The sequence below is a fragment of the Novosphingobium sp. Leaf2 genome (assembly GCF_001421325.1).
GTDB lineage: Bacteria > Pseudomonadota > Alphaproteobacteria > Sphingomonadales > Sphingomonadaceae > Novosphingobium.
This window is the reverse complement of record NZ_LMJY01000003.1, coordinates 1-54466: the sequence shown is the minus strand read 5'-3', so window position 1 is coordinate 54466 and position 54466 is coordinate 1. Positions and strand designations below refer to the sequence as shown.

The 54466-nt window shown below is 64.2% G+C and carries 60 protein-coding genes, 1 tRNA gene and 1 riboswitch (1 of these 62 cut by a window edge); of the genes, 39 read left to right on the top strand and 22 right to left on the bottom strand.

Translation table 11 applies throughout. The features are described 5' to 3' along the window. Nucleotides 1-358, bottom strand: the beginning of a protein-coding gene (locus tag ASE49_RS03915) for a CPBP family glutamic-type intramembrane protease (RefSeq protein WP_056768819.1). It extends 383 nt beyond the left edge of the window; only the first 358 of its 741 coding nucleotides appear in the window; its start codon is at nt 356-358; its stop codon lies beyond the left edge, outside the window. Nucleotides 359-522: 164 nt separating this feature from the next. Here ASE49_RS03915 and ASE49_RS03910 point away from each other — a divergent pair, with 164 nt between their 5' ends. Genes ASE49_RS03910 through ruvC form a run of 3 tightly spaced genes read left to right on the top strand, consistent with a single transcriptional unit; the run spans nt 523 to nt 2112 of the window. Further along, nucleotides 523-1287 carry a YebC/PmpR family DNA-binding transcriptional regulator gene (locus tag ASE49_RS03910; protein ID WP_056768818.1) on the top strand — a complete coding sequence of 255 codons (765 nt, stop codon included), beginning with the start codon at nt 523-525 and terminating at the stop codon, nt 1285-1287. Between the two features lies 1 nt (nt 1288). After that, nucleotides 1289-1639, top strand: coding sequence for a DUF3147 family protein (locus ASE49_RS03905; RefSeq protein ID WP_056768817.1), 351 nt, complete (start codon nt 1289-1291; stop codon nt 1637-1639). After that, a complete protein-coding gene (gene ruvC / locus ASE49_RS03900; RefSeq protein ID WP_056768816.1) occupies nt 1636-2112 on the top strand; it encodes a crossover junction endodeoxyribonuclease RuvC in 477 nt (158 codons plus the stop codon). Before ASE49_RS03905 ends, ruvC begins: the two co-directional genes overlap by 4 nt. 29 nt (nt 2113-2141) lie before the next feature. Here the strand turns inward: ruvC and ASE49_RS03895 are convergent, their stop codons facing one another. The 4 genes from ASE49_RS03895 to thiC form a co-directional block, all read right to left on the bottom strand. Next, nucleotides 2142-2822 carry a DUF2490 domain-containing protein gene (locus ASE49_RS03895; RefSeq protein ID WP_056768815.1) on the bottom strand — a complete coding sequence of 227 codons (681 nt, stop codon included), beginning with the start codon at nt 2820-2822 and terminating at the stop codon, nt 2142-2144. Between the two features lie 98 nt (nt 2823-2920). Further along, nucleotides 2921-3667: a DUF72 domain-containing protein gene (locus ASE49_RS03890; RefSeq protein ID WP_056768814.1), complete on the bottom strand. Its 747-nt coding sequence runs from the start codon at nt 3665-3667 to the stop codon at nt 2921-2923. Further along, complete coding sequence (locus tag ASE49_RS03885; protein ID WP_056768813.1) at nt 3664-3957, bottom strand: hypothetical protein; 294 nt, start codon at nt 3955-3957, stop codon at nt 3664-3666. Before ASE49_RS03885 ends, ASE49_RS03890 begins: the two co-directional genes overlap by 4 nt. A gap of 87 nt (nt 3958-4044) precedes the next feature. Next, nucleotides 4045-5919: a phosphomethylpyrimidine synthase ThiC gene (gene thiC, locus ASE49_RS03880; RefSeq protein WP_056768812.1), complete on the bottom strand. Its 1875-nt coding sequence runs from the start codon at nt 5917-5919 to the stop codon at nt 4045-4047. A gap of 52 nt (nt 5920-5971) precedes the next feature. Continuing rightward, nucleotides 5972-6098, bottom strand: a riboswitch (TPP riboswitch). Between the two features lie 41 nt (nt 6099-6139). On the opposite strand from thiC, the gene ASE49_RS03875 reads away from it, so the two are divergent. Next, nucleotides 6140-6772, top strand: coding sequence for an SOS response-associated peptidase family protein (locus ASE49_RS03875; RefSeq protein ID WP_056768811.1), 633 nt, complete (start codon nt 6140-6142; stop codon nt 6770-6772). 41 nt (nt 6773-6813) lie between these two features. Here ASE49_RS03875 and ASE49_RS03870 read toward each other — a convergent pair whose 3' ends face one another. Then, a complete protein-coding gene (locus ASE49_RS03870) occupies nt 6814-7056 on the bottom strand; it encodes a hypothetical protein (protein ID WP_056768810.1) in 243 nt (80 codons plus the stop codon). A gap of 191 nt (nt 7057-7247) precedes the next feature. Here ASE49_RS03870 and ASE49_RS03865 point away from each other — a divergent pair, with 191 nt between their 5' ends. The 5 genes from ASE49_RS03865 to ASE49_RS03845 all read left to right on the top strand — a co-directional run bounded on the left by ASE49_RS03865 (nt 7248) and on the right by ASE49_RS03845 (nt 10482). Next, nucleotides 7248-8015, top strand: coding sequence for an SDR family NAD(P)-dependent oxidoreductase (locus tag ASE49_RS03865; protein WP_056768809.1), 768 nt, complete (start codon nt 7248-7250; stop codon nt 8013-8015). Further along, complete coding sequence (locus tag ASE49_RS03860; protein ID WP_156370093.1) at nt 8012-8971, top strand: glycosidase; 960 nt, start codon at nt 8012-8014, stop codon at nt 8969-8971. The genes ASE49_RS03865 and ASE49_RS03860 overlap by 4 nt, the downstream gene beginning before the upstream one ends. An 84-nt stretch (nt 8972-9055) precedes the next feature. Further along, complete coding sequence (locus ASE49_RS03855) at nt 9056-9643, top strand: uracil-DNA glycosylase family protein (RefSeq protein WP_056768872.1); 588 nt, start codon at nt 9056-9058, stop codon at nt 9641-9643. 84 nt (nt 9644-9727) lie between these two features. Beyond that, a complete protein-coding gene (locus tag ASE49_RS03850; RefSeq protein WP_056768808.1) occupies nt 9728-10183 on the top strand; it encodes a hypothetical protein in 456 nt (151 codons plus the stop codon). Next, on the top strand, nt 10180-10482 hold the full coding sequence (locus tag ASE49_RS03845) for a transcriptional regulator (protein WP_235522830.1): 303 nt from the start codon (nt 10180-10182) through the stop codon (nt 10480-10482). The genes ASE49_RS03850 and ASE49_RS03845 overlap by 4 nt, the downstream gene beginning before the upstream one ends. Nucleotides 10483-10493: 11 nt before the next feature. Here the strand turns inward: ASE49_RS03845 and ASE49_RS03840 are convergent, their stop codons facing one another. Both ASE49_RS03840 and ASE49_RS03835 read right to left on the bottom strand, forming a co-directional pair. Next, nucleotides 10494-11339, bottom strand: coding sequence for a MipA/OmpV family protein (locus tag ASE49_RS03840; protein ID WP_056768807.1), 846 nt, complete (start codon nt 11337-11339; stop codon nt 10494-10496). Between the two features lie 147 nt (nt 11340-11486). Next, complete coding sequence (locus tag ASE49_RS03835) at nt 11487-12032, bottom strand: GNAT family N-acetyltransferase (protein WP_056768870.1); 546 nt, start codon at nt 12030-12032, stop codon at nt 11487-11489. 74 nt (nt 12033-12106) lie between these two features. On the opposite strand from ASE49_RS03835, the gene crtY reads away from it, so the two are divergent. The 6 genes from crtY to ASE49_RS18085 all read left to right on the top strand — a co-directional run bounded on the left by crtY (nt 12107) and on the right by ASE49_RS18085 (nt 17074). Further along, nucleotides 12107-13306, top strand: a complete 1200-nt coding sequence (gene crtY / locus ASE49_RS03830; RefSeq protein WP_056768806.1) for a lycopene beta-cyclase CrtY — start codon at nt 12107-12109, stop codon at nt 13304-13306. Next, entirely contained in the window at nt 13303-14781 is a 1479-nt protein-coding gene (locus tag ASE49_RS03825; RefSeq protein WP_056768805.1) for a phytoene desaturase, read from the top strand. Before crtY ends, ASE49_RS03825 begins: the two co-directional genes overlap by 4 nt. Further along, a complete protein-coding gene (locus ASE49_RS03820; RefSeq protein ID WP_056768804.1) occupies nt 14778-15215 on the top strand; it encodes a hypothetical protein in 438 nt (145 codons plus the stop codon). Before ASE49_RS03825 ends, ASE49_RS03820 begins: the two co-directional genes overlap by 4 nt. A gap of 1 nt (nt 15216) precedes the next feature. After that, nucleotides 15217-15810 carry a TIGR00730 family Rossman fold protein gene (locus tag ASE49_RS03815; RefSeq protein ID WP_056768803.1) on the top strand — a complete coding sequence of 198 codons (594 nt, stop codon included), beginning with the start codon at nt 15217-15219 and terminating at the stop codon, nt 15808-15810. A 9-nt stretch (nt 15811-15819) separates the two neighbouring features. After that, on the top strand, nt 15820-16833 hold the full coding sequence (locus ASE49_RS03810; RefSeq protein ID WP_235522829.1) for a phytoene/squalene synthase family protein: 1014 nt from the start codon (nt 15820-15822) through the stop codon (nt 16831-16833). Between the two features lie 94 nt (nt 16834-16927). Continuing rightward, nucleotides 16928-17074: a lmo0937 family membrane protein gene (locus ASE49_RS18085; RefSeq protein WP_156370101.1), complete on the top strand. Its 147-nt coding sequence runs from the start codon at nt 16928-16930 to the stop codon at nt 17072-17074. Between the two features lie 18 nt (nt 17075-17092). On the opposite strand, the gene ASE49_RS03805 is transcribed toward ASE49_RS18085, so the two are convergent. Further along, the gene (locus ASE49_RS03805; RefSeq protein ID WP_235522828.1) at nt 17093-18358 is read right to left on the bottom strand and encodes a multidrug effflux MFS transporter; all 1266 of its coding nucleotides are present in this window, start codon (nt 18356-18358) and stop codon (nt 17093-17095) included. 90 nt (nt 18359-18448) lie between these two features. Here ASE49_RS03805 and dinB point away from each other — a divergent pair, with 90 nt between their 5' ends. The 7 genes from dinB to ASE49_RS03780 all read left to right on the top strand — a co-directional run bounded on the left by dinB (nt 18449) and on the right by ASE49_RS03780 (nt 30277). Next, nucleotides 18449-19564, top strand: coding sequence for a DNA polymerase IV (dinB, locus tag ASE49_RS03800; RefSeq protein ID WP_056768801.1), 1116 nt, complete (start codon nt 18449-18451; stop codon nt 19562-19564). Between the two features lie 260 nt (nt 19565-19824). After that, nucleotides 19825-21147, top strand: coding sequence for a hypothetical protein (locus ASE49_RS18080; protein WP_156370091.1), 1323 nt, complete (start codon nt 19825-19827; stop codon nt 21145-21147). Nucleotides 21148-21363: 216 nt separating this feature from the next. Continuing rightward, complete coding sequence (locus tag ASE49_RS03795) at nt 21364-23625, top strand: S9 family peptidase (protein WP_056768800.1); 2262 nt, start codon at nt 21364-21366, stop codon at nt 23623-23625. Next, nucleotides 23622-24788 carry a hypothetical protein gene (locus tag ASE49_RS03790; RefSeq protein ID WP_056768799.1) on the top strand — a complete coding sequence of 389 codons (1167 nt, stop codon included), beginning with the start codon at nt 23622-23624 and terminating at the stop codon, nt 24786-24788. The genes ASE49_RS03795 and ASE49_RS03790 overlap by 4 nt, the downstream gene beginning before the upstream one ends. 77 nt (nt 24789-24865) lie before the next feature. Next, nucleotides 24866-25630 (top strand): ImuA family protein, encoded by a 765-nt coding sequence (locus tag ASE49_RS18625; protein ID WP_235522826.1) that lies wholly within the window; start codon nt 24866-24868, stop codon nt 25628-25630. After that, on the top strand, nt 25623-27062 hold the full coding sequence (locus tag ASE49_RS03785) for a Y-family DNA polymerase (protein ID WP_235522833.1): 1440 nt from the start codon (nt 25623-25625) through the stop codon (nt 27060-27062). The genes ASE49_RS18625 and ASE49_RS03785 overlap by 8 nt, the downstream gene beginning before the upstream one ends. After that, a complete protein-coding gene (locus ASE49_RS03780) occupies nt 27059-30277 on the top strand; it encodes an error-prone DNA polymerase (protein ID WP_056768797.1) in 3219 nt (1072 codons plus the stop codon). Before ASE49_RS03785 ends, ASE49_RS03780 begins: the two co-directional genes overlap by 4 nt. On the opposite strand, the gene ASE49_RS03775 is transcribed toward ASE49_RS03780, so the two are convergent. Both ASE49_RS03775 and ASE49_RS03770 read right to left on the bottom strand, forming a co-directional pair. Continuing rightward, on the bottom strand, nt 30274-30837 hold the full coding sequence (locus ASE49_RS03775; protein ID WP_056768796.1) for a hypothetical protein: 564 nt from the start codon (nt 30835-30837) through the stop codon (nt 30274-30276). The genes ASE49_RS03780 and ASE49_RS03775 overlap by 4 nt on opposite strands. 197 nt (nt 30838-31034) lie before the next feature. Beyond that, complete coding sequence (locus ASE49_RS03770; protein ID WP_056768868.1) at nt 31035-31307, bottom strand: hypothetical protein; 273 nt, start codon at nt 31305-31307, stop codon at nt 31035-31037. Nucleotides 31308-31610: 303 nt separating this feature from the next. Here ASE49_RS03770 and ASE49_RS03765 point away from each other — a divergent pair, with 303 nt between their 5' ends. Then, nucleotides 31611-32042 (top strand): COG3650 family protein, encoded by a 432-nt coding sequence (locus ASE49_RS03765; protein ID WP_056768795.1) that lies wholly within the window; start codon nt 31611-31613, stop codon nt 32040-32042. Between the two features lie 4 nt (nt 32043-32046). On the opposite strand, the gene ASE49_RS03760 is transcribed toward ASE49_RS03765, so the two are convergent. Both ASE49_RS03760 and ASE49_RS03755 read right to left on the bottom strand, forming a co-directional pair. Then, nucleotides 32047-32475: an OsmC family protein gene (locus tag ASE49_RS03760; RefSeq protein WP_056768794.1), complete on the bottom strand. Its 429-nt coding sequence runs from the start codon at nt 32473-32475 to the stop codon at nt 32047-32049. Nucleotides 32476-32552: 77 nt separating this feature from the next. Continuing rightward, nucleotides 32553-33629 carry an aldo/keto reductase gene (locus ASE49_RS03755; protein WP_056768793.1) on the bottom strand — a complete coding sequence of 359 codons (1077 nt, stop codon included), beginning with the start codon at nt 33627-33629 and terminating at the stop codon, nt 32553-32555. A gap of 130 nt (nt 33630-33759) precedes the next feature. Between ASE49_RS03755 and ASE49_RS03750 the strand changes: the two genes are divergently transcribed. Further along, complete coding sequence (locus ASE49_RS03750) at nt 33760-34332, top strand: TetR/AcrR family transcriptional regulator (RefSeq protein ID WP_235522825.1); 573 nt, start codon at nt 33760-33762, stop codon at nt 34330-34332. A gap of 42 nt (nt 34333-34374) precedes the next feature. Here the strand turns inward: ASE49_RS03750 and ASE49_RS18075 are convergent, their stop codons facing one another. From ASE49_RS18075 to ASE49_RS03740, 3 genes are all read right to left on the bottom strand, one after another. Further along, nucleotides 34375-34845: a hypothetical protein gene (locus tag ASE49_RS18075; protein ID WP_156370089.1), complete on the bottom strand. Its 471-nt coding sequence runs from the start codon at nt 34843-34845 to the stop codon at nt 34375-34377. Nucleotides 34846-34997: 152 nt separating this feature from the next. Then, on the bottom strand, nt 34998-36485 hold the full coding sequence (locus tag ASE49_RS03745) for an ATP-binding protein (protein WP_056768791.1): 1488 nt from the start codon (nt 36483-36485) through the stop codon (nt 34998-35000). Nucleotides 36486-36536: 51 nt separating this feature from the next. Continuing rightward, nucleotides 36537-37100: a thiamine phosphate synthase gene (locus ASE49_RS03740; RefSeq protein ID WP_235522824.1), complete on the bottom strand. Its 564-nt coding sequence runs from the start codon at nt 37098-37100 to the stop codon at nt 36537-36539. A gap of 22 nt (nt 37101-37122) precedes the next feature. Between ASE49_RS03740 and ASE49_RS03735 the strand changes: the two genes are divergently transcribed. Together ASE49_RS03735 and ASE49_RS03730 are read left to right on the top strand one after the other, a co-directional pair. Beyond that, the gene (locus ASE49_RS03735) at nt 37123-37785 is read left to right on the top strand and encodes a YggS family pyridoxal phosphate-dependent enzyme (RefSeq protein ID WP_056768789.1); all 663 of its coding nucleotides are present in this window, start codon (nt 37123-37125) and stop codon (nt 37783-37785) included. Between the two features lies 1 nt (nt 37786). After that, nucleotides 37787-38188, top strand: coding sequence for a diacylglycerol kinase family protein (locus ASE49_RS03730; protein ID WP_056768788.1), 402 nt, complete (start codon nt 37787-37789; stop codon nt 38186-38188). 74 nt (nt 38189-38262) lie between these two features. On the opposite strand, the gene ASE49_RS03725 is transcribed toward ASE49_RS03730, so the two are convergent. Continuing rightward, the gene (locus ASE49_RS03725) at nt 38263-38796 is read right to left on the bottom strand and encodes a glyoxalase superfamily protein (RefSeq protein ID WP_056768787.1); all 534 of its coding nucleotides are present in this window, start codon (nt 38794-38796) and stop codon (nt 38263-38265) included. Between the two features lie 337 nt (nt 38797-39133). On the opposite strand from ASE49_RS03725, the gene ASE49_RS03720 reads away from it, so the two are divergent. Both ASE49_RS03720 and chrA read left to right on the top strand, forming a co-directional pair. Further along, nucleotides 39134-39688, top strand: a complete 555-nt coding sequence (locus ASE49_RS03720) for a YcxB family protein (protein ID WP_056768786.1) — start codon at nt 39134-39136, stop codon at nt 39686-39688. 220 nt (nt 39689-39908) lie between these two features. Continuing rightward, a complete protein-coding gene (chrA, locus tag ASE49_RS03715; RefSeq protein ID WP_056768785.1) occupies nt 39909-41117 on the top strand; it encodes a chromate efflux transporter in 1209 nt (402 codons plus the stop codon). A 26-nt stretch (nt 41118-41143) separates the two neighbouring features. Here the strand turns inward: chrA and ASE49_RS03710 are convergent, their stop codons facing one another. The 3 genes from ASE49_RS03710 to ASE49_RS03700 all read right to left on the bottom strand — a co-directional run bounded on the left by ASE49_RS03710 (nt 41144) and on the right by ASE49_RS03700 (nt 46668). Then, complete coding sequence (locus ASE49_RS03710) at nt 41144-42847, bottom strand: gamma-glutamyltransferase family protein (protein ID WP_235522818.1); 1704 nt, start codon at nt 42845-42847, stop codon at nt 41144-41146. Between the two features lie 84 nt (nt 42848-42931). Then, nucleotides 42932-45289: a TonB-dependent receptor plug domain-containing protein gene (locus ASE49_RS03705; protein ID WP_056768784.1), complete on the bottom strand. Its 2358-nt coding sequence runs from the start codon at nt 45287-45289 to the stop codon at nt 42932-42934. Nucleotides 45290-45618: 329 nt separating this feature from the next. Further along, nucleotides 45619-46668, bottom strand: a complete 1050-nt coding sequence (locus tag ASE49_RS03700) for a ribonucleotide-diphosphate reductase subunit beta (RefSeq protein ID WP_056768783.1) — start codon at nt 46666-46668, stop codon at nt 45619-45621. Nucleotides 46669-46988: 320 nt separating this feature from the next. Between ASE49_RS03700 and ASE49_RS03695 the strand changes: the two genes are divergently transcribed. The 6 genes from ASE49_RS03695 to ASE49_RS03675 all read left to right on the top strand — a co-directional run bounded on the left by ASE49_RS03695 (nt 46989) and on the right by ASE49_RS03675 (nt 49478). Continuing rightward, nucleotides 46989-47246: a hypothetical protein gene (locus ASE49_RS03695; RefSeq protein ID WP_056768782.1), complete on the top strand. Its 258-nt coding sequence runs from the start codon at nt 46989-46991 to the stop codon at nt 47244-47246. A 267-nt stretch (nt 47247-47513) separates the two neighbouring features. Continuing rightward, the gene (locus ASE49_RS03690; RefSeq protein ID WP_056768781.1) at nt 47514-47741 is read left to right on the top strand and encodes a DUF2171 domain-containing protein; all 228 of its coding nucleotides are present in this window, start codon (nt 47514-47516) and stop codon (nt 47739-47741) included. A gap of 164 nt (nt 47742-47905) precedes the next feature. Next, on the top strand, nt 47906-48280 hold the full coding sequence (locus tag ASE49_RS03685; protein WP_056768780.1) for a nuclear transport factor 2 family protein: 375 nt from the start codon (nt 47906-47908) through the stop codon (nt 48278-48280). Between the two features lie 72 nt (nt 48281-48352). Further along, entirely contained in the window at nt 48353-48523 is a 171-nt protein-coding gene (locus tag ASE49_RS18070; protein ID WP_156370087.1) for a hypothetical protein, read from the top strand. A gap of 80 nt (nt 48524-48603) precedes the next feature. After that, a complete protein-coding gene (locus ASE49_RS03680; protein ID WP_056768779.1) occupies nt 48604-49239 on the top strand; it encodes a MarC family protein in 636 nt (211 codons plus the stop codon). Continuing rightward, nucleotides 49239-49478, top strand: coding sequence for a hypothetical protein (locus ASE49_RS03675; protein ID WP_082456291.1), 240 nt, complete (start codon nt 49239-49241; stop codon nt 49476-49478). Before ASE49_RS03680 ends, ASE49_RS03675 begins: the two co-directional genes overlap by 1 nt. Nucleotides 49479-49488: 10 nt before the next feature. Here the strand turns inward: ASE49_RS03675 and ASE49_RS03670 are convergent, their stop codons facing one another. Continuing rightward, nucleotides 49489-50097 (bottom strand): LON peptidase substrate-binding domain-containing protein, encoded by a 609-nt coding sequence (locus ASE49_RS03670; RefSeq protein WP_056768778.1) that lies wholly within the window; start codon nt 50095-50097, stop codon nt 49489-49491. 6 nt (nt 50098-50103) lie between these two features. Continuing rightward, nucleotides 50104-51006 carry a tetratricopeptide repeat protein gene (locus ASE49_RS03665; RefSeq protein WP_056768777.1) on the bottom strand — a complete coding sequence of 301 codons (903 nt, stop codon included), beginning with the start codon at nt 51004-51006 and terminating at the stop codon, nt 50104-50106. Nucleotides 51007-51220: 214 nt separating this feature from the next. Between ASE49_RS03665 and ASE49_RS03660 the strand changes: the two genes are divergently transcribed. The 5 genes from ASE49_RS03660 (at nt 51221) to ASE49_RS18065 (ending at nt 54448) form a co-directional block, all read left to right on the top strand. Continuing rightward, a tRNA-Gly gene (locus ASE49_RS03660) sits at nt 51221-51295 on the top strand. Continuing rightward, complete coding sequence (locus ASE49_RS03655; RefSeq protein ID WP_327195742.1) at nt 51251-52870, top strand: site-specific integrase; 1620 nt, start codon at nt 51251-51253, stop codon at nt 52868-52870. Before ASE49_RS03660 ends, ASE49_RS03655 begins: the two co-directional genes overlap by 45 nt. A 67-nt stretch (nt 52871-52937) precedes the next feature. Continuing rightward, nucleotides 52938-53237, top strand: coding sequence for a hypothetical protein (locus ASE49_RS03650; protein WP_056768775.1), 300 nt, complete (start codon nt 52938-52940; stop codon nt 53235-53237). A gap of 12 nt (nt 53238-53249) precedes the next feature. Further along, nucleotides 53250-54017 carry a hypothetical protein gene (locus tag ASE49_RS03645; protein ID WP_056768774.1) on the top strand — a complete coding sequence of 256 codons (768 nt, stop codon included), beginning with the start codon at nt 53250-53252 and terminating at the stop codon, nt 54015-54017. A 260-nt stretch (nt 54018-54277) separates the two neighbouring features. After that, nucleotides 54278-54448, top strand: a complete 171-nt coding sequence (locus ASE49_RS18065) for a hypothetical protein (protein WP_156370085.1) — start codon at nt 54278-54280, stop codon at nt 54446-54448. Nucleotides 54449-54466: the final 18 nt, after the last annotated feature.

Sequence of the window (54466 nt, the reverse complement as noted above, 5' to 3'; positions counted from 1 at the left end):
ACGCGCGCGGGCGGCCCCTCTGCCAGCCGCGAAAGATCATCTCTTCCAGCACCGGGGCGATCAGGATGGTAATCGGCAGTAGCCACCCGTCCGGCAGCTTGCCGAAAGCGTCGGGCATCGGCAGCGCGAACTGGCGCTGCCACAGCGCGATCACAGGCAGGATCACCAGCAGCATGCCCGCCAGATGGACCAGTAGCAGCACGCAAAGCGCGCGCCACGCCGCGCGCGTGCGCAGCCCGCTTGGTGTCAGCACGGCGGGACGCCTCAAAAAGCCCAGCCATTCGCGCAGGACCACGCGGGGCGAGGGGGCGAGCGTTGCGGCGTCGCCGGCGGCGAGGGGTGCGGTTTCGGGCGTCATCACGCAGTCTTACCCGTGCCTTTCTTGCCAATCCGTTGCGAGGCTTTCGCGCGCAATAGTTGCCCTTGGGGGCGGGGGTGTTGTAAGGGCGCGCCACTTCCTTCACCGAGACCCACGCCGTTCCCGACAGGGGCGGGCGCCGGGCAGGCAAACGAGCGGACCCCATGGCAGGCCATTCCAAGTTCAAGAACATCATGCATCGCAAGGGTGCGCAGGACAAAAAGCGCTCGGCGCAGTTCAGCAAGCTTTCGCGCGAAATCACCGTTGCGGCGAAGATGGGCATGCCCGATCCTGACATGAACCCGCGCCTGCGCGCCGCCGTCAACGCCGCCAAGGCGCAGTCGATGCCCAAGGACAACATCCAGCGCGCGATCGACAAGGCCAGCAAGGGCGATGCCGAAAACTACGAGGAAGTGCGCTACGAAGGGTATGGCCCCAGCGGCGTGGCCATCATCGTCGAGGCGCTGACCGACAACCGCAACCGCACCGCCACCAACGTGCGCACCGCGTTTGCCAAGAACGGGGGCAATCTGGGCGCATCGGGGGCGGTGAGCCACGGTTTCGAGCGGCTGGGCCTGATCGAATACCCTGCCAGCGTGGGTGACGAAGACAAGGTTCTCGAAGCCGCGATCGAGGCCGGCGCGGAGGACGTGCAGAGCGACATGGGCGATGGTGACGAGAATCCGGGAGGCCACCAGATCTGGGTTTCCGTGGATGCACTGCACGAAGTGGCGCGCGAACTGGAAAAGACGCTGGGCGAGGCGGAAGGCGTCAAGCTGGCGTGGAAGCCCAACCTTACCGTCGATGTCGATGCGGACACCGTAGGCACGCTGATGAAGCTGGTCGATACCCTTGAAGAGGACGACGACGTGCAGACGGTGTGGGGCAATTACGAAATCTCCGACGAAGTCATGGAGACGCTGGGCTGACATGATCGCGCTGATCGCCCGTGCGTTGCTGTCAGGGGCGATGATCGTGGCGATCGCCGAAGTGGGCAAGCGCCTCCCTGCAATGGGGGCGCTGATAGCCTCGCTGCCGCTGGTGTCGGTTCTGGGCATGATCCTGCTATGGCAGGCACGGCCTGACGCGCAGAACATGGCGGTGCATGCGCAGGCCACGTTCTGGTACGTGCTGCCGTCGTTGCCGATGTTCCTGCTGATCCCGTTCGCATTGCGCCACGGGCTGGGTTTCTGGCCGTCGCTGGGGCTGGGGTGCCTGCTGACGGTATGCCTGTACCTGGCGATGGTCCAAATCGGACAGTGCATGGGACTGTCGATGTGATCATAATTGGACTTGATCCGGGGCTCACCTGCACCGGTTGGGGGGTGGTGGCGAAAAGCGGCAGTCGGCTGAGCCATGTGGCGAACGGGCAGATCCGCACGGACGCCAAGGCGGGCATGGCGCAGCGTCTGGTCGAACTGGACGCGGCGCTCACCGACGTGATCCTGCATCATCGCCCGGACAGCGGCGCGGTGGAGGAAGTGTTCGTCAACGTGAATCCGCAATCTACCCTCAAGCTGGGTCAGGCCCGCGGCGTGGCGATGCTCAGCCTGGCGCGCGCGGGAATGCCGGTGGCGGAATATTCCACCAAGCTGGTGAAAAAGGCCATCGTGGGCACCGGCGGGGCGGACAAGAAGCAGATCCAGGCGATGCTGAAGGTTCTGCTTCCCGGCGTAAAGCTGGCAGGAGAGGATGCCGCCGATGCGCTGGCGGTGGCGATCACCCATGCCAACATGCTGGGAAGCCATCGGTAGGTCGTTGTGGGTCTAGTTGCCCAAAGGTCTCAAAAATTGAAGCCCAGAGACACCGACGCCACGTGATCGTTGCTGTCGGTCGCATCCGGCACGAAGCCGTGCTGGTTCAGATACCCGAACTCCGCATTCACGTTCTTCGCCAGCGGCGTGGTGACGGCAATGGCGTTGCGCATCCGCTCCTCTCCCCGCACGCGCTGGAAGTTCGTCTTGTTCAGGTCGATGAAGCTTTCGTGGCTGAAGACGAGCGCGGTCTTGCTGCCCCGGCGCAATGGGAGGACATACTTCACGTAAGGCCGCACACGGTACGCGACGCCGCTGATGCCTTCGCGCCAGCGCTCCTCCATCCGCAGGCGCGCGCTGAGCTGCCCCGGCCCGATCTTGAGGATGTTGTCCAGCGTCACCTGCTGTCGTCCGCGGTGCTCCATCACGGCGAAGCGTCCGCCGTTGTAGTTCGGATCGTGCGTATAGCCTGCCCATACCGTGATCTTGTCGGCAACCTTGTACCCGATCAGCGAATTCATCTCGACTTCGTACAATCCGTCACGATCGTCGCTGAAGCGGGTGATGACTTCCTGCGAAAAGCGCCATTTGTCGGACAGCTTTACCGTGGCAGTGCTGGCGATCCAGATCTGTTCGTCATCGGATGCGCACGCCGGCGCAGCCGCTGAAACAGCGACCAGTGCGCCAACTCCGCTCAGAAAAATGCGCATGAAAACCCCTCGATTTGCAGGCGCGCAATATGTCGGAACTGTGACGTTTTAATGACTTTGGTTTGACATAGGCAAAATGAGACTTCGCCGCCTTCGCGCTACCCGCCCAGAGCGTCAATCAAAGCCATCGCCGCATGCGGCGCGCGTTCCTTTGCGCCGTTGATGTAGAAGGCAAGCACGTCCTTGCCCTCGCTTGCCCAACCTTTGGCACGCCTGGCGAACGCGGTTATTTCATCGGCGGGGTAACCTTGCGGCAAATCGGACCGGGCGTTCTGGAGGCGGGCGTAAACGAAGGGGGCGCTGGTGTCCGCGAACGCGGGGTACTTGGGCGAATCGGCCACCACGAGGGCGACGCCGGCCTTGGCGCACTGGGCGAAGAAGGCCGGATCGTCGAAACTGGCGTGGCGCGGTTCGATCGCGTGGCGCAGGGCGATGCCTTCGTGGCTATCGGGCAGCAGCGTCAAAAAAGCCGCGATTTCGTCGGCCTCGAACTTTTTCGTGGCGGCTAACTGCCAATTGATCGGGCCGAGTTTGTCGCCCAGTTCAACCAGCCCCTGGGCCAGGAAATTGCCGACGCTCTCACCCGCTTCGGCCAAGTTTTTGCGGTTCGTGCAGTAGCGCGAGCCTTTCAGCGCGAACACGAATCCGTCCGGCACCGCGTCGCGCCATTTGGCGAAGCTGGCCGGGCTCTGGCGGCGATAGAACGTGGCGTTGATTTCGGTAGCGGTCAGGTGTTCGCCCACATAACCGAGTTCGCGCGCATGGGGCAGGCCTTCGGGGTAGAACGTGCCGCGCCAGTCCGGGTAGGTCCACCCGCCGATCCCCACATGAATGCGTGCGCTCATCCCTTGGTTTTCGACAGGCGCCGGCGATTGGCCCGCACCCGCTTGCGGTAATGGCGCACCGCCTTGTGGGCGCTTTGTTCAGGGGTGGTGAGGCCGCTGGTGGCCAGCATCACCGCCAGTTCGGCACCGGCCTGCATCTTTTCGCTGACCATCAGAAGGTTTTCCTGCGCGCTGCCCTTGCCGGTCATCAGGTCTGCGGTGCGCATGCCCATGACCACCATCGATTCGGCCCACAGCGCATAGCCATCGTTGGCCAGCCTCATCCAGTCGGCAGCAGGATTACGCAGCATTCCGGTGTTTCCCTTGAGAGTCGGTTGACCCATAACCGACCGAACGCCCGGCGTCCCGTGTTGATCCGGGAAGCCGGGCTTTGTGGGTCAATCGTGTTCGCGGTCGCCCGCGCCCATGTACAGTTCGCTGCCGGTGTCCTTGAACACCTGGCTCATCTGCGCCATCCCGGCCTCCGCGTCCTCTGCGGCGAGGAACTGGGTGCTGGGCTGGTTCTGCTTGGCGGCGAAATCGCGCACTTCCTGGCTGATCTTCATCGAGCAGAATTTCGGCCCGCACATGGAGCAGAAGTGCGCGGACTTGGCGCCCTCGGCGGGCAGGGTCTGGTCGTGGTACAGCTCCGCCGTATCGGGATCGAGGCTGAGGTTGAACTGGTCGCGCCAGCGAAACTCGAAGCGCGCTTTCGACAAGGCATCGTCGCGCACTTGCGCTGCCGGATGGCCCTTGGCCAGATCGGCGGCATGGGCGGCCAGCTTGTAAGTGACGACGCCGACCTTCACATCGTCGCGGTCGGGCAGGCCAAGGTGCTCCTTGGGGGTCACGTAGCAAAGCATCGCGGTGCCGTACCAGCCGATCTGCGCCGCGCCGATGCCGCTGGTGATATGGTCGTAACCGGGCGCGATGTCGGTGGTGAGCGGGCCCAAGGTGTAGAACGGCGCTTCGCCGCACGCCTCGAGCTGCTTTTCCATGTTCTCCTTGATCTTGTGCATCGGCACGTGGCCGGGCCCTTCGATCATCACCTGGACGTCCTGCGCCCAGGCCCGCTTGGTCAATTCGCCTAGGGTGTAGAGTTCGGCGAACTGCGCCTCGTCGTTGGCATCGTAGATCGAGCCGGGCCGCAGTCCGTCGCCCAGCGAATAGGCCACGTCGTAGGCCTTCATGATCTCGGTGATCTCGTCGAACCGCTCGTACAGGAAGCTTTCCTTGTGATGCGCCAGGCACCACTTGGCCATGATCGAGCCGCCACGGCTGACGATGCCGGTCATGCGCTTGGCCGCCAGTGGCACGTAAGGCAGGCGCACGCCGGCGTGGATCGTGAAATAGTCCACGCCCTGTTCGGCCTGCTCGATCAGCGTGTCGGCGAAGATTTCCCAAGTCAGATCCTCGGCCACGCCGCCGACCTTTTCCAACGCCTGATAGATCGGCACGGTGCCGATAGGCACGGGGGAGTTGCGGATGATCCATTCGCGGGTGTCGTGGATGTTGCGCCCGGTGGACAAGTCCATCACCGTGTCGGCGCCCCAGCGGATCGACCAGACCATCTTGTCCACTTCGGACGCGACATCGGATGCTACGGCGGAGTTGCCGATGTTGGCGTTGATCTTGACCAGGAAGTTGCGGCCGATCGCCATCGGCTCGGCTTCGGGGTGGTTGACGTTGCTGGGGATGATCGCCCGGCCGCGCGCCACTTCGTCGCGTACGAATTCAGCCGTTACGTAATCGGGAATGGACGCGCCGAAGCTTTCGCCCGAGCGGTTGTAGTGCGCCAGCTTGGCCCGGCCCAAGTTCTCGCGCTCGGCCACGTATTCCATTTCCGGCGTGATGATGCCGCGACGGGCATAATGCATCTGCGACAGGTTTTGGCCGGCCTTGGCGCGCAGCGGGCGGCGCAGGGCGGTGGGGAACGGGGGCACGCCGCCCGAACGATCGGGGCCGAGCTGGCCGTTGTCCTCCGGCTTCACTTCGCGGGGCGCGTATTCCTCCACGTCGCCGCGCGCCAGCTGCCATTCGCGGCGCAGAGGGGGCAGGCCGGCGGCAATGTCGATCACCGCATCAGGATCGGTGTAGGGGCCGGAGGTGTCGTACACGCGCACCGGCGGTTCGCCGCTGCTGGGCTCAAGGTAGATCTCGCGCATGGCGACGCGCACGTTCGGATTGGCCTGGGCGGGGACGTAGATCTTCTTGGATCCACGGATCGGCCCGGTGGTGACGCCGATTTCCATTTTGGCGTTGATGTCTGCCATGATCGCTTCTCTCCTGGGCGGACGAGAAAGGCGGATTGCCGGCCTGTGGTTTCCTGGCGCAGCCTCCACTCCCTCCGCCCGTATTAACGGGTTCAGGTTCGACGGGTCGTGTGGAGCATACCCACACCTCTCAGCCCAGAATCCGTGAAAGGACGCTGCTGGCTCCCCGGGGTACACGGATCATAGACGTGCCTGCGGTCCCGGTCTAGAGCCTTGATCCATGCCCATACTCTATCGCCTGGATGCGCCCGCGCAGGCGGTTGCGCGCTGTTTCGGGGCCGAGGCGGGGCGCGATCCATGGGAGGGTGGCCACGTGGCGCCCGGCCAGTTCGCGCCGGTGATCACTGCCGGGCGCGAAGCGATCGCCGGGCCACGCCCGCAGCATCGAACGCCAAGCCGGATGATCCCGCGTCTGTGGGGCGTGCCGCCGCCACCCTCGGTTCAGGCCGGGCCGCGCGGCGGCATACTGACCGTGCGCAATCTCGACAGTCCGTTCTGGATCGGCAACTTGCGCAACAGCGAGTTTCGCTGCCTCGTGCCCGCCAGCGCGTTCATGGCCTGGGGCCGGGCGTCTCCGACCGACGGCAAGCGGCGGCAATGCTGGTTTGCCTGTGCGGATCAGCCGGTTTTTGCGATGGCGGCCGTATGGAAGGATAGCGAAGTGCCCTCTTTCGCGCTGCTGACGTGCGCGGCGAACGCGGCGTTGCGGGCAGAGGGGCGCGATACGATGCCGGTTATTCTGCCACCTGATCAGGCCGCGCAAGACCTGTGGCTGCGCGGCGGCTGGGATCGCGCCAAAGCGCTTGTGGCGCCGTATTCGTCGTCACTGATGCAGATGCGAGCGTTGGCTTGATAGGAAAATGCCCCGGCCTTTCGACCGGGGCATAGTATGATTTAGCGGCAGACGCGCACGCGGCGGTGGTGGCGCCAGATGGTTTCGCAACGGTTATGACGGCGCGCCCAGCGGCGCCGATCGTGACGGCGCTCATCGCGGCGGATCTCATGCCGGATTTCCGCACGGCGTTCGGCCCGGCGCTCCATGCGGTGGTCGCCGTAGGGCTGGGCCGTCGCTGCGGTGGTCATGCCAAGCGAGCCTGCGAGAAGCGCGGCTGCTATGGAAAGCTTGAAAATTCGCATGGGTTTCTCCTGAGTGATGCCGCTGCAACGCCGAGCTGCGCCGTTTGCTGCAACGTTGCTGATAGATTTCGACCATCTGCCCGATGCCTGAGCCACGCTGAATGGGGCGCAACAAGGTATAGCGGGCAACCACCCGGACCCAAACGGCGCGCAGTTCGTTCGTCCGCCTGACACTTCAAGGAATACCAGGAATGACAGGCCGGACAGTGATCGTGACGGGCGCGGAATCGGGCATCGGCGCGGCGTGCGCGAAGGCGTTTGGCGAACAGCGCGCGCGCGTGGCGGTTCTGTATTTTGCGGATAGCGCGGCGGCCGAGGCATCGGCGGCGGCAGTGCGGGCCGGTGGCGGCGAGGCCATCACGGTGCAAGCCCATGTGGATGACGAAGGCGCGGTGGATGCCGCGTTCGCCGAGGTCGAAAGCCAGTGGGGGCCGGCAGATGTGCTGATCAACTCTGCCGGGCTCAACATGTCAGGCGTCACCGTGCGCGCCATGACGCTGGCGCAATGGCGCCGCTTGCTGGACACCGATCTGACCGGTGCGTTCCTGACCTCGCGCCGGTTCCTGACCGGGCGCGGCGAGGCGGTGGGCGATGCCGCGATCATCCACATCTCGTCCATCCATGCTTATGCGGTGCGTGCCGGCGGGGCGGACTATTGCGCCGCCAAGGGCGGGCTCAGCAACCTCGTGGAGACGATGGCGATCGAGGAAGCGCCGCGCGGTATCCGGGTGAACGCGATCGAGCCGGGTATGATCCTGACCCCGATGAACGCACGCGCGCAACGCGATGCTCAGTATCGCCAGAGCCTGGAGCACAACATCCCGATGGGCCGCGCGGGCGATCCGGCGGAAGTGGCGGACCTTGCGGTGTTCCTGGCTTCTGACAAGGCGCGCTACATCACCGGCGCGCGGGTGGTGATCGATGGCGGGCTTTCCTTGATGCAGGCGATCGGCGCATGATGGGGGCCGACACCACCAGCGCCGACCCGCACCGCAAGGATGTGGTAGCCAGCAACGACCTGGCGCTGGATTTCAACGTCAAGCGGATCGAGGCCGTCACTCTGGAGGGACCGGGGCCGCTGATGGCGCGCGATCTGATGAGCCCCTACATCTGGCGCGAGCGCGATGGCCGCTGGGGCATCATGGTGCGCGCGGTGACGCGACCCGGAGAGCCGGTGACCGATACCGGCGTGATCTGGGCCGGATGGAGCCCGGACGGGCGCCATTTCACCATGCTGGACGAACCGTCGATCGTGCCGGGCCCGGGCGATCACGATGCCGGCGGGGTGGAAGACCCCACAGTCGTCGTGCGCGATGACGGCAGCTACGTCGTCTACTATTCGGGCGTTCTGGCCGATCACGCGCATGGCGAGTTGTCTTACGCGACTGGCCCGGCGCTGGACAAGCTGACCAAGAGCGGGGTCGCGCTCGCGTCCTCGAAGTCGGAAGGCAATACCAAGGAAGCGACGATCGACCGGACGCAGGACGGGCGCTGGCGGCTGTTCTACGAATATGCGGCGGACGAGGCATCGCGGGTCGGGCTTGCGATCGGCGCGGATGTGGCCGGGCCATGGACCGAGCAGCCCACCCCCTTCGTGCCGCGCACTGACAGCTGGGACGACTGGCACTTGTCCACCGGCCCGCTGTTGACCCAGGACAAGGCCACACCGGTGATGTTCTACAACGGCGCCACCCGCGATGCGCGCTGGCGGATCGGCTGGATCGCGTTCAATGCCGATTACACCAGCGTGGTCGCGCGCGGCATCGAACCGCTGATCACGCCGCCGCCGGTAGACGATCGTACCGCCACCGACATTGCCTTTGCCGCGTCCGTCGTGGTCGATGACGGGGTGATCTGGCTGTATTATTCGCTTGAGGACCGCCGGCTGGCGAGGGCGCTGATCCGGCGCAGTTGACGGGCCACGCGCGCTATCGGGGCGCAAACGTGGGTAAGGCTTTGCCTTGCGGGCGGGATACGGTGACGCCATCTGCGCGTGTATATGGCGTGTTCCCTTAATACCCTGCTGGCCGACATTCGCGACTGCCGGTTGTGCGAAGCCCCGCTGGGCTTCGCACCGCGCCCGTTCGTTGCCGCGAGCGCGACCGCGCGGCTACTGATCATCGGGCAGGCGCCGGGCAGCAAGGTCCACGCCAGCGGCATCGGCTGGGACGACGATAGCGGCGATCGCCTGCGCAGCTGGCTGGGCCTGGACAAGGCGGCATTCTATGATGTGAGCAAGGTGGCGCAGATGCCCTCGGGCTTTTGCTATCCGGGTAAGGCCAGCGGCGGGGACAAGCCGCCGCGCCCGGAATGCGCGCCGCGCTGGCATGCGCCGCTGTTGGCCGCGATGCCGCAGATGCAGCTCACCCTGCTGGTCGGGCAGTATGCGCAAAAACGGTATCTCCCGCGCAGCTTCGCACCGAACCTGACCGAGGCAGTGCGCCAGTGGCGCGTGGCACCGGCAGGCCTGTTCCCCTTGCCGCACCCCGCTTGGCGCAGCCGGCTGTGGATGCAAAAGCACCCCTGGTTCGAAGCAGATGTGGTGCCCGCGCTTCGCGAACGGGTGAGGCAGGCGCTGGCCGCATGACTTTCCAAGGTGGAAAGTTTATACTTGCCAATATGGAAAGTTATGCTTAGCTCTTTCCAATCTGGAAAGTGAGTGGAGACGGCAATGGATAAGCAGGAAGCGCGTGCAGCCCTGGCGGCGGCACAAGGGGCAGCCGATGGTCTGGCGCAGGTGTCGGAAGCGGCCTGCCCGCCGTGGCGGCACGCCGCGTTCGGTGTCGTCATGGCGATGATGGTGCTGGCGGCGGGTATGCCGTTGCCGATCTACGCCGCGCTGTTCGTCCTGGCGATGGGGGGCGTGGCGGCGTTGGCGGCCTGGGATCGCCGGCGCACCGGCGTGTTCGTCAACGGTTTCCGGCGCGGGCCGACACTGCCGGTATCGCTCGCGTTGCTGGGCGGGATGCTGGCGCTGGTGTTCGCGCAAGTGCACGTCAGGGAAAACGGCCTGGGTATCGTGCCCAGCCTGGGCCTGGCAGGGGGTGCGTTCGTGCTGGCATGCGGCGCCAGCATCGTGTTCCAGCGCATCTACCTGCGCGAATTGCGTAAGGGTTTGCGGCCGTGAGTGCGGGTGCGATCGACATGGTGCTGCATCCTCCCGCCCGGCTGCAGGTCGCCGCCGTGCTGGCGCGAACCTCCAAGGCGGAGTTCGCGCGCTTGAGAGAGATTACGCAAGTGTCGGACTCGGTGCTGTCAAAGCACTTGTCGGCGCTGGTGGACGCCGGCTATGTAAAGCTGACCAAGGGCGCGCTGGATGGCCGGCAGCGCACCTGGGCCACTTTCACTGCCGCCGGACACAAGGCCTTTGCCGCCCATGTCAGGGCGCTGCAGGCGATCGTCGCGGCGGCGGATGAAACTATCTGAATGCGAAAGGTTCAGAAGGTGTAGGCGATACCTGCGCCGAAGATCCACTGGTTGGCATCACCCCGGATCGAAGTGAACGGCGTGTCCTTGGCGGAATTGAGCATGCGCGAATAGTTCGCCACGCCAAATACCGACATTCCGCCATCGCGCACATCGCCCGACAGGTCGTAGGACATGAGCAGCGACGTGTTGACGCTGTCCCACCCGCTCTTCCCGTTATACGTAGGCAGGCCGCTGGCGGCGCTTTGCAGCGGCGTGACCGAGTAATAATAGCGCGCGAACTTGCCGTCGACGTGCCGCGCGCTGACCGCTGCCACGGCGATGATGGCCTTGCTCAGCGGCGTCGTGTAGCTGACCGCCGGATTGACGGTCATGCCCTTGTACGCGTTGGCGACGTCCCACTTGGTATCGGCGGACAGCGTCAGCGCATCGTAAGGATTGAGCAGGTGGTATGCAGTGACGCCCGCAGTGAAGCCAACCTCTACGGCGGGGTTTAGCTTACCGGCGGCGGCGACCACCGGGTCCTTGATGCGGCGTGCGCGGTTGCCGGAATAGGTGACGACCGGGCCAAGCGAGAAGCCGATGCCCGAATCGCGGTTATCGGGAATGAAGTCCAGCGCCACGCCGGCCACGCGCGCGTTGATATCAACGCCCTTGAACTTGCCGCGAACCAGCGGCACCGGCGTAAGCACGTAATCGTCCGAACCGCGATAGCTGGGCACGTAGGCCGCCCCAATGCCGACTGTCAGATTGTCGCCATCCAGGATATTTTTCTCGGGCGCATCCTGCGCAAATGCTGGAACGACAGCCAAAAAAGTCGCGGACGCGAGCAGACCGATAGCAAGGCGTGAAAACATGAAAAACCCCTGATGAACCTGGGGGCGAAAATGCGTGTATCCCGTTCTGGTTGCATTCTACCAAAGCGGGTAGTGCTTGTGTTGCGCGATTACTGGACTTGCGTGCCTTTTTTGTGACACCTTAAATCAGGCGCAAATGCCGACGATTTATGCGCAGTTTTTCTGTTCAGGCAGGGTATCGGAGCCTTCGCCCAGCTTGCGTTGCATCAGGAACACGTCAATCCACTGGCCGTGCTTCCATCCCGCGCCGGCAAGCGTCCCCACCGGCAGGAAGCCGGCCCGGGCGTGCAGGATTACCGAAGCCGGTTCGGACGCCGCGATGACCGCGAAGGCCTGACGGAAGCCGCGCGTCTCGCATTCAGTGAGCAGCGCTTGCAGCAGGCGGCTGCCGATGCCCCGGCCCACGCTATCGGGATGCACGTAGATCGTGGTTTCCACGCTGTAGCGATAGCCGATGCGCGGTCCGTAGCGCTGGGCAAAGCCGAACGCGACGATGCGGCCCGTGTCGTCACGCGTCACCAGATAAGGGTAACCCGCGGCGGTCAGTTCACCAAGCCGGCGCGCGATCTCGGCGTCGTCCGGCGGGTCGGATTCGAACGTCGCGGTGCTTTCCAGCACATAGTGCGCGTAGATGCCGGCGATCTGCGCCGCATCCCCTAACGCGGCGTCGCCAATGGTGAGTTGCCCTGTCATCGTCACAAGCATGCAGCAAACTGCGCGCGCTGCCAAGTTGCGGCAATCGCGCGCAGCGCCTAGACAGGATTGTGATGCACGACGTACCCGGCGATCCGCCACCTTGCGACCTGGCAATTCTGGGTGGCGGCCTTGCCGGCGGCCTGGTCGCGCTCGCGCTTGCGGCGCATCGGCCAGAGTTGGACGTCAGGATATTCGAGCAGGGCGCGCGCCTTGGTGGCCATCACGTCTGGTCGTTTTTCGCCAGCGATCTTCCAGCGGGCGGGCCGGAACTGGTGGAACCGCTGATCGCGCATCGGTGGGAGGGGTACGACGTGCGTTTCCCCGGCCTGTCGCGCAGCCTGCCGACCCCCTACAGCAGCGCGAACGGGGCTCGGCTCGACGCCGCGGTGCGCGCTGCGCTGCCCGCAGACCGGATTGTCAGCGGCATTACGGTGGCAAGCGCGGATGCGGAGGGCGTGACGCTGGCGGACGGCACCCGCCACCGCGCGCGCGCCGTGCTGGATACCCGCGGGGCGTATGGCCTCCCGTGCCTGTCCGGTGGCTGGCAGAAGTTCGTCGGCCAGACCCTGCGCACCGCCACACCGCATGGATTGACGCAGCCCGTGGTGATGGATGCAACGGTTGAACAGCTGGACGGTTATCGCTTCGTCTATTGCCTTCCGTTCTCCGCAACCGACGTCTTTGTGGAGGACACGTATTATTCCGACACTCCCGAACTCGATGTCGCGGCCCTGCGCACCCGCATCGCGGATTATGCGGCAGGTGCGGGATGGTCGATCGACGAGATTACGTATGAAGAAACGGGCGTTCTGCCCGTAATCGCCGATGGGGATTTCGCTGCATTCTGGAAAGCCGGTGGCGATTTGCCGCGCGCCGGCGTACGGGCCGGGCTGATGCATCCCATGACGTCCTATTCGATACCCGATGCAGTCGAATTCGCGATGCATCTGACCACACTCGACACGCTGAGGGGCGATGCCCTATCAAGGACAAGTCATGACTGGGCCGAACGGCACTGGCGCCAAGGGCGCTTCTATCGCATGTTGAGCAAGATGCTTTTCGGCGCCTCCGAAGGACCGGATCGCTGGCGCATGCTGGCGCGCTTCTATGCGCTGCCCGCAGGCCTGATCGAGCGTTTTTACGCCGGGCATTCTACCGCGCTTGACATGGCCCGCGTGCTGGCCGGCAAGCCCCCCGTTCCCATAAGCGCGGCACTGGCAAGCCTTGCCGGTCGTGGCCGTCCTTTAGCTGACCTTGGAGCCGTTTCATGAAAAAAGCCTGTGTCATCGGCGCCGGCTTCGGCGGCCTGGCCTTGGCCGTGCGATTGCAAAGCGCCGGCATCGCCACCACCCTGGTCGAAGCCCGCGAGAAAGTGGGTGGCCGCGCCTATCAGTGGGAGCGTGACGGGTTTTTGTTCGATGCCGGCCCCACCGTCGTCACTGACCCGGATTGCCTGCGCGAATTGTGGGGCTTGTCAGGCCAGGACATTGCCCAGGACGTGACGCTGATGCCGGTGTCGCCGTTCTACCGCCTCAACTGGACCGACGGCGTCATCTTCGATTATGGCAACGACGAAGGGGCGCTGCGGCGCGAGATCCAGCGCGTCGCCCCGGACGACCTTGCCGGTTACGAGGAATTCCTGCGCTACTCCGCCGGGGTATGGCAGGAAGGCTACGTCAAGCTGGGCCATGAATCGTTCCTGGACTTTGCCAGCATGGTGAAGGCAGCGCCCGCGCTGGCTCGCTACCAGGCGTGGCGCTCCGTTTACTCGATGGTGTCGCATTATGTGAAGAACGAGCATTTGCGCCAGGCGCTCTCGTTCCACACGCTGCTGGTCGGCGGCAATCCGATGAAGACCAGCGCGATCTATGCCCTGATCCACAAGCTGGAAAAGGATGGCGGCGTCTGGTGGACCAAGGGTGGCACCAACAACCTTGCCAAGGGCATGGCAACCCTGTTCGAGCGGCTGGGCGGCACGGTGCGCGTAGGCGACAAGGTGCGCAAGATCCACACCGTGGGCGATCAGGCCACCGAGGTGGAATGCGAAAGCGGCTGGCGTGAGCGGTTCGACGCCGTCGCGTCCAACGGCGACATCATGCACACGTACGCCAACCTGCTGGGCGATACCGTGCGCGGCAAGCAGATGGCCAAGCGGCTGGCCAAGAAGAAGTTCTCGCCCAGTCTGTTCGTTGTCCACTTCGGGCTTGAAGGCACGTGGCCGGGCATTCCCCACCACACCATCCTGTTCGGCCCGCGCTACAAGGGTCTGCTGGACGACATTTTCGAAACCGGCGTGTTGCCGCGCGATTTCTCGATCTACCTGCATCACCCCACCGTCACCGACCCGTCGATGGCGCCGGCCGGCAAAAGCACGTTCTACGCGCTGGTACCGGTATCCCACATGGGCAAGCTGCCGATCGACTGGGCCGAGGTTGGCCCGGTGCTGGAACAGCGCGTGATCGCTGAAGTGGGCCGCCGCCTGATCCCCGACATCGAAGACCGGATCGTGACGAAATTCCACTACGCCCCGCCGGATTTCGTGACCGATCTGGGGGCCTGGAAGGGCAACGCCTTCAGCCTGGAGCCGTTGCTGACGCAAAGCGCGTTCTTCCGTGGGCATAACCGCGATGATAAGCTCAAGAACCTGTATCTGGTAGGTGCGGGCACGCATCCGGGAGCGGGCATTCCCGGCGTGGTCGGCAGCGCGAAGGCCACCGCCAAGCTGATGCTGGAAGACCTGCGGTGACGCTCCCGGTTCATGCCCTCAACGCAGCGTGGGGATGGACCGGCGTGGACTTTGCCGAGGTCGTGGCGCACAGCCTGATGGGCCACCTGCTGGTGATCGATCGGGCCGGCGCCTTCCATTATGTGGACCCCGACCTTGGTACGGTGACCCTGCTTGGCGACGAACAGGCGGCGCAGGCGCATATGGCCCAGCCGCTCACCCAGGCGCTGTGGCGTGCCGATGCGCTTGTGGATGCGGGCGTGAAGCGGCTGGGGCCGGTGGCGATGGGCGAGGTCTATAGCCTCACCCCGCAGGCGCTGGTCGCTGGAGACTATGCGTCGGAAAACCTGATCCGGATCGATTTGGTCCGGCTTATCTATCTTACCGGCGACATCGCCCGGCAGGTCCACGACCTGCCGGACGGCGCGCCGATCAATCTGAAGGTCGAGAACTGATATGAAGCGCCTTGCCGTCTATTGCGGCTCCGCCACCCCAGCTGATCCGCGTTACGTAGACCTTGCCCGCGATGTGGGCACTGCCCTTGCGCGGCAGGGCATCGGTGTCGTCTACGGCGGTGGCCGGCTGGGACTGATGGGCGCCATCGCCGGCGCGGCGCTGGCGGCGGGCGGCGAATGCATCGGCGTCATTCCCGAAGCGCTGGTCGGGCGCAATGGCAAGGGCGGCGAAGTGGCCAATTACGAATGCGAACTGGAAATTGTGCAGACCATGCACGAACGCAAGGCCCGTTTCACCGAATTGTCTGATGGTTTTCTGGTCCTGCCAGGCGGCGTTGGCACCATGGACGAGTTGTGGGAAGCGGTCAGCTGGGCGCAGCTGGGCTATCACAATAAGCCGGTGGGGGTGCTGAACGCCTTCGGATTCTACGACGGGCTGCTGGAATTCAACCGTCACATGGCCGAGGTCGGCTTCGTGCGGCCTGCCCATCAGGGGATACTGATGGCTGAAGACACTCTCGATCCGCTGCTTGATCGCATGCGTGCGCATCAGCCGATCGTGCCGATCGTGAACATGGACCCGAAGACGCTGTGAGGGGTGCCGGTGCCTGACAGCCTGCCATCTGCGCCGGCACCCGATGGCGGCGATCGAAGCCGGGCCGCTTTGGTCGAAGCCGCGCGCCGATCCATCGCCAAGGGTTCCAAAAGCTTTGCCGCCGCCAGCCGGCTGTTCGAGCGCACCACGCGCGAGCGGGTGTGGCTGCTCTATGCCTGGTGCCGCGCGTGCGATGACATCGCTGACGATCAGGATCATGGGGGAGACTGGGGCGAGGCGCCCGGCGCGCTGGCAGGCGCCGATCCCGAATCCCGGCTCGCCACCATCCGCACCTTGAGCGAACTGGCGATCGCCGGAGAGGATACCGGCTGGCCCGCGTTCGACGCCTTAGGCCAGTTGATGCGCGAAACGCCGATCACGCCCGCCATGGTGGAAGACGTGATCGCCGGTTTCGCCCTTGATGCCGCGGATTGGCGGCCCCGCACGGAAGCGGACATGTTGCGCTACTGCTATCATGTGGCCGGCGCGGTGGGCGTGATGATGGCTGCCGTGATGGGCGTGCCTGCCACGGATGATGATACGCTGGACCGGGCGTGCGATCTTGGCCTTGCCTTCCAGCTGGCCAACATCGTGCGCGATGTGTGGGAGGATGATGCCAACGGGCGCTGCTATCTGCCGCAGGAATGGCTGGCCGAAGCCGACATTCCCCCCGGCGAAGTGACCAAGCCGCATTATCGCCGGGCGCTGGTGCCACTGGTCGCCCGTGCCTGCGCGATGGCCCGCGAATACGAAGCCTCGGCGCGCATCGGCGCGGCCCAGCTGGCGTTTCGGCAGCGCTGGGCGGTGCTGTCTGCTGCGCGCATCTATGGCGGTATCGCGCGCAAGGTGGAGCAGCGGGGCGCACACGCATGGGATCATCGCGTCAGCGTGAGCGGCGGCGAAAAGCTGCGGCTCGTTGCGCTTGCTTTTGCCGACGCTTGCGGCGTCCCGCCAACCGCCGGAAAGCCTGCGCCATCGCGGCGGGAACTGGCCAGCATGGCTGCGGCGGCACGGCCCGTGTGACCGGTCTGAACAATCGTCGCGCTGGATTTTACACCGCAGCAACAAATCCGCGTAGCTGGCGTTGTCCCATGCACATTATCTGGGAGATATCGCCATGCTGTTCACTATTGCCGCCATCCTGCTCGTGCTGTGGCTGCTGGGCTTCGTCGTATTCCATGTTTCCAGCGCGCTGATCCACGTGCTGCTGGTCGTGGCGATCGTGGTCGGCCTGGTTCAGCTGTTCCGCGGCCGCAGGGTCTGAATGCGCCGCAATGCGCCCCTAGTGCCCGATGGGCGGGGGCGCGTTGCGGTAGTATTCGGCTGAATGTAGCCGTCGAAAAAGTTTGCCGTGTTCTGAGTACATCACCAGACCCAGCGCGATGACGCCACCTGCGATCATTGCGGCAACCATCGGTCGCGGCGTGCCATCATAGGCGTGACCGATGATCACCCCAAGCCCCGCACCGACGACCATCCGCACGAACGCCGAGACGGAGGCAGCGGCGCCCGCCGTTCGGCTAAACGGCTGTAGGGAAATGGCCTGGAAATTCGAGCCGATGAAACTCATCATGCACATTGATATCGTCATCAACGGCACGAACGCCCACAGGCTTTCGCCCTGCGTCGTGAATACGAAGTGTGTAGTTGCCACCGCAACGTACGTCAGCAAGGCGGCTTGCGATACGCGGCGCGCGCCAAACCGTTCGACGATGCGTGAATTGGCGAAATTGGTGCACGCCATCACCAAAGCCATCCCGCCGAAGATGATCGGAAACGCTTCCCCGGCGCCAAAATGCTCGCCAACAAGTTGCTGAGCGCTGTTGATGTAGCCAAACAGTGCGCCCTGAATGAAGGCGGCGCCAAGAATGTAGCCCAGCGACGCGCGCTCTCGCACGGCGAGCGCCATGTTGCCGGCGATGACCTTTAAGTTGATGGATTGGCGGAAGGCCGGATGCAAGGTTTCCGGCAAGCGCATCCATGCCCACACGAACACCACCATCGCCAGACCGCCCATGATGCCGAATATCCACCGCCATCCGGCAAACAGCAGCACCGATTGGCCCAGCATCGGTGCGATCATCGGCACGACCATGAAGGTCATCGCGATAAGCGACTGGGTCTTGGCCATGCGGTCGCCCTCGAAACGGTCGCGCACGATGGTCATGGGCATCACCATCATCGCCGAGGTAACCGCACCCATCACCCCGCGCGCCACCAGCAGCAGCACGAAGCTGGCCGAAATCGCGCAGACGATGGAAAGCAGCATGTACGCCGCGATCGCGAACAGCACCACGCGGCGGCGACCGAAACGGTCCGCAATCGCGCCGGGAAACAGCGACCCCAGGCCGGCGCACAGCAGGAAAACGCCAATGATGAGCTGGCGGGCATTAGGATCTTCCAGCCGAAGATCGCGCGATATGGCCCCCAGCGCGGGCAGCATGACATCGATCCCGAGCGCCTGAAGCGCCTGGAAGGAGGCCATCATGGCCACGAACTCGAATTCTCCTAAGGGGAAAGCGTCCGGCTTGGTGGGGGTAGCTGGCATGGCCCAGCGCATGCCGGTTTCGCTTGGCTTTTGCCACCCTAAATGCCACCAATCGCGTGATTATCTCATCACGCAGAGATATGAAGCGTCATGGGCGACGACGATTTCGACACGGATGACGAAGCCGGCGGCCTGCGCAAGATCATCCATGTCGATATGGACGCCTTCTACGCCAGCGTCGAACAGCGGGACGATCCGGCGCTTAAAGGTCTGCCGGTGGCGGTGGGCGGATCGTCCGGGCGCGGGGTTGTGGCGGCCGCCAGTTACGAGGCGCGGCGCTTCGGCGTGCGTTCGGCCATGCCGTCAGGCCGCGCCTTGCGGCTGTGCCCGGACCTGGTGTTCCGCAAGCCCCGCTTCGATGTGTACCGCGAAGTCAGCCAGCAGATCCGCGCGATCTTTCTGGACTACACCCCCCATGTCGAGCCGCTGTCGCTGGACGAGGCGTATCTGGATGTGACCGCCGATATCAGGGGCATCGGCTCGGCCACCCGGATCGCGCAGGAGATCCGCCGGCGCATCCAGGCGCAAACGCAGCTGACCGCCAGCGCGGGCGTGTCCTACAACAAGTTTCTCGCCAAGCTGGCCAGCGATCAGAACAAGCCCGATGGCCTGTGCGTCATCAGGCCGGGGCAGGGCGCCGCCTTCGCCGCGTCGCTGCCGGTGCGCCGGTTTCACGGCATCGGGCCGCGCGGGGCGGAGAAGATGACCCGGCTGGGCATCGAAACCGGCGCCGATCTGGCGGCCAGGGATCTGGCGTTCCTGCGCGCCCATTTCGGCAGCTTCGCCGAATACCTCTACCGCGCCGCGCGCGGCGTCGACCTGCGGCAGGTGCGCGCGGACCGCCCGCGCAAATCGGTGGGCGGCGAGCGTACGTTCTTCGAAAACATAGAGGCCCCCGCCGTGCTGCGCGAGACGATGGAGACCATCGTCGACATCGTGTGGGACCGCATCGAGCGCGCACAGGCACGGGGCCGCACGGTCACGCTCAAACTGCGCTACGCCGATTTCCAGACCCTGACCCGCGCCCGCTCGCTCCCGCACTTCGTCAGCGGCAAGGCAGAGTTTGCCGCGATCGGCCACGCCCTGCTGGAAGACCTGCTGCCCCTACCCCAACCCGTCCGCCTGATGGGCCTCACCCTCTCCGCCCTGGAGCGCGGTGAGGAGGAAGCGCGGCGGCGTCCGGATGGGCAATTGTCGTTGTTGTGAGGGGGTGGGTGGTGATTCACGGAGCGAGCTTGGATAGGCGCAATAACCAGCTTGCGCCAATTCCCGCCGTTCAAGAGCAATGCTATCGCACTCAGAAGCCGTCATTCAAACTGTGGCTGGGCCATCCACTGTCCACATATCTTCGCGCTGTAGGATAATTAGCATCCAACATGCGCGTCGATTTTTATTTCGCAGGATCTCGACGCGTCGAATGCAACTAAATAAATACAGGTCGAATTTTATTGTGGGGGACGTAGCTTGTGAACGAAAAAATCATCGAATTAAAAGATCGTTTAATCAGCCTTAAGGGGGCGCTGGATAAGGCGATCCCGAACGATGAAGCTTTTACAACCCAAGGTGGTTGGTCGGCACCATCTGTCTCTTGGGCTGATCTGGATGCGGCTGTCGAAGATGTGATAGCCGTCATTGATCGCCGAGGAGATGGCAGCGATTCACTTGATACTGACGCGGCTGACAAAATCGAAAAAATAATTACGCGGTTAAAGTTCCTGGAAGATTCCACAGTACCAAACATCTGGGGGAATACTGCTGCGGGCGTCCAAGCGTTCTTGCTTACCATGTTTATGGTTCGCCGAGACTTGGAAATTTTTCTAAAGACCGACCCGCGACACCAAATCACCGAAGATCTCAATGCAATACGTCGGAGGGTGCGGGCAGCGAACGCAACGTTAAATTCGCTGGAGCCGAATTTGACGCAAGTGTCGTCGATGGTTTCGGACATTCAAAAGGCATATGTCGCTGCAGACCGCTTGCCCACAGATCTGGAAGCTCTGACAGAACAGCGATCACAAATTGCCAAGCTCGGGCAAGAAGCGGCGAAGGACCACGGGCGAGCACAAATTGCGCGCGAAAAATCTGAAGAGCTTCAGGCCGCGCTTAAGGTAATTTCTGACGAAGCTAAAGGAGTTCTAGAAAATTGCCAATCCGCATACTCTGCGGCGACCAGTGTTGGCTTGGCACGCGCTTTTTCTGAACGATCAAAGTCGCTAACCTTTGCTATGGGTCTCTGGGTATTTGGATTGATTGTGGCCTTAGGTGTCGCGGGCTTCCTCGGCGGATCACGATTGGAGTCACTTTCTCAATTGCTTGGCGGTGAACAAGCGCAGACCGGACCAATAGTTTTAAGTATTGCGATGTCAGTCCTTTCGATAGGTGCGCCTATCTGGTTCGCTTGGCTGGCAACGAAGCAAGTTGGTCAGCAATTCCGCTTGGCGGAGGACTATGCGTTCAAAGCTTCAATTTCTCGAGCGTATGAAGGGTATAGGCGAGAAGCAGCACGGATTGATGTTGATCTGGAGGCTAGATTACTAGCATCCGCGTTAGACCGATTGGATGAAGAGCCGCTTCGTTTGGTAGATTCTGCAACTCATAGCAGCCCACTACAAGAAGCCCTTTCATCTGAAGTGGTGAAACAGGCATTCCAACAAATCCCAAACTTTGCGGATCAAGTTCGCGGCTTGGCGGCAACGGCCGTTTCTGGTGCAGCAGGTGCGTTGTCAATGAAGCGACCGAAGCCAGCTGTTGTGCCGGATGCTGATGACGACAAAGAAAGTGAAGCATAATCAGCTTGATAGCAGCCGCTAAAATTGACGGCGGCTGTATTCGCCCAGTTTTATACGAACGAAACGGAAAGCGGGCGGCCGTCAGTCCCGGTTTACTGTCGGGAATGGAAGTTATTTCGGGTAGGATGCCCGAAACCCGACATTCCGCTCTCGGCACTCACGATCCTCCCCACCGCCGACTTTGCACTTTGCCCACCACCGATTAGAGGTGGCTCCATGAAGCGAATCCTCCTGTCGTGCGTGTGCCTGATTGCGGCCAGCGCCTCTCTTGCCGCGCCTGCCTTTACTGCCCCTTCCCGGAGCGCTGCCCTGATGCCTGATCCCGCCCCCGCGCTGACCTTCGACCGTGTTTTTGCCAGCCCCTCGCTTGACGGGCCGCAGCCGCGCGGGGTGAAGGTTTCGCCGGACGGGCGGTTCATCACGCTGCTGCGCAACCGCAGCGATGACCGGGATCGCTACGATCTGTGGGCGTTCGATCGCACCAGCGGCAAATGGCGGATGCTGGTGGATTCGCTCAAGGTCGGGTCCAACCGCACGCTCAGCGAGGCGGAAAAGATGCAGCGCGAACGCCAGCGCATCGGCAGCCTCAAGGGCATCGTGTCGTATGACTGGACCGAGGACAGCAAGGCGATCCTGGTGCCGCTGGACGGCGATCTGTACCTGGCCGGGCTGGACGGTTCGGTCCGCCGCCTGACGGATTCGCCGCAGGACGAACTGAACGCCGCGCTCAGCCCCAAGGGGCGCTACGTGTCGTTCGTGCGCGAAGGGCGGCTGCACGTGGGGCCGCTGGCGGACAAGGACCAGCCCGCGATCACCCCGCCGGAAACCGCCGCCACCGTCCACTGGGGCGAGGCGGAGTTCGTGGCGCAGGAAGAAATGGACCGCATGGATGGGTACTGGTGGTCGCCAGACGATGCCCGCATCGCGGTGGAACGCTATGACGAAGCGCCCGTCGGCGTCGTCACCCGCGCGGCGATCGGGGCGGATGGCACGCGCACGTACGAGCAGCGCTATCCCGCCGCCGGCACGCCCAACGTGCTGGTCTCGCTCCACGTGATGAAGCCCGATGGCACGGGCCGGGTCGCGGTGGATCTGGGGCCGGACCCGGACATCTACCTCGCCCGCGTCAACTGGTCGCGCGATGGGCGCACGCTGTTCGTCCAGCGCGAGGACCGGGCGCAGACCCGGCTCGACATGCTGACGGTGGACCCGCAGACCGGCGCGTCGAAGGTGCTGTTTACTGAAACCGCCGCGCCCAAAAGCTGGATAAACTTGACCGACAATTATCGCTTCCTGAAGGACGGCAGCCTCATCTGGTGGTCCGAGCGGGACGGGTTCGGCCACTTGTATCGTTTCAAGGACGGTCAGTGGCGGCAACTGACCAAAGGCGCGTGGGTGGTGACCAAGCTGGTGTCAGTGGACGAGGCCAAGGGCCGCGTACTGTTCACCGGCACGCGCGACGATGTGCTGGCCCCGCAGCTTTACGCCATCGGCCTGGACACACCCGGCGAGCCAAAGCGGCTGACCGAGGCGGACTGGTCCAACACCGTGTCGGCCAGCCGCGATGGCGCCACGGTGATCGTCACCCGCTCGTCCACCACCCAGCCTGCACAAACCTACATCGCGGACGAGACGGGCAAGCGGCTGGCCTGGGTGGAGGAGAACGCACTGGACGGCGCGCATCCCTATGCGCCGTATGAGGCATCGCACCGGCCCACCACGTTCGGCACGATCAAGGCGCAGGACGGCTCTGACCTGCACTGGATGATGATCACCCCGCCGCTGGTGGCCGGCAACCGCTACCCGGTGTTCTTCGAGCATTACGGCGGCCCGCACGTGCAGACCGTGACGCGCGGCTGGAAGGGCGCACTGGCGCAGGCCATCGTTGCCAAGGGCTATGTCTATTTCGCGATCGACGGGCGCGGCAGCGCCAATCGCGGGGTGGCGTTCGAATCGCAGATCCGGCAAGCGATGGGCACGGTGGAAGTGGCGGACCAGCGCGCCGGCGCGCAGTATCTCAAGACGCTGGATTTCGTCGATCCCGCCAAGATCGCGATCTACGGCTGGTCCTACGGCGGGTACATGACGCTCAAGATGCTGGAGGCCAATCAGGGGCTCTATGCCGCAGGCATCGCCGGCGCGCCGGTGACCAAGTGGGAGCTTTACGACACCCATTACACCGAACGCTACATGGGCGATCCCCGGCAGGTGCCGGACGCTTACCGCAAGGCCGATACGTTGCAGGAAACCGGCAAAATCGCCGACCCGCTGCTGCTGCTCCACGGCATGGCGGACGATAACGTGGTGTTCGAAAACAGCACCGCGCTGGCCGCCAAGCTGCAGGGCGAGGGCAAGCCGTTCGAGATGATGTTCTATCCGGGGCAAACCCATGCGGTGCGCGGACCCAAGATCAGCGTCCACGTGTGGAACACGATCTTCGACTTTCTCGATCGCCACGGGGTCACCCCGTCACGGTGAGGGCCGAGCCCGGTTCGCAGGGGCGCGTGCATGTGCTCGCGATCGGCGGGGCGCACCAGTTCGCGCATATCCTGCCGGTGGCGCGCGAACTGGAAGCCCGGCGGCCCGGCAGCGTCAGCGTGTTCGTATGCAGCCCGGCGGAGGCCGATGAGGCGCGCGTGCAGATGCAGCAGGGCTGGTCCGGGCCGATCCCGCAGGTAGTGGTGATGCGTCTGCCCGGCGGGGTCGTGCTGCCCGGCCGCATCGACAAGACGGCGCGGCTGCTGGTGTGGGCGCGGCGGCTGTGCCGGGCCGGGGCGATCCTGTGCGCGGAACGCACCTCCACGCTGCTGCGCCGGATCGTGCCCGGTTGCCCGCCGATCGTGCATATCCCGCACGGCGCAGGGGACCGGGCGGTGGGCTTTGAAAAGCGCTTCATGGTGTTCGACCGGGTGCTGGTGGCCGGACGCAAGGACCGCGATCGCTTGGTCGCCAGCGGGTTCGTAAAGCCGCAGGCCTGCGTAGTGACCGGGCCGGTGAAGCTGGCCACGATCCTTTCCACGGCGCCCACGCGCTCCGCGCTGTTCGCCAACGATCGTCCCACGATCCTGTACAATCCGCATTTCGCACAGGCGCATTCCTCCCTCGCTGCCTTCGGGCAAAAGCTGGTGGAGGCGGTGGTGCGCGATGGCCGCTGGAACCTCGTGGTCGCCCCGCATGTGCGGCTGGCGCGCGGCTGGTCCGACGCTCAGCGCGCGGTGTGGGAAGCCCTGGCGGTGCCGGGGCAGGTGATGATCGACCTGGGCTCGCCGCGCTCCAGCGACATGACCTACACGCTGGGGGCCGATCTTTACGTTGGCGACGTCAGCAGCCAGGTCTACGAATTTCTGGTCCGTCCGCGCCCCTGCCTGTTCGTGAATGCGCACGGCGTGGATTGGCAAGGCAGCGAGGACTACGCGATGTGGCGCTTTGGCGAGGTGATCGCGCCGGATGCCGATCCGGTTGCCGCCATCGTGCGCGCCTTTGCCGGCCATGCGTCCTACCTTTCATGGCAACGCGATCGCATGGCTTATGCGATCGAAGGCATTGCGTGGGACGTAGATGGCATGCCCTGCTTTCCCGGACTCGATCCTGTCGCGCGGGCGGCGGACGAGGTGGAACGCTTTACCCTCAAGCCCACATAAGTTTACGGCAAGGGTGGACTTGTAGGAGAAAGATGGAACATAATAAGAACATATCTCCGATTCGAGGCCATGTTCCCATGTTCCATTTCAACGCTCCGGTGCCGACGCCGGGCAGCGCCCAAGATCCGCCGCTGGCCTCGCTCCCCCGGCTTGCCAGAGGGCAGCTGCACGAAGTGCACGCCAGTGCCGATGACTGGGCGTCGGCGCTTTTCTTCGCGCTGGTTGCGGTTGAGGCGCAGGCGCCGCGCCCATTGCTGCTGCTGCGGGTGCGCAAGGACAAGGCACGTGCCGGGTCTGTCGTGATGCCGCCTTGCGGGGAAGGGTGGCTGAACCTGGGGCTGGATCCTGCACGGCTGGTGATCGTGGATGCCAAAGACGATGCCGGAATGCTGCGCGCCGGGCTCGATGCCGCTCGCGAAGGGGGGCTGGGGGCGGTGCTGATGGAAAGCTGGGGCAACTTGCGCGAATACGATCTGGTGTCCAGCCGCCGCCTGATCCTGGCCGCTGAACGCTCTGGCATTCCGGTGGTGCTGCTGCGCGGCGATGCCGATCCCTGCGCCAGCGCCGCGCACACCCGCTGGACGGTCGCCAGCGCGCCGTCCGTCCCGCTTGATGGTCATGCGCCGGGGCATCCCGCGCTGCGCGTGGAACTGACGCGCCGGCGGGGTGGACCTGCCGGCCAATGCTGGAGACTGGAATGGAGTGAGGAGCATGGCGTTTTCCGCCCCGCCCCCCTTGAAGAACTCGTCGTTAGCGAAGCCGAAAGGCCCGCGCCGCCATCTGGCGCTGTGGCTGTGCTTCCTGCCGTGCGAGAGCGCGCGCCGCTGCGGCGTACTGCCTGAAGGCCCGGCCCCGCAGGCGCTGGTCGCGCGGGACGGGCAGGCCTTGCGGCTGGCGGCGGTCAACGGGCAGGCGGCGGCGCTGGGCTTGTGCGCGGGCATGACGCTTGCCGATGCTCGGGCGCGATGTCCCGATCTTGCCACCGCGCGCCATGATCCGCTGCGCGTCACGCGGGAACTGGAACGGCTGGCTGGCGCGATGATCGCGTTCACCCCGCTCGTCGCGCTCGATCCGCCTGACGGGCTGGTGCTGGACATTACCGGCTGCGCGCACCTGTTCGGCGGGGAGCGGGCGCTGGTGGATGCCGTTCGCACGCTGGCGGGCTATACTGTGCGCACCGCGCTGGCCGACAATGCCGCCGCCGCCCGTGCGCTCGCCCGCTTCGGGGCCGATGTTCGCGATGTGCGCGCTCTGCCGGTCGCCGCGCTCGAACTGGACGCGGACGGGCAGGCCGGTCTGCGCCGCGCCGGGCTTGCCACGCTGGGGGATCTGGCCGCGCGACCGATGGCGGGGCTGGCAGCGCGCTTTGGAGAGGTGGCGGTTTCACGCTTGCGCGCCATTCTGGGCGAAGCAGGCAGCCCGATCACCCCGCTGCGCCCGGCAGAGCCGATCCGGCTGGAAACCCGCTTTCCCGAACCGCTGGCCCGCACGGACGATGCGCTGGACGTGATCGAGGAGCTGCTGGCGCAGGCATCGCAGCGCATGGAGGAGCGCCAGCTTGGCGGGCGGCGGTTCCTGGTGGTGCTTTACCGCAGTGATAACGTGCGGCGGCGGCTGGCGGTGGATACCGGCCAGCCCGTGCGCGAACCCGCAGCGGTAATGCGCCTGCTGCGAGAGCGGATCGATACCTTGTCCGACCCGCTAGATCCCGGTTTCGGGTTCGATGCGATTGCGCTGGCGGTGCTGCGCGTGGAGCATTTGCCCTCCCGCCAGATCATGCTGGAAGGCCACCGGGAAGGGCAGGCCGATACCCTGGCCGCGCTGGTTGATCGGCTGGGCGTGCGGCTGGGGCAGGAGCGGGTGCAGCGCCTTGCCTTCTGCGACCGGCACTTGCCCGAACGCGCGCAGGCGCTGGTGCCGGCCGCAACGGAGCGGGTTCCGCCCTGGCCCGCGCCGGACGATCGCCCGCCGCGCCCGCTGCTGCTGCTCGATCCGCCGCAGCCGGTGGACGTGATCGCCGGCGTGCCGGACAGTCCGCCGCAGCGTTTCCGCTGGCGGGGCCGCCTGCATGAGGTGCGGCTGGCGGAGGGGCCGGAGCGTATTGGCGCCGAATGGTGGCGCCGGCGCGGCGGGCATGTACCGGGCCACGCCGGCGAGACGCGCGACTACTATCGCATCGAGGATGCACTGGGGCGGCGCTACTGGATTTTCCGACACGGCCTGTTCACGGAAAAGCCGGACCCGCGCTGGTATCTGCACGGTCTGTTCGCATGAGCGCGCCGCCGTTCGCCGAACTGGTTGCCGCCACCAACTTCAGCTTCCTGCGCGGCGCATCTCCGGGGCCGGACATGGTGGCGTATGCGCATGCGCTGGGCATGACCGGCCTTGGCATCGCCGATCGCAACACGGTGGCCGGCGTGGTGCGCGCCCATGCCGCCTGGAAGCAGATCGGCGACGGCAAAAGCGGCCTGCGCCTGATCGTGGGCGCGCGGCTGGTATTTGCCGACGGCACGCCTGACATCGTTGCGTATCCAATGACCCGCGCGGGCTGGGGGCGGCTGACGCGGCTGCTGACGCTTGGCAATCTGCGCGCGGCGAAGGGTGGGTGCACGCTGTATCTGGCGGACCTGATCGATCACGCGCAGGACCTGGCGCTGATCGCGATGGACGGCGATGTGCAACTGCTGGAAACCTTGCGCGGTGCCGCTCCGCGCTTGTGGCTTGCCGCCACGATGCCGCGCGCGGGGCGCGACGCGCGCCGTCTGAATGCCCGCATGGCGTTGAGCGAAAGCGCGGGGGTGCCGCTGATCGCCACCAACGACGTGCTGTATGCCGTGCCCGAGGACCGGCCGATGCTGGATGTGCTGACCTGCATTCGCGAAGGTCTGACGGTGCAGTCCGCCGGTCGGCGGCTGGCCGCCAATGCCGAACGCCACCTCAAGGCCCCTGCGGAAATGGCGCGCCTGTTCCGGGCCTGCCCGCAGGCGCTGGCGGCAACGCAGGACCTGCTGGCGTGCATCGCCTTCACGCTGGACGATTTGCGCTATGAATATCCGCACGAGCCGGTGCCGGAAGGATGGGCCCCGCAGGCCTGGCTGGAGCACCTGGTGCACGAAGGCGCACGCACGTATTTTCCGCAAGGGTTGCCGGAGCAGTATCGCGCCGTCCTGGCCGAAGAATTCGCGCTGATCGGCAAGAAGAACTATGCGTACTATTTCCTGACCGTGCATGACATCGTGCGCCATGCCCGCACGCTGGACCCGCCGATCCTGTGCCAAGGCCGGGGCAGCGCGGCCAATTCGCTGGTGTGCTATTTCCTGGGCATCACGCCGATCGACCCGGTGGAACAGAAGCTGTTGTTCACCCGCTTCCTGTCCACCGAGCGTGACGAGCCGCCCGACATCGACGTCGATTTCGAGCATGAGCGGCGCGAGGAGGTGATGCAGTATATCTACCGGCGCTATGGCCGGGACCGGGCCGGGATCGCGGCCACCGTCATCCGGTATCGCCAGCGCAGCGCCATTCGCGAAGTGGGCAAGGCGCTGGGCATGAGCGAGGATGTGACCGCGCGATTGTCCGGCACCGTATGGGGCAGCTGGGGCGGCGATGAACTGCCCGAAAGCCGGGTGGCCGAAGCCGGTTTCGACCCCGCCAACCCCCAGCTCGAACGGCTGCGCGACATGGTGACGCGGCTGCTGGAATACCCCCGGCACTTGTCCCAGCACGTCGGCGGGTTCGTGCTGAGCGAAGGCCGGCTGGACGAGATGGTGCCGATCCACAACGGTGCGATGCAGGATCGCACCTTCATCGAATGGGACAAGGACGATCTGGACGCGCTGGGGCTGATGAAGGTGGATATCCTGGCGCTGGGCATGTTGACCGCGATCCGCAAGAGCTTCGATCTGCTGCGCGATCACAGCCTTGCCGACCTGGCGCTGGCCAGCGTGCCGCGTGAGGATGACGAGACGTACGCCATGCTGCGCAAGGGCGACAGTATCGGCACGTTCCAGGTGGAAAGCCGCGCCCAGATCGCGATGCTGCCGCGCATGAAGCCCAAGGAACTCTACGACTTGGTCATCCAGGTGGCGATCGTGCGGCCCGGCCCGATCCAGGGCGGCATGGTCCACCCTTACCTGCGCCGCCGCAACGGGGAGGAAAAGGTGGTTTATCCCGGGCCGCCCGGCGAAATGTACGACCTGCTCCATAAGACCCTGGGCGTGCCGCTGTTCCAGGAACAGGCTATGCGGCTGGCCATCGTGGCTGCGAAGTTCGCGCCGGACGAGGCCGATCGCCTGCGCCGCTCGATGGCGACGTTCCGGCGCAACGGCACCATTCATCAGCATCGGGACAAGTTCGTGAGCGGCATGGTCGCGCGTGGCTATCCGGAAGAATTTGCCGTGGGATGCTTCGACCAGATCGAGGGTTTCGGGGAATACGGCTTTCCCGAAAGCCACGCGCAGGCCTTCGCGTGGCTGGCCTATGTGTCGTCCTGGCTGAAGTGCCATTACCCGGCCGCATTCACGTGCGCACTGCTCAACAGCCAGCCGATGGGCTTTTACGCGCCCGCGCAACTGGTGGCGGATGCGCGGGCGCACGGCGTGGAGGTGCGGCCCATCGATATTTCCCAAAGCAATTGGGACAATACGCTGGAGGGAGAGCATATACTGCGCCTTGGCCTGCGACAGATCGGCGGTTTCAAAAAGGACTGGGCCGAGGCGCTCGATCGCGCCCGCACTGTGGCCCCGATAACCGGGCTGGAGGATGCGGCCCGCCGTGCGGAACTGCCCGCGCGTGCCCTGCGCCTGCTTGCCGATGCGGACGCGCTTGGCTCGCTGGGGCTGGCGCGCCGCGATGCCGGGTGGGAGGCGCGGCGGGTGCCCTCGGTACAGTTGCCGCTGTTCGCCGCGCTGGATGCGCCGGAACTGGCCAGCGAACCTGCAGCCAAGCTGCCCGCGATGGCAGCTTCGGAAGAAGTGGTGGCCGATTACCAGACCCAGCGCCTGTCCTTGAAAGGCCACCCGATGCAGTTCCTGCGCGATCATTTCACCCAAGCGGGTGCACGGACATGCGCGCAGGTGGAAGCCGCGTGCGATGGCACTAAAGTGCGGGTGGCGGGCGTGGTGCTGATCCGGCAGCGGCCCGGCAAGGGCAACGCGATCTTCATCACGCTGGAGGACGAAACCGGCGTGGTCAACGCGCTGCTGTGGGCCCGCGATTTCGAAAAACAGCGCCGCGCGGTGATGGCGGCACGGCTGATGGTGGTGGACGGAACTGTCCAGCGCAGCAAGGAAGGCGTTGTCCACCTGATGGTCGATGTCGTAACCGATGCCAGCGAAGCGCTCTCGCGCCTGTCCGCGCCGCCCGCCTTGAAGCCCGAGCCGCTACGCAGCGACGTGGTACGCAACCCGGTCTACGATCCGGACCGGCCTACTTCGCGCGGCCATCCCCGCAATGTACGGATCCTGCCACGGTCGCGCGATTTCCATTAGGTGCCGCGCGGGCGACCGTCCTGCCGTCTGCCGTTTTCCGACATGGTCGCTCCTTCGGCGGCCCTCACATCCTGCGCTGCGCGTTCTGCATCGTCAGCCGCCGCCATCGCATCGTCCTGCCGACCGGACCAGGCATCCTGCTGCCCGTCGCGGCGCGCGTCGTCGTCGGCATAGGCATCGCCACGATCCTGCGGGCCGTATCCCTCATCCGGCGCAAGATCGCCATCACGCGGCATCGTATCCTCGCGGGCATATCCACCGTCGGCGGGGGCATAGTCGTAAGGGAGGGATTGGCCGGACGGACCCTGTCGCCAGTATGCGCCTTCGCCTTGCCAACCGGGCCCTTGCGGGCCCGCGGCGGTGTCGCTGGTCCAGCCGTTGTCTGCGGGGACCGCATTGTCGCTACCGAGGCCGTTGGTGACGGGCAGAGGCGCAGCAAGGTCGCGTTGCATCACGGCGTCATGATAAGGGCGCATGGCCCGCGAGTTAAGCCCTGCGAACAGGGCGCCCGCCACGCCGGCTCCAGCCAGCAGCACCACCAGAAATTTACCTGCGGCCATCGTCTTTTCATCCTGCCGGCAACAGCCTGCCCCTTGGAGGCACCGGGCTGTCAGATGGCTGAATAACGCACCGGAAACGAAAAAGGCACCGTCCCCATGAAAGGGAACGGTGCCTTGGCCGGCGCATCAGCAGCTATCCGGACGTTGGGAGAGGAGAGTGCCCGAACGACCGCGAGCGCGCGATCGGTATGATCGAGTTACTTGATAAGGTTGAGCTTGGCGGCTTCGGCAGTCGTGAACGAAACGCGCTGGCCGTTGTATGTGCCACGAACCTGGCCATCAGTTACGTACAGGCGGAAAGGCGCGCCCTGCGATGAGTTGCCGCTGATGACCGTGGTCTTGCCCTTCTGCTCCGCAGAGTAGGCATATGTGGTGCCCTCATGCGAGAACTGGCGTGCCTCATCGGCCTGCGCGAGCGCGGGGACAACTGCGAAAGTGACAGCGGCAGTCGCGAGAATGGTCTTGAACATGGCAACATCCTTGTTGAAGAGCCCGGTGAGATTGCCCCGGAACATGTGATCTTGTGCGCTGCAGCAAATGCTGGTTTCGGAGACTGATCGCAATTTCAAAGGGCGAACCACATGTTGCATTTCATGCAACCGCATCCTCAGTGCTTGGAAACACGGGCCTTTTGACGCCCGGAGTATGCAGAGAAAAGGCTTTGCACTGGCAATAATGGGAGGTTTTGAACGGTGTCAGCGTACGCAAGATGCAGAAATCGTCCTCTTGCGACCACACTTGTGACTCGTGTGGCCGAAAGCTACTGTCCAGCCATGAGCCCTCTCGTTTCCCGCATTGCCCCTATCGCCTTCTTCGCTATTGCAGCATGCCATTCCGCTGCCGAGCGTGTGCCGGGCGATGCGAAAGATCACCACCCTTGGAGCGGCATCGCGGCTACCGAGACAGTAAACTTTACCGGGACCGAGCCGTTCTGGAGCGGCCGCGTCGGTCCTGCCGGGCTGACCTACACGACCATCGACAATCAGGCTGGCGAGACGGTGCCGGTCACGCGCTTCGCCGGCAGGGGCGGGGTGTCTTTCAGCGGCAGCCTTGCCAAAGGCGCGATAACGCTGGCGGTTACGCCGGCGCCGTGCAGCGATGGCATGTCCAACACCCGCTATCCGTATGTCGTCACGCTGCAGGTCGGTGCCGAAACGCGCCGGGGGTGCGGGTGGACGGATCGCCACCCGCGCACGCAGGCCTGAACGTTTACGCCGACAGCGTTTTTTCGAGAGTGATTTCGCAGTTGAACAGCTTGGAGATGGGGCAGCCAGCCTTTGCCTCGTCAGCGATCCGGGAAAACTCTTCTGCGGAGATGCCGGGGATCGCACCGGTCAGGATGAGGGCCGACTTGCTGACCGTGAACCCGTCGCCGTCCTTGTCCAGCGTGACGGTACACTTGGTGTCCAGTGTCCCGTCGGCGTGACCGGCGGCGGCGAGCGCGAAGCTAGTGGCCATCGTGAAGCAGGCCGCATGGGCTGCGGCGATCAGTTCCTCGGGGTTGGTGCCGGGCTTGCCCTCGAAGCGGGTGTTGAAGCCGTAGGGCTGGTCGGACAATACGCCCGAACGCGTGGTGATGGCCCCTTTCCCATCCTTGCCAAGACCTTCGTAGCGGGCGGAAGCGGAATTGGTGGTCATGCGGGCGGCCTTTGCAGATGCTGTGAATACGCTGCCATCAACGCGCGCTTACCGGACGGGTTCCGCGCCCCTTGGCCCTACTGCGCCCAGCCGACCACCTCGTGACCTCCATAGACCATGCGGCGGATCATCGGTGACGTGAGCGCCGAACTGAACGTGGGCGTGGGGGCGCTGATCGCGTTCAGACGGTCGAGGTGCGATGGTTCCAGATGGATGTCGCAGGCGGCGATGTTGCTGGCGAGTTGCGCGACGCTGGTTGCCCCGATCAGCGTCGAGCCGACGCCGCTGCGCGTCAAGGTCCAAGCCAGCGCGACTTGCGCCATCGGGCGATCAAGCTGTGCGGCCACCTGCTTCAGCGTCTCCAGGATGGCCCAGTTGCGGTCGGTAAACTTGCTGTCGCCAAAGGGGTTCGCGCCGCTGAGCCGGCCCTTGCCTGCCACATCGCCAGGTTGATACTTGCCGGTCAGGAAGCCTCCGGCCAGCGGGCTCCAGGGCATGACGGCCATGCCGCCTTCACGCGCTGCGGGAACGTGCTCTGCCTCCACGTCGCGCGCGACCAGCGAGTATTCGACCTGGATCGCGATGGGCGCAGGCACCCCGCGCTCGGCTGCGATCGTCGCCGCCTTCATCGCCAGCCATGCCGGCATGTCGGACAAGCCGTAATAGCGTATCTTGCCGGCACGGACGAGATCGCCAAGGGTTTGCACGATCTCCTCTACCGGCGTGACACCGTCCCAGATATGCATCCAGTACAGATCGACATAGTCGGTGCGCAGCCGCTTGAGCGATGCGTCGAGCGCGCGGTAGATGTTCTTCGCGCCCGCTCCGCCTGCATTGGGATTGCCGGCGCGGGTCTGGCTTGCGACCAGCGGGCTGGCCGAACCGTTGAAGGCGAACTTGGTGGCAAGGACCACCTCGTCTCGAACGCCTCTGTCCGCCACGAACTGGCCGACCAAGGTTTCGCTTTCCCCACCGCTGTAGATGTCGGCTGTGTCTATAAAGTTGCCGCCGGCATCGAGGTAGGCATCGAAGACCGCCCGGGATTGCGTTTCGTCGGCGTTCCATGCGCCCGGTCCGAACGTCATCGTCCCTAGCGCCAGCGGGCTGACGATCAGGCCGGAACGGCCAAGCGCGCGGAAGGAGGTCAAGGCCATGCATCAACTTTCGTAGTGTTCGATATGAAAGCCATGCTAGGTCGGGCGCAGAACGTCAACGTATTTCCGAGTGATCGCTATGAAACAGACTGAGCCCCGCGGTCGGGGCCTGAAAAAGACGGGCCGCCCCTTGTCCTTCGATCGGGACACAGCGCTTGAGCGCGCGATGCTGACGTTCTGGCGGCACGGTTACGAGACCACCTCGATCACCGACCTTACGGCAGCGATGGGGATCACCACGCCCAGCCTGTACGGCGCGTTCGGAGACAAGAAGCGCCTCTTTCTGGAATCGGTGGCGCTGTATGCCGGTGATCTTGAAGCCACAGCGCAAGCCATCGCTGCTGCGCCCAGTGCCCTCGATGCAGCGCGCACGCTACTGATGGGGGCGGTCATCACCTATACGGGGGAGGCAACGCCGCCGGGGTGCCTGCTCGCCAGCGCCACGGCCAGCGGCTCGCCTGCATCCTCAGATGTTCGCCAGTCCGTCGCGGGCATCCGCTCCTTCGTCGCGTCCCATCTTGAGCAACGCATCGCGCGCGACATTGCGTCCGGCGTTCTGCCGCCGCACACAGACGCGTCGGCGCTGGCCGGGTTGGTAATGACAGTCATGCAAGGATTGTCTGTGATGGCGAGAGACGGAATGGCCCGCGCCTCCCTGCAAGCCATCGTCGCCACCGCCCTGCAAGCCTGGCCGAGGCGTTGAGGGGCTTGGCGGACATGTGGGCTTTGGGCTGTATTTGAATTGCTACCGGAGCGGGGTATTTTGGTGGAAAGCGGACGTTCCTATGCCGACAGAGTTTTGCAGCTTGCGGATCGTAGTCAGAAATTGTCCGGGCTTGCTTAACCGAAGACGCAAGGTCTTTCGGTCTTTACCGTATGTAATCAGCACATTATTTCGAAAAAGGCTCTTCGTTTGCTCAACCGACTGGATGGTGGTGATAGGAACGCAACGTTCCAAACCGTAGAATTCCGACAGAAACATCAGATTGAAAGGGAATTTCGGTACTACAGAAATGCCGTCTGACGTGACCGAAACTAACAAGCAATTTAACGCGAAAGGCCCGGACGCCCAACGTTCTGCAAACACCGCATCAGTCGGAATTCTCGGATAGATGGGCTTCCCTACTCGGATGCGATAGATGATCGACATACCAACGACCAGCGCGATCCAGCCGAAAGCTACAAATGGCGTCAGTACTTCCGATACTTGATCCATGTCTGATCCGTATTTACTACCTTAGCGTCTCCAATCCTGCTTAAACCATGGGCCAGCGAGTGTCAGCAAGGGGGCGGAACCCGAATGTCTGATTTTTACCAAAGACAGCGCAAAACTGATGGCTCAGCGCAACTTCAACCCGCCCTCCCCGCCTACGCTTCTACCGGCGCGGTGGTGACGCCGAGGTCTGGCAGGGCGACCGAGCGTTTGCCGGAAAAGTCGGTGCGCACCACGATCAGGCCGTCCTTTTCGAGGTAGTCCAGCAGGCGCTGCACCCGGCGGGGGCTGCTGGTGCCGTAGATGCGGGCCAGATCGGCATCGTCCGGGCAGGGCTTCCCCTCGATCGCGGCGCGGGCGATGACGTAGAAAGGGCCCAGCGCATCGTCCGGCACGTGCTTGGCCAGGTTGAGCAGGTCTTCCCAGCGCGCATCGTCCGGGTTCTCGATACCCGCTATGGCGGCGGCGAAACCGCGGCGGAACATTGTGGCGTCCAGCCCGCGCACCGAAATGCCCTTCATGCGGCAGCGGATGGTGAAGTCCTGGAACAGCGTGGTGGCGGACTGGAATGTGCAGTCATCCTCCTGCGCCATGGCGTTCATGATCGCGATCATCGCCTCGCGGCTTTCCTCCGCGCCCGGTTCCGCCCGCTCGCGTTCGCGCTCGCGTTCCCGCGCCTGGGCGCTGGTGGGTTCGAGCAGCTGGTTCGCGGCGATGCGGCGCGCCAGCGTTTCGGCATCTTCGGTGCGCGGGGCCGGGCGCGGAAATTCGGGACGGTCAGGCTCTACGTGCAGGTTCTCGTGCAGCAGTTCGCGCAGTTCTTCGGTGCTGGCGGTGGGCAGCGGGGCAAGGCCCGGCGTTACCGACTTCGCCCCGGTGCGCACGGCGCCGATCGTGACGGCGACAGGACGGCGCGCGATCGCGGGGCCAAGGCCCAGGAACTGCCCGCGCGCCAGATCGCGGATCGCCTCGGCCTGCCGCCGCTCCATCCCCAGCAGGTCGGCCGCGCGGATCATGTCGATATCCAGGAAGGTGCGGCCCATCAGGAAATTGCTGGCTTCGGCGGCCACGTTCTTGGCCAGCTTTGCCAACCGCTGGGTCGCGATAACGCCGGCCAGCCCGCGCTTGCGGCCCCGGCACATGAGGTTGGTCATCGCCGCCAGGCTGACCCGGCGCGCCTCCTCGCTCACTTCGCCAGCGGCGGCAGGCGCGAACAGCTGCGCCTCGTCCACCACCACCAGCGCGGGATACCACTGATCGCGCGGGGCATCGAACAAGGCGCCCAGGAACTGCGCCGCGCATTTCATCTGCTGGTCAATCTCTAGCTCGTCGAGCGCGAGAACCACCGACGCGCGGTGCTGGCGGATGCGTGCACCCAGCCGGGCGATCTCGGCCTCGCCATAGGCCGAACCGTCGATCACCACGTGGCCGAACTGTTCGGCCAGCGACACGAAATCGCCTTCCGGGTCGATCACCACCTGCTGGACGATGCCGGCGCTTTCTTCCAGGATCCGGCGTAGCAGATGCGACTTTCCGGACCCGGAATTGCCCTGCACCAGCAGGCGGGTCGCCAGAAGTTCCTTGATGTCGATTTCCACCGGTTCCCCGCGCGGGGCGGTGCCGATGACGATGTTCGCGCTCACCCGTGCGCTCTGCCAAAGGGGGACGGGGCGGCGCAAGCCGGGGCAGCGGCGTTATCCAGAAGATTGCGTGGACAGCCCGTCGATCGCGGCCCAGCGTGCGATGCGATGGGCCCGCGCCCGGTGCGCGGTCATACCACCCAGCGCGATGACGGGAACACGCGCGCGTGCTGCCAGCAACCGCCACCGCACCGGGCCGAGGAAGACGGCGCCAGGGTGGGATGCGGTTGTGAACACGGGTGAGAGCAGCACCGCGTCCGCGTCCACGCTGTGCGCGGCGGCGATTTCGCGCAGCGTGTGGACGGTGGCAAGGCGCAGCAGGCCAGGCGCGCGACGCATCCGGTCCGGCGCGCCGTAGATCCCGTCCGCCCCCCAGAGCCGCGCCGTGCGCGCATCAGCCGCCAGCACCACCACATGACCAAGCTTGCGCGCCTTATGTTTCAGCACATCGAAGCGGGCCCGGCGCGCGGCGGGGCTCAGGTGATAATGCCGGAAGATCAGGCCGGAGCCGCGTGGCAGCCCGGCGATCGCGCGTTCCAGCACCGCATCGTTGCGCGCATCGCTGACCAGCCACAGGGCGGGCGGGCGGGCGGCAACAGGCGGCTGGCGGTTCTTCACGCGCACGCTATAGCAGCGCACGATGGATCAGCCAGCAACTCCCCTTCACGATATCCGCGCGCGTATCGCGCAGGCCGCCCGTATCGCCGGGCGCACGCCGGACGCGGTGGACCTCATCGCCATTTCCAAGACGCACGATGCCGCCGCGATCGAACCGCTGTTGGCCGCCGGGCAGCGGGCCTTCGGGGAAAACCGGGTGCAGGAAGCGCAAGCCAAATGGCCCGCCTTGCGCAGCGCCTACCCGGACGTGGCGCTGCATCTGGTCGGTCAGTTGCAGTCCAACAAGGCGGACGATGCGGTGGCGCTGTTTGACTGCATCCATTCGCTCGATCGCCCGTCGCTGGTGACTGCGCTGGGCAAGGCGATGGCCAAGGCGGGCCGGCAGGTGCCGTGCTTCGTGCAGGTCGATATCGGGGACGAGCCGCAAAAAGGCGGCTGCCCGATTCCCGACGTGCCCGCGCTGCTGACCGCTGCGCGCGACGCGGGCATTCCGGTGATCGGCCTGATGTGCGTGCCCCCTGCGGGCATTGAGGCCGCGCCGTTCTTCGCCCTGCTCGCCAAGATTGCCGCGGACAACGGACTGGACCAGCTCAGCATGGGCATGAGCGAAGACTTCGAAACCGCCATAATGCTGGGCGCGACGCACGTGCGCGTGGGCAGCGCGCTGTTCGGCGCGCGGGGGTGACATGAAGCAACTACGCCACGCATCTGAACGGGCAATTCGCTTTTCCCTTCGCGCACGGCTTAAGAGCTTTATATTTGCGGGCCGGGGTTTGCGCTGTCTTGTGCAGAAAGAGCATAATGCCTGGGTGCATATCGTAGCATCCGTAGGTGCGATAGCTACCGGACTGATTCTACAGATTTCTGTATCGGACTGGCGCTGGGTTGTGCTGGCGATTGCCTTGGTTTGGCTGGCAGAGGCGTTCAACACGGCAATAGAGGACCTCTGTAATCGTATTTGCCCCGAATTTGATTCTGCAATCGGGCGCATCAAGGATCTTGCGGCGGGCGGTGTGCTGATGGCCTCAATCGCGGCGGCGGGGATCGGGATACTGACTTTTGCACCCTATCTGGCTCACCTGTTTTGAACAAACTTCTGTGCGTTTTGCATCGATAGTGGCGGTCGTTCGGCAACGGTGATTACCAAACGACCGCGTCGCTTTTAACCGCGCTTCTGGCAGAAGCGCACACGATTGCCGAAGGGATCGTGGACTTCCATCTGGTCGCCCCAAGGCTGTCGGATGATGCCGGGGCGGCCATAGCCGTAGTGCTTGGAGATCAGTTCCGCGTTGAATGCCCGGATACCCATCATCCAGACGAACGCCGTTGATCCGGGACTGGCATCGCCGTGATGCTCCGATAGATGGAGTTCCAGCCCGCCCCGTTCCACCGCCATGTACAGGGGAAGATCTGGTTCGTGGCGTTGCTCCATCGTCACCGCAAAGCCCAGAAAATCGCAGTAGAATTCCCGGGCCTTGGCAACATCGAAGATGCGCAGAATCGGTATCGCCTGCTGGAAGGCTACTCCATCCGCCGGGGTAGGCTGCAGCTTTGCTGCCGCCGTGTTCCAGTCCTGATGACCGAGTTGGGCGGCGACCAGTTCAAGGCTGGCGGAGTGCGCTATATCGATGGCACGTTCGGCAAGCGCGGAGCGCAGTCGTTTGGCCATTCCCTTGGCTTGATCGATAGTCGGCATGATAGGTCCTCGCGCCGGCAATGGGATATCGGTGCTCGCATTGCCGATCCATCGCCGGGCGGACTATCCGGTGAAGACCATATCGCGATGTCTTCACCATATCCTTGCGGACGCGAGCGGCTGGCGACATCTGCCCTTGCCAAGATGCGGAGGCGGGATGGGGCTGTCAACCTCCTCCTGTAACGATAATCCAGCGCTATACATGTTTGCGAAAGCCCGGAAAATCGACGGTGCGGGGTTTTCGCGGCACCAGCGGTCAACGCATCTCACGGTAGCCGGGTGACGTCTCCGAACCGTAGAGCTAGCATCGGCTGCGAAGCTGTGTCGAGGAATTGGAATGGAAGCGACAGGCGTTCTGTTGGCGGGAGAAAGCACCGCAGCCTTGGGGTATGTCAAAGGCCGCAGGGGCCTGTCACCGCGCCAGTCGATGGTAATCGTGTTGGTCTGCATGCTGACGATCGGCATCGGCGTTGGGGGATGGATAACGGGGGACTGGGTAGCGGCGGTGCTTTCAGCCGAGTTTGCGTTCGTCGGGCTTGGCGGTGGCCTGTTCGTAATTCACCGTCTGTCCGCTCCCGCAATGCGCAAGGCCCTTGCCAGGCGCGGTCAGGCTTACGAGCATCTGCTTACCCTGCGCATCACGCCCGAAGGGCTGGTCTACGATCTGGCCGACCTTGTCATGACCGCCAACTGGGCTTGCGTCACGGACCTGTTCGCAACCCGCAAGCACTGGGTTTTTCTGGTGCAAAGCAGCGCCATGATCCTCCCGCGCCGCTTCTTTGCGACCCCTGAAGCCGAACGCGATTTCATTGCCGAGGCCCTGTCACACATGACCGACGCAGCGCGTGCGCGCAGCCCGGATGCCGCAAAAGTGATCGGCGGTCAGCGCTGATAAATGGTTGCGGTTCGCTTCATGGAAGCGCCGAGCGCGATGGCCAGCGGCCAGGCTTTGCGCAGTAGTTTCATGCACCAGCTTGCAAAACGGGTATTGATCTTCCCTTCGATTGAAGAGAAACGGGGTCTTCGGGCAGGCGCGGAACGCCCGGTGAGACGGGCCCCCGTCCAAGCTTCCGCTCCATGACGCCGCTTGTGCGGCAAAAGGAGCGTGCACTATGAACGAGGACTCACCCGCTCCGGATAGCGCCCCCTCCGGCCCCGGATCGCTTACGCTGACAGCCCTGTTCCTGAAGTTCCTGGTTTTCGGGATGCTCGCCTTTGGTGGTCCGGTGGCGCAGATCGCGATGATCCGTGAGGCGCTTGTCGACAAGGAGGCGTGGATCGGCAAGGCGCGGTTCAATCGGCTGCTGGCGGTGCTGCAGGTCCTGCCCGGGCCGGAGGCGCATGAGTTGTGCGTGCATCTGGGCATGGTGGCACGCGGACGGATCGGCGGCCTGCTGGCGGGGCTTGGCTTCATGCTGCCGGGGCTGGTGCTCATGCTGCTGGCCGGCTGGTTCTATGTCAGCTTCGTTGTGGGCGATGCCCATCTGTCAGGCGCGCTGCTTGGCGTGCAGGTCGTGGTGCTGGGCATCATCGCGCGCGCGGTGGTGCGGATCGGCCAGCACATCATCGAAACCGCGCTGCTGGGCGCCATCGCCATCGCCAGTCTGGTCATGACCCTGGCGCAGGTGCCGTTCTGGATACCGCTGGCGCTTGGCGGCATCGCTTACGGCGTTTCGCGCCGCCCGGCAGTCGCTGCGGCGCTGCTGCTGATCGTCACCGCCGGGGCGATTGTGGCCATCCACGTTTGGGCCGAGCCATTGCACGCACTGCACGCGACGACAGGCACGCCGGCAACCCCGCTCGCCCTGTTCCTGGCCGGCCTCAAGGGCGGACTGCTGACTTTTGGGGGCGCCTATACCGCTATCCCTTACGTGCGGGCGGATACCGTGGGACGGGGCTGGATCAGCGATCCGACCTTCCTGGACGGCATCGCGCTGGCCGGCGTGCTGCCTGCCCCGCTCGTCATCTTTGCCACATTTACCGGCTTCGTGGCGGGGGGCCTTGGCGGTGCATTGGCGATAACGGCAGGCATGTTTCTGCCGGCCTTCGCGTTCTCGCTGGTCCTGTTCGAAAGGCTGGAGGCGATCGTCGAAAACCCGGCGCTGCGGCATGTGCTGGAGGGGATCGCGGCGGCGGTGGTGGGGATCATCGCCGCCACGTTCCTCCAGTTGGGCTACGCAACCGGGCTGCGCATACCGGCGCCCGCGTTTGGGGTCATGCTGGCGATCGCAGCCCTGATTGCGGCGTGGCGGATGAAGGGTGCCTGGGTAACACCCGCTATCATCGGGGCCGGGGCCATCGCGGGGTGGGCGCTCTTCTGACCCTCGACCATCGGGCCAGCGGCGCGTTAAAAACCCCGCGCGCGGCCCTCACGCCGGGGGTCCGCACCGCCAAGGTAACCGCCGTTTTTGGTCACCACCGCCTGAATGCCCGATTCTTCCCCGCGCGAGGTTTCCAGCTTCATCCCCCGTGCTGCCAGCGCCGCCATGATCGCGGGCGGGAAGGGGTCGGCGCTGAAGCGATTGTCCTTGGCAACGAGGTTGGGCAGGGCGGCGGCGTCCTGCGGGGACATGCCCCAGCCCAGCATCGCGACCAACGCCTTGAGATCGTATGCCTGAATCGCGCTGCCGCCGGGCGAGCCGGCTGCCGCATAGAACGTGCCGTTGCGGTTGAGCACGATGGCAGGCGCCATGCTAGATCGCGGGCGCTTGCCAGGTCCGGGCGCGTTGGCGGCAGGGGCGCCGTCCGGGTCGGTGGGAGAAAACGAGGAATCGGTCAGCTGGTTGTTCAGGAAAAACCCGTCGACCATGCGGCCCGAACCGAAGATCGATTCCACCGTGGTCGTCATCGACACGACGTTGCCTTTCTTATCGACAATCACGAAATGGCTGGTGCCGCCCGGCTCACGGGTATTGTCGATGCCCGCAGGCGGCGCGCCTTGCGGATGGCCGAAGGTGACGGGGCCCACCGTTTCGCCGATCAGCGCGGCGCGCGCGGCCAGATAGTCAGGCGCCAGCAGGCCTTCGACCGGCACTTTGACGAAGGCGGGGTCGCCTACATAGCGGTCACGGTCGGCATAGGCGAGGCGGCTGGCCTGGCCGAACTGGAACCACGCCTGCTCGTCGTTCGCGCCCCGCTTGGCGATGTCGGTGTGGTTCAGTATGCCCAGAGCGATCTGCAGACCCGGTCCGCCCGAGGGGGCCTGCGGGGTGCATACCACATATGTCTCGAAAGGCCGGCACAGCGCCGGCTGGACGACGGGGCGGTACGCGGCCAGATCGGCCAGCGTCATGGAACTGGGGCGCGGAGCTTCGTGCACGCGGGCCACGATGTCCTGCGCCACCGGGCCGGTCAGCAGCCCGGATGCGCCGAACGTGGCGATCCGGCGCAGCGTTTGCGCATACGCGGGGTTACGCAGCCGGTCTCCGGCGGCATAGCGCGTGCCGTCCGGCTTGGTGAAATACTGCACCGCATCGGGGGCGGACGCCTGCGGGGCTTTGGATGTGATCATACCGGCCAGCCGCTTGCTGACGATGAAGCCCTGGTCGGCGAGGTTTTCCGCCGTGTCGAACAGGCCTGCCCACGGTAGCGTGCCGTGATCGCGGTGCGCCTGGTCCAGCATGGCGATGGCGCCGGGCACGCCGGTGGAGATGCCGCCCAGCACCGCGTCAAAAAAGGGCAGCGACTTGCCGTCATCGCCCACGAACAGGCGGTTGGTGGCCCCGGCGGGCGCGGTTTCGCGGCCATCGTAGGCGGTAACCGTGCGGGTCTTGGCGTCGTAGTAAACCATGAACCCGCCGCCGCCGAGACCTGAGCTTTGCGGCTCCACCAGCCCCAGCACCGCCTGGATCGCTACGGCGGCGTCCACCGCCGAACCGCCGCGCCGCAGCACCGCAAGGCCCGCTTCGGTCGCCAGCGGATTGGCGGCCGCCACCATCGCATGGCGCGCGAAGCCGGACTGGACGTCAGCGGCGGGTGCTTGCTCTTTCGCGGTGACAGCAGGCGATACGGCAAGGGCGCATAGGCCCACGGTCAGCAGCAAGGCGCGCAAGGGAGCCCTTTCTTGATCATCGAGATTTCGGTGGCCCTCACGGGGCCGATACAAGCCGGCACCGTGCGGGTAACAGCATGCCTCTTACCAGCTCAAGCCGGCGCGAACATACAGATAGCGTCCGTTGAAGCCATATGGCGAGTAGAACGGAAACGCGGTGACGCCGGTGGTGTTAAGCGCCGCCGGCACCTGCCTTGGATAGACATCCAGCAGGTTGCTGGCGCCCAGCGCCAGGTTGAACGGCGCGTCCTTGGGCTGGTAGCGCAGTTCCAGGTCGGTGATCGCCCGCTTGCCGGTGTTCTGGTCCGCCGCTGCGGTGGTGCCCGGTTGCAGGACGTTGCCGTAATACGTGACGCGCGCAGTGGCGCCCAGCCGCGCGCCGGTCCAGTCCACGCTGCCGGTTATCTTTTCGCCCGGTGTGCCCGATTCCAGGGTGAAGATGCGGCTGCGGGCGAACAGGGTGGACAGCGGGCTGGTGGGCACGCGGGTCACTTTGATGTCGTTGACGTTGCCCGCAAGGGTCAGGTTGAAGGTGCCCGCGTTTTCCGTGACCAGCCGGTAGTTGGCGACCGCGTCGATACCGCGCGTGGTGGTCGCCAGGCCGTTGAGGAAGAAGCGCGCCGCGGAAACGCCCGGGATCGTGGTGACCGGAATGTTTTCCGACAAGCCGATCTGATTGCGTACATGGATGCGGTAGCCATCGACGGTCAGCGAGAAACCGCCGCTGCGCACCACGAAGCCGGCGGACAGGTTGGTGGACTTCTCCGGCTCCAGCGGCTGGCCGCCCAGCGCGGTGGCGACCACCGAGGTAGAGGGATACGTGCCCGTCACGATCTGGTTGCCGTTCTGGATGACCGACGTGATCGAGGTGTAGTACTGCTGGATCAGGCTGGGCGCGCGAAAGCCGGTGGATGCCGTGCCGCGAATGGCGAACGCCGGGCTGAAATCGTAGCGGGCTGTCACTTTGCCAGTGCCGGTGGTGCCGAAATCGGAATAGTCCTCACCGCGCCCGGCCAGCCCGACCAGCAGCTTGTCGGTCACCTGCGCTTCGAGATCGAGGTAGACCGAGCCGTTCTGGCGATGCTCGTTCACTTCGTTCAGCGTTGAGAAGCCAGGGAAGCCCTGCGCGCCCGGCGCCGCCCTGGGGAATGCGGCGCCGTAGCCGTAGGAGGCAGGCTCACCAGCCTTGATCTCGTAGCTTTCCCGTCGGCCTTCGACGCCCCAGGCGACGTTGAGCGACTGGAACACGTCGAACTTTTTGGAAAAGTCCACGCCGGCAACCCACTGATCGTAGATCGACGCGCCGTCATAGAAGTCGGTCTGGCTGGCGGCACCGTAGGTGTAGTTGGCCGAATCGAGCGTGCGATAGTCGATCCGGTTGCGCCCGTAGCTGACGTTGATGTCGGTCTTCCAGCCGGCGATTTCGCCGCGCAGGCCGGCGGTGGCGGTCAGGTCCTTGGAGCGGGTGTTGATCTTGGGCAGAAAGCCGGGAAGCCCGTAGACTGCCGCCGCGCTGGCAAGGCGCGGGAACGCAGCCGAGGTGGATTCGCGATACTGATACCCGCCAAAGGCATACAGCGTCCACGTGTCGCCCAGCGGCTTGGCGGCGTTGACGTAGCCGGTGTAGCTATCGACTTCGGGGTCGCCGAAGCGGTTGTCCACCACGGGCACGGCAAGGCGCGGATCGACATCGCCGCGGCTGGTGGGATTGCGGTGCGAATATTCGCCGGACAGCGTGAGGAAGCCATCGCTGCCCAGCTTGAGGCCCTGCCAGCCCGAGGCGGTGACGGTGCTTTCGCCGGTTACATGGCGGCTGGCGCGCGCGGTGTCGACGTCGGTATCGTAGATGCCATATGTCACGCTGGCGCCGCCGCCGTGGTCCGCTTCGCGCAGACGTAGGTTCACGACGCCGGCGATCGCATCGGACCCGTACTGCGCCGAGGCGCCATCACGCAGCACTTCGATCGAGGACAGCGCGGTGGAGGGAATGGTGTTGAGATCGACCGCCGCCGAGCCGCGCCCGACAGAGCCGTTGACGTTGAGCGAGGCGGAGGTATGCGCGCGCACGCCGTTGATCAGCACCAGCGTCTGGTCAGGCCCCATGCCGCGCAGGGTTGCCGGGCGGATTGCGTCAGTGCCGTCGGTGGCGGAGGGGCGGGGGAAGCTGATCGAGGGCACCGCGTTCGACAGCGCGGATGCCAGCTCAGTCGTGCCCTGCTGCTTCAGGTCCTGCAGCGTCACCACATCGACGGGTGATGCGGACTCCAACTTGGAGCGTCCTTGCGCGCGGCTGCCGGTGACGACAATCTCGTCGCCGCCCTGTGTTGAGGGGGGGGCAGCGGACGCAGCTGCATCGGGGGCCTGCTGGGCGTGCGCCGCCTGGGCCTGGGTCAAGGCAATGGCGGACACGGCCGCCAGCGACAGGGCATTGGAAAGTTTCATGCTATTCTCCTCGGGCGCAGCCAGACGTTGCCGGCGCACCTTTACCTGAACCGTTTTTTTGATCTCTCCCGGTCTGTCGGGCCCCGTTCGTACAGGGTTTTGTCCCGTTTATTCAGTACCAGATGCCGCCCGTTGGCGGGTAGGCGTTGCCGTCACCGGCGCATGATCGATGCCATGGCCTGCGCCCGGTGTCGCGTAACTTTTTCTAATCGTGCGCGATCATGAGCTTGTGTTGCGCAAATGCAAAAAAGGACGCCGGCGGGGTGGCCGCCGGCGTCCTTTTTGATGTGTTGATGGGCCCGGGAAGGCCGGGCCTTTCGCGGTCTGGATTACTCTGCCGCAACGCTGCCGAACAGGCCGGGCTCGCTGCCATCGTCCACCGCAGTTTCGTTACTGGCCATCGGCTTGCGGCGGGCATCGAAATTGGCCCACACGGTGTTCCAGTCACCCTTGGTGGCGCCCTTGGAATACTCGGTCGCGCGGGTTTCGAAGAAGTTGGCATGCTCCACGCCGTTGAGCAGCGGCTGCAGCCAAGGCAGGGGATGCTCGTCGATCATGTAGATGGGCTTGAGGCCCAGCTGGTTCAGCCGCCAGTCGGCGATAAAGCGAATATACTTTTTGATGTCCTTGGCGTTCATGCCGGGCACCGGGCCCATTTCGAACGCCAGGTCGATGAAGTTGTCTTCCAGCCGAACCGTGGTCTGGCACTGGTCGGCGATGTCGTCCTTCACCGCCTTGGTCAGGCAGCCGCGTTCCTGCACGAAGGCGTGGAACAGCTGGATGATGCCTTCGCAGTGCAGCGATTCGTCACGTACGGACCATGACACGATCTGCCCCATACCCTTCATCTTGTTGAAGCGCGGGAAGTTCATCAGCATGGCGAAGCTGGCAAACAGCTGAACGCCCTCGGTGAAGCCGCCGAACATCGCCAGGGTGCGGGCGATATCCTCATCGTTGTCGACGGTGAACTTCTGCAGATAATCGTGCTTGGCCTTCAGTTCCTCGTATTCGAGGAACATGCCATATTCGCTTTCGGGCATGCCGATCGTGTCAAGCAGGTGCGAGTACGCGGCGATGTGCACCGTCTCCATGTTGGAGAAGGCGGTGAGCATCATCTTCACCTCGGTCGGCTTGAAGACCCGCGCGTACTTTTCGTGGTAGCAATCCTGCACCTCGACGTCAGCCTGGGTGAAGAAACGAAAGATCTGCGTCAGCAGGTTGCGCTCATGCTCAGAAATCTTCTGCGCCCAGTCCCGGCAATCTTCGCCCAGCGGCACTTCCTCGGGCAGCCAGTGCAGCTGCTGCTGGCGCTTCCAGAAATCGTAGGCCCACGGATATTCGAAGGGCTTGTAAGTCTTGCGGCCTTCCAGAAGGGACATGTGCGCTGCTCCGGCATTCGATCGGGGGTGCCGCCGACGTGGCGGAAAATTCGTTTCGCTTGGGGTGCATCATCGCTGACGAACACTCAGGCGGAGACTCCAGAGATAGTGCAAAACGTCGCAAAATCGAGAGGACGAATCAATCTTTACACAGGTTCGAGAACGTACATTTGGGTCGTTAAAAAGCGTTATACCCCCATCCCTAGTAGGGTTCACGCCCTGTTCCAAGTGTTTTGCGATACGTGTTGCGGAACTTTGGACACGGTGTGGGTCTTTGTCAGGCGAGGCACGCAGCGCGCGTGCGGCGCAGGAGAAGTATCGTGGACAGCACATCACAAGATGGCGCAGGCGTATCTGAATGGCCGACCCCGGCGGGCTTCGTCCGGCGGGGAATGCGGGTGCTCGCGCCCGGTGGCGAAGAACTGGGCCGTGTCATCGGCGTCGAGGGAGAGGAGCTTCTGCTCGACGGTGGCAATGCGGAATTCGTGGCGGTGAGCCAGATTGACGGCGTCAGCGCCGATGCAGTGCTGTTGTCAGACCGGGGCGATGCCACATTCGGCCTTGGTGCACAGCCCTGACGGCATAGGCGGCGTGGACACATTCCGCATCGCCACGACTGGAGGCAAAAGCCGTCAGTTCAAGGAGGCGAGGTGACGGAATATGTCGATATTTCGAGCCGAGCCGACGCGGAAGTGGCGGCCCTTTACAGGTAAATCGTGGCGTTGCGGAATTTGTCCACGCCGCCTAGTGCCACCAACCGGTGTTCGCAAGGGACGAGTAACGGAACGAAATGGTCGCAGCGGGGTTTATTTCACATATTCCCCAGACACTTGGAGCAATACACCATGTTCGAGAAACTGCGCATTCATGAACACATGGAAGTCGCCACCAGCACCGGCGAGCATGTCGGCACGGTCGATCACGTGAAGGATGACCAGATCAAGTTGACCCGCACGGACAGCTCTGACGGTGCGCATCATTACATCGCGCTCGATAACGTCGAAAAGATCGACGACAATCGCATCTATCTCAAGCAGGGCACCCCGATCCCGATGGGTGCCGGCCAGAACTGATCTGGCGAAACAATCGGAACATGGTCGTGTGCTAAGCAGGGCCATGCCGCGAACGCCCCGGTCCCTTTAAAAGGTAGCCGGGGTTTTTGCATAGTCTTTTCATGGCGCGACCAAATCGCCACAAGCGTTGCCATGCCCTGCCTCCACAAACCCCTGATCCGCCGATGACCAACGCGGACCTTGCCATCCGATCCCGTCGCGCCGCGTTCAACCGCGCTATCGCCCACGGCGATGCTGCGGCCATCGGCCCTATTCTCGCGCGCGATTGCGTGATGGTCACCGGCACCGACAGCGCGGTGATCGCCGGTCGGCTGGCGCAGGTCAAGGTCTGGCGGCGCGAGTTCGAGCACATTGACCGGTTGGTATATGTGCGCACCACGGAGCGGGTAGAGCCATCGCCTACGGAGCCGCTTGCCATGGAATACGGGCGCTGGCGCGATGCCGGGTCGCCGCGCGCCTTCGGAACCTATTGTGCTAAATGGCGGCTCAGCGAGGGCACGTGGGTGATCGAGGCCGAAATATTCATAACTCTTGGCTAAAGCCGATCGCAGCCCTACTTCCGGGCAGGACGTGACAACGCGTGCACCGTTTTTCATGAAAGCTGCGTCAACATGGTCGGCTCAGAACCCCCGCGTGATGGGCCGACCCGGCGGCCACCATCGGCAGCCAACCAGGCAGCCCCGCCTGCAGCGGGCAGCAAGCCTATCGTGTGGGGCTGGTGGCTCGCCGCGGCGCTCGTAAGCCTGATGATCTGGGCCGGGATGATTGCTCTGGTGACCTGACAGCCGCCGTTGCCGCAGGCAATCCAGTCGTTTCGCGGCAAAGGTTGCGGCAGGATAGCGCTGCGAGGTAGACGGACCGCATGTACGAGCTTTTCCTCAGCGCCTTCGTGACGCTCTTCGTGGTCATCGATCCCCCCGGCTGCGCGCCGATCTATGCCGGACTGTCCGCTGGCGCCAGCAGGCATCAGGCGATCAGCATGGCCGCACGGGCGTGCTTCATCGCGGCATGCATCCTCGTGATCTTCGCGCTGTTCGGCAAGACGCTGCTGGGCGCGCTCCACATCGAGCTGGACGCGTTTCGCATTGCCGGCGGGATCATGCTGTTCATGATCGCGATCGACATGGTGTTCGAAAAGCGCACACAGCGGCGCGAGGAACGGGCCGAGAAGATCATGGCCCATAACGCCGCCACACCCGAGATCGAGGATGTCTCGGTGTTCCCGATGGCGATGCCGATGCTGGCCGGCCCCGGGTCGATCGCCACGATGATGCTGCTCGCCAGCCGCGCGCACGGCTCGCAGCAGACGCTCACGATCCTGGGCGCGATGCTGGCGGTCATGGCGCTGGCCTTCGCAGCGCTGGCCGCTGCCGGGCCCTTGATGAAGATCCTGGGCGACAAGGTGGAAGCGGTAATCACCCGGCTGCTGGGCGTGCTGCTTGCAGCCCTCGCGGCGCAGTATGTGATTGACGGGATCAAGGCCACCCTGGTGCGCTGATGCCGACCCTGGCGATCTACGCAGGCGCGGCGCTGGCCGTCTTCGCGTGGCTGCTCACTCTGGTCGATACCACGCAGGCAGGGCGCGCCTATGCGGCCTATGGCGGGATCTACATCGTCAGCGCTCTGCTGTGGCTCTGGGCTGTGGAAGGGGTGTGGCCGGATCGCTGGGACGTGGGCGGCGCGGCGTTATGCCTTGCCGGGGCGGCCGTGACGCTGCTGGGACCGCACCGCGCCTGAACCGCCAGGATTACTGCAACGTCGCGCCGTCCTCATCACCATCGGCAGCGCGGCCAAAGAACTGCATGAGCTGCACCAGCAACTCGCACCGGGCCACCAGCCCGTCAGCTTCCAGCAACCCCTGCTTGGCGGCGGCGTCGAACGGCGCGATCTGCGATACGCCGTTGATCAGCGACAAGTCATCGAGCCGACCCACCTGATCCCAGTCCACTACATAGCCGTGGGCTTCGGCAAAGCGGCGCGCTTCGCGCTCAAAGCTGGCGCGCTGGATCGGGGCCAGCACCTGATCGGGCTCGGGCAGCAGTTCTGCCTCGATCTGCCGGAACGGGGTGGTCACCTCCAGTTCGCGGATCAGCCGAAAGCGCGATTCGCCCTCCAGCACCACGTTGAAGCGCCCGTCCTCCAGCGCCTCCACGTCGCTGATGCGCCCCACACAGCCAACCGAAAACAGCGGCGCGCCTTCTGCCGGACGTTGCGGCTGGATCATGCCGATGCGTCGATCACGGGCCAGCGCATCGCTGATCATTGCGCGATACCGTGGCTCGAAGATATGGAGCGGCAACTGCAGTCCCGGATACAGGACCACGCCGGCCAAGGGGAATATGGTGATGCGGGCCAAGCGCGTTCAGCCGAACAGCACGGTAGAAAGCTTGCGGCGCGTGGTGGAAACCCAGGGATCCTCCAATCCTATCGCCTCAAAGATCTGCAGCAACTTCGCCTTTGCGGCGCTCTCGTTCCATTCCCGGTCGGCGGCGATCATGTGCAGCAGCGTTTGAGCGGCGGCATCGCGATCGCCGGCAGCAAACGCAGCGGAGGCGAACGCGAACTGCGCGTCCATGTCGGTCGGACGCTCGGCAGCGGCGCTGCGCAGGGCGTCCAGTTCGCTGTCCTCAGGCTTGTCACGTACCAGCGCCAGCGCCTTGCGGGCGCGTTCCACGTGCGGGTCGGTGGAGAGCGGCTCGCCCAGCGAATCGAGTACCTGCTCGGCCTCCTCGATCCGGCCAGCGGCAACGAACGAGCGCACCAGACCGGCAACGACTTCGCCATTGTCGGGTGCCAATTCCAGGATCTGCATGAAAATGCTGGCCGCACGCTCACCATCGCCTTCGACCAGCGCCTCTTCGCCCATGGCGATCAGCGGTTCCAGATCAGGCTTTGCTTCGGCACCGCTGGCTTGAACAGGCAGTTTGGCCAGCAACTGATCGATTGAGGCCTTGAGCTGCGATTCGCCGCGCGCGCTGGTCAGGTCGGCCACCGGTTGGCCCTGGAAGATGGCATAGACCGTCGGGATCGAGCGCACCTGGAACTGCGCGGCGATGAACTGTTCCTCATCGACGTTGATCTTGGCGAGCACCACACCCTTGTCCGCGTATTCGGCGGCAACCTTTTCGAGCAGTGGGGTCAGCGCCTTGCAAGGCCCGCACCATTCGGCCCAGAAGTCCAGGATGACGAGCTGGGTCATGGAGGGCTCGACCACCGCTTGCCGGAACCGATCCACTGCCTTCTGTTCGTCCAGGTTGAGACCCATGCTGGCCAATTCACGTGCTCCCGATTTGCTAAGTTTGCGATTGGTAGATCGGTGTTCCGGGTCGATTTGTGAAGGGCGAATGCGATACCGCGCGATGCGAGCCGCGGTTGGTGAGAAAACTTGCTTTTTCCTCTTGCAGGCCCCGCACACCGCTGCTAGTGGCGCGCCTCCACCCCGGACCCGCCAATTTTTGAGCGGTTCGGGTAACGCCAGAGCGGGCGTAGCTCAGTGGTAGAGCACAACCTTGCCAAGGTTGGGGTCGAGGGTTCGAATCCCTTCGCCCGCTCCAGCGGCTTCCAACTCGTTGGAAGTCCTCGCAAAACCGTCCAAGCGACGGTCCAGCATCAAGATCGTCTCCACCGACAGTCTACACAATGATGCCGGTCGAGGTGTCTCAAACTCTCGTAAATGCTCAGGAAATTGTCGTCAGGGCGTCTACACAAGGCGTCTACACAATCGACCGATTGGCCTCTGCTCGAAGCGCGGGATTTTCCACTATCGACGACGGGTGCCGACCGACCTCCTGACGGTCTGGGAAGGACGCGAAGTATGGCGCTCACTGGACACTGACAGCTACGCGATGGCGCTCCGGCGCATCCATCGGGTCGCCGCTGATGTCGAAGCCGAGTTCGAGAAAATGCGCTGCTCGATCGGTCGCGTTATCGACCCCATGCTGCTCAATGTCCCGGTCAACGATCCAACGATTTCAACTGCGCTGGCCCCGGCTGCTGCGCAGCCGCCAGCGCCGCTCTCGCCGTCGAGCACCCGCACTATCGGCGATGTCTACGATCGCTTCATCGCGGACCCGAAGCATCAATGGAGCAAGCGCACCCAGATCGCGCATGCCACGACCCGGAAATGGGTCATTGAGGTGTTTGGTGAGGAGACGCCGCTCAGTGGGATCACACGCGAGGGATGTCGCGACTTCGTGGCGCTCCTGCGCGAGATGCCGAAAAGCGCACATCAGCGCTTTCCAGAGATGACGATCACGGAGGTGATCGCTGCCGCTAAGGCGAAGGGCGAGCGCCGCGTGATCAGCACCGCAAACCTAAACGCCTACATCAATCGGTTCGGCGGTGTGATGAACTGGGCGATGAACGAGGGCTATCTTGATCGCAATCCGCTCAAGGGGCTGAAGCTCCCCGACCCGGTGAAGAAGCGCGACAAGCGCAACCCGTTTTCGACCGACCAGCTTCGCCGTATCTTTGACGCGCCGATCTACACCGGGTGCCGGGATGACGCGAACGGCCACGCTGTCCCCGGCGACCAGCACCCCCGCCGCGCTCGGTTCTGGGTGCCGCTGATTGCGCTGTTCAGCGGCCTGCGGCTCAACGAGATTTGCCAGCTTGAGGTCTCCGACATCCGGGTGATTGACGGCATCTCGTGTTTTCGCGTGGCCTCCGGGCTCAGCCAGACAGGCGATGAAAAGCGCGTGAAGACGAACGCCAGTGAGCGCATCGTGCCTGTCCACGACGAACTGATCCGGTGCGGCTTTTTGGCGTTCGCGGAATCTCAGCGCCTATGCGGTGAAACGGACCTGTTCCCTGAGCTTCCATTCGGACATCTGGGCTACCGCTCCACCGCCATATCGAGGTGGTTCTCGCGCTTCCTCGAAAATGCCGGAGCCGCCGCGCCGCTCACCTGCTTCCACTCGTTCCGCCACAACTTCCGCGACGGGCTGCGTGAGGCGAAGATTGACCGTGATGTGGCTCTGCTCCTCGGTGGGTGGACGACCGATGGCAAGGGCACGGCGGTCGCCGACAACTATGGGAGCGGGTATCAGCCGCGTGCATTGGCTGAGGCGTTGAATGCCGTTCGGTTCCCGGCGCTCAACTTCGACCACCTTGCAGTAATTGAATCCTAGTGGAGTCTGTTGCGCGCGATAGGATAGTTAGCCATATTCAGACCTTCTCTTGAGAAGGAGACTGACCGTGCATCCTACTGATGCTCACTCGCCTAAGTGGCGGATCGAACAAGGCACCATCAATGTGGTGTATACCCACCCGAGCACGGACTGGTCTGTGGCGACCATGACCTATGATGAAGTCCCCGGCTGCGTCGGCATCCGCTGGAACGGCGACATCACGAACGCTGCTGACCTTGGCTATCCAAGCGCGCGAGGCAATGGGGCGTGGTTTATTCTCCCGGAAGGGCCAGCGCAGATGATGCTGGCGATGGTGGCCTTCGCCAACGCCACGGGGGAAATCGTCTCCGCTCCCGTATCGTCATAACGACCGACCGGCATGGACCTTACACATTGGGTAGGCACGGTCGGCATCAGCGCCGCCACGGCAGCGGCTGTCGCATGGGCCGGTGCCAAGGTCGTAGCAGGCAAGTGGCTGGATGCCCAGTTCACCACCCGTCTCGAATCCGTGAAGCTCGAAGGGCAAAAGCAGCTTGAGGCGACACGACAGGAACACACCAGCTTTATCGAACGAGTTAGGTTCGAACGATCAACCCTTCTCGACCGGTCGGTAAAGCTCAACCAGCGCGAGTTCGAGATTATCCCTGCCATCTGGAACGCGGCCACCGAAGCTCACTACGCGGTGATGCGGATGATTTCCCGGTGGCAGGAGGGAACCAACCTACACCAGTTGAGCGAGGCGCGTTTCGAGGCGTTCCTTGTGGATTCCACCTTGCGAGATTTCGAGAAAGACGAGCTTCGCGCGAAGTCACCCTACGAGCGCACCAGCTATTTTGGCGAACTTCAAGGATGGCAGCGTCTCCATGCTGCAAATCAAGCTGTCGTGGCGCTGAACCGCGCATCTGCCGAAGGCACGATCTTTCTGCAACCCGAGACCCATGAGCGGTTCGAAGCGTTTGCTGATAAGCTCCGTAGCGCATTTCAACACTTCAGGAACGATAAGGTGTTCGAGATTGGGCGGGATGAAAAAGGAGAGGACGATCCTGTCCAGCAATATCGCGCCAACGGAGAGAGTGAATATCAGGCTCTCGCCACTTATTTGCGCGACCGGTATTGGACTAAGATTGATGCCGATCCCAGCCGTTAGGATTACGATTAGAGGTTGAGACACCTCGACCGGCATCATTGTGTAGACTGTCGGTGGAGACGATCTTGATGCTGGACCGTCGCTTCGACGGTTTGTCGTGCTCTCCCAATGGTTTGGGAAAGACTGGAGCGGGCGAAGGGAAATCAGCCGTGGCACCATTCTGAGCCGCTCCGACGACCGCCTGAGCGCGGTCTCGCAAGCGTGCGGTGATGGTCTGTATGGTGGCTGGGGCCTCGTCAGTGAGGTCGAGGGGATGGTCCATGGATGACGCTTTCAAGGACGGTTGTGGTGACGATCATGGCGACGATTCGTGCCCGATCTGCCGAGGAGAAATGTCGGACGACTTCCTCGCATGGGTCGAACAGGCGGCGGCTCAGCCGGGTCGTGCGATGACCGCTAAGGAAGCGATCGAGTGGATCAACAGCCTCTGACGGCTTCACGCCTGCTGG

Excerpts from the sequence above, each read along its gene's own strand:
- ASE49_RS03720 (WP_056768786.1), top strand. The coding sequence starts at position 39,134 with ATGGAAGCGACAGGCGTTCTGTTGGCGGGAGAAAGCACCGCAGCCTTG.
- ASE49_RS03805 (WP_235522828.1), bottom strand. The coding sequence starts at position 18,358 with ATGCCAGCTACCCCCACCAAGCCGGACGCTTTCCCCTTAGGAGAATTC.
- ASE49_RS03860 (WP_156370093.1), top strand. The coding sequence starts at position 8,012 with ATGATGGGGGCCGACACCACCAGCGCCGACCCGCACCGCAAGGATGTG.
- ASE49_RS03910 (WP_056768818.1), top strand. The coding sequence starts at position 523 with ATGGCAGGCCATTCCAAGTTCAAGAACATCATGCATCGCAAGGGTGCG.
- ASE49_RS18085 (WP_156370101.1), top strand. The coding sequence starts at position 16,928 with ATGCTGTTCACTATTGCCGCCATCCTGCTCGTGCTGTGGCTGCTGGGC.
- ASE49_RS03815 (WP_056768803.1), top strand. The coding sequence starts at position 15,217 with ATGAAGCGCCTTGCCGTCTATTGCGGCTCCGCCACCCCAGCTGATCCG.
- ASE49_RS03780 (WP_056768797.1), top strand. The coding sequence starts at position 27,059 with ATGAGCGCGCCGCCGTTCGCCGAACTGGTTGCCGCCACCAACTTCAGC.
- ASE49_RS03865 (WP_056768809.1), top strand. The coding sequence starts at position 7,248 with ATGACAGGCCGGACAGTGATCGTGACGGGCGCGGAATCGGGCATCGGC.
- ASE49_RS03895 (WP_056768815.1), bottom strand. The coding sequence starts at position 2,822 with ATGCGCATTTTTCTGAGCGGAGTTGGCGCACTGGTCGCTGTTTCAGCG.
- ASE49_RS03770 (WP_056768868.1), bottom strand. The coding sequence starts at position 31,307 with ATGTTCAAGACCATTCTCGCGACTGCCGCTGTCACTTTCGCAGTTGTC.
- ASE49_RS03890 (WP_056768814.1), bottom strand. The coding sequence starts at position 3,667 with ATGAGCGCACGCATTCATGTGGGGATCGGCGGGTGGACCTACCCGGAC.
- ASE49_RS03870 (WP_056768810.1), bottom strand. The coding sequence starts at position 7,056 with ATGCGAATTTTCAAGCTTTCCATAGCAGCCGCGCTTCTCGCAGGCTCG.
- ASE49_RS03690 (WP_056768781.1), top strand. The coding sequence starts at position 47,514 with ATGTTCGAGAAACTGCGCATTCATGAACACATGGAAGTCGCCACCAGC.
- ASE49_RS03735 (WP_056768789.1), top strand. The coding sequence starts at position 37,123 with ATGGATCAGCCAGCAACTCCCCTTCACGATATCCGCGCGCGTATCGCG.
- ASE49_RS03705 (WP_056768784.1), bottom strand. The coding sequence starts at position 45,289 with ATGAAACTTTCCAATGCCCTGTCGCTGGCGGCCGTGTCCGCCATTGCC.
- ASE49_RS03795 (WP_056768800.1), top strand. The coding sequence starts at position 21,364 with ATGAAGCGAATCCTCCTGTCGTGCGTGTGCCTGATTGCGGCCAGCGCC.
- ASE49_RS03665 (WP_056768777.1), bottom strand. The coding sequence starts at position 51,006 with ATGGGTCTCAACCTGGACGAACAGAAGGCAGTGGATCGGTTCCGGCAA.
- ASE49_RS03885 (WP_056768813.1), bottom strand. The coding sequence starts at position 3,957 with ATGCTGCGTAATCCTGCTGCCGACTGGATGAGGCTGGCCAACGATGGC.
- ASE49_RS03755 (WP_056768793.1), bottom strand. The coding sequence starts at position 33,629 with ATGGCCTTGACCTCCTTCCGCGCGCTTGGCCGTTCCGGCCTGATCGTC.
- ASE49_RS03835 (WP_056768870.1), bottom strand. The coding sequence starts at position 12,032 with ATGACAGGGCAACTCACCATTGGCGACGCCGCGTTAGGGGATGCGGCG.
- ASE49_RS18070 (WP_156370087.1), top strand. The coding sequence starts at position 48,353 with ATGGTCGGCTCAGAACCCCCGCGTGATGGGCCGACCCGGCGGCCACCA.
- ASE49_RS03855 (WP_056768872.1), top strand. The coding sequence starts at position 9,056 with ATGGCGTGTTCCCTTAATACCCTGCTGGCCGACATTCGCGACTGCCGG.
- dinB (WP_056768801.1), top strand. The coding sequence starts at position 18,449 with ATGGGCGACGACGATTTCGACACGGATGACGAAGCCGGCGGCCTGCGC.
- ASE49_RS03850 (WP_056768808.1), top strand. The coding sequence starts at position 9,728 with ATGGATAAGCAGGAAGCGCGTGCAGCCCTGGCGGCGGCACAAGGGGCA.
- ASE49_RS03645 (WP_056768774.1), top strand. The coding sequence starts at position 53,250 with ATGGACCTTACACATTGGGTAGGCACGGTCGGCATCAGCGCCGCCACG.
- ASE49_RS03760 (WP_056768794.1), bottom strand. The coding sequence starts at position 32,475 with ATGACCACCAATTCCGCTTCCGCCCGCTACGAAGGTCTTGGCAAGGAT.
- chrA (WP_056768785.1), top strand. The coding sequence starts at position 39,909 with ATGAACGAGGACTCACCCGCTCCGGATAGCGCCCCCTCCGGCCCCGGA.
- ASE49_RS03680 (WP_056768779.1), top strand. The coding sequence starts at position 48,604 with ATGTACGAGCTTTTCCTCAGCGCCTTCGTGACGCTCTTCGTGGTCATC.
- ASE49_RS18075 (WP_156370089.1), bottom strand. The coding sequence starts at position 34,845 with ATGGATCAAGTATCGGAAGTACTGACGCCATTTGTAGCTTTCGGCTGG.
- ASE49_RS03840 (WP_056768807.1), bottom strand. The coding sequence starts at position 11,339 with ATGTTTTCACGCCTTGCTATCGGTCTGCTCGCGTCCGCGACTTTTTTG.
- ASE49_RS03775 (WP_056768796.1), bottom strand. The coding sequence starts at position 30,837 with ATGGCCGCAGGTAAATTTCTGGTGGTGCTGCTGGCTGGAGCCGGCGTG.
- ASE49_RS03875 (WP_056768811.1), top strand. The coding sequence starts at position 6,140 with ATGCCCATACTCTATCGCCTGGATGCGCCCGCGCAGGCGGTTGCGCGC.
- ASE49_RS03685 (WP_056768780.1), top strand. The coding sequence starts at position 47,906 with ATGACCAACGCGGACCTTGCCATCCGATCCCGTCGCGCCGCGTTCAAC.
- ASE49_RS03725 (WP_056768787.1), bottom strand. The coding sequence starts at position 38,796 with ATGCCGACTATCGATCAAGCCAAGGGAATGGCCAAACGACTGCGCTCC.
- ASE49_RS03905 (WP_056768817.1), top strand. The coding sequence starts at position 1,289 with ATGATCGCGCTGATCGCCCGTGCGTTGCTGTCAGGGGCGATGATCGTG.
- ASE49_RS03825 (WP_056768805.1), top strand. The coding sequence starts at position 13,303 with ATGAAAAAAGCCTGTGTCATCGGCGCCGGCTTCGGCGGCCTGGCCTTG.
- ASE49_RS03675 (WP_082456291.1), top strand. The coding sequence starts at position 49,239 with ATGCCGACCCTGGCGATCTACGCAGGCGCGGCGCTGGCCGTCTTCGCG.
- ASE49_RS03765 (WP_056768795.1), top strand. The coding sequence starts at position 31,611 with ATGAGCCCTCTCGTTTCCCGCATTGCCCCTATCGCCTTCTTCGCTATT.
- ASE49_RS18065 (WP_156370085.1), top strand. The coding sequence starts at position 54,278 with ATGGATGACGCTTTCAAGGACGGTTGTGGTGACGATCATGGCGACGAT.
- crtY (WP_056768806.1), top strand. The coding sequence starts at position 12,107 with ATGCACGACGTACCCGGCGATCCGCCACCTTGCGACCTGGCAATTCTG.
- thiC (WP_056768812.1), bottom strand. The coding sequence starts at position 5,919 with ATGGCAGACATCAACGCCAAAATGGAAATCGGCGTCACCACCGGGCCG.
- ASE49_RS18625 (WP_235522826.1), top strand. The coding sequence starts at position 24,866 with ATGTTCCATTTCAACGCTCCGGTGCCGACGCCGGGCAGCGCCCAAGAT.
- ASE49_RS03700 (WP_056768783.1), bottom strand. The coding sequence starts at position 46,668 with ATGTCCCTTCTGGAAGGCCGCAAGACTTACAAGCCCTTCGAATATCCG.
- ASE49_RS03730 (WP_056768788.1), top strand. The coding sequence starts at position 37,787 with ATGAAGCAACTACGCCACGCATCTGAACGGGCAATTCGCTTTTCCCTT.